This window comes from Rhodopseudomonas parapalustris (assembly GCF_053772255.1).
Genome location: NZ_JAMKBZ010000026.1, coordinates 1 through 55,392 on the forward strand (window position 1 = coordinate 1; position 55,392 = coordinate 55,392).

The window sequence follows — 55,392 nt, forward strand, 5'->3', positions numbered from 1 at the left end:
CAGCTTCGCCGATCGCCCGTTGCTCGACATACGCCGACCGGCGTAAAAACCGCCGAGACTCTAACTGTAGCTGGATGAAAGTTCAGTGGCAGGTCAGCGGCAGGACAGGTCACGAGCCACACGCCGCACTTTCACCCTATAAAGTCTGTGACCAAACACTTCTGTCCCGTGGATGTAGACGAAGTCTTGGCCAAGTCTGGCGACAAAACACATGCCGTCTGGAAGGTGCGGCCTGAGCAGGAGGAGTAGCCCAGCCTGAAATCTGATTTCCATTTTCAAGCAATTGCGGAGACGGTTGCGCAGTTACGGCTGTCCATCAGCTATTAGCTACCTATCGTCTCAGCACGGTAACGTGAAATCAGCTAAACGCTGCTATCGTGGGGTCCAGATATGAGGACGTGCATCTATTGTGGCGTTGATAAACCGGAAGTCGAGTTTTCTGACGAGCATATCTGGCCCGACGCATTGGGGGGCGACTTCCTACCACCATTCTGGCGAACCAACGATGTTTGCGGAACATGCAATAATTTGTCAGGTGTTTTTGTAGACGGCGCTTTTATCAAGGGCTTCTTTGGTTCCGCAGAGCGGCAATACGATGGCCTTGACTATCTCGACCCAGAGAAGCCGAGTCGCGTCCTGCCTTTGAGCTATCTAGGCAGCATCCAGAATGTGCAGATGAAAGACGGAGAGATAGCTGATTTCTGGGTTTGCGCACCCGGTGCCAACATCGTCCATATCCGAGAAGCAAGTGAAGAAACCACTTGGGACTCGTACGCCGGCGGAGACCCGCGCCGTCAATCGAAGCGATCGAAGGCGGGGCGCGTGTTGATCGCTCTAACGTCGGCCGAAATTTACTGGATTTGCACAGCCCTATTGTCGGTGAAGCAACAATTCGCAAAGGCTGAGAAATTTGTCACGAATCTCGATGTCCCACCGACATGGAATCATTTCAAAGAGCTCGATCGAGCTGACCCGAAGCAGGCGGATGACCTTCGTCTTATGAATGAAATCGAAGCCATGTCTGCGCGTGGAGAGCGGCTCCACAATACAGTGACCATATCGGCAGCCGCAGATGGACGCTTTCTTGCTAAGCTTGCTTTGGCCGTCGGTTTTAAGCTGTTCGGCGAACCGTTCCTGAAGACATCCTATGGGCTGGATCTCCGGAAAGCCTTCCGTGAAGCCGATCTTCAAAAACGTCGGGCGATACCCATCCGTGGGTCAGGTTACCTGCGCAGCGTTGATCTAGGCGCCTTGAGGGACGTGCTCCGCTGGCCAGGCGGATGGGTGCTTCTCATTCTTCGGCAAGCGACTTCGCTCTCGTTGATCGTGCAGCCGCCTTCCGGAACCAGCATGGTGATCCAGATCACCGACGACGCCAAATTGTTAGATGAGCTTAGTGCGGAGTATCGCAATGGGTTGGCGTGGTTGACTGTTCCTGGTGCGTTGCGAGCGGTGGGCCCGATTTCGTATCCGGAATATATTGCGCATCAACTGCGCAGACAAAGTCATCCTGAGTTGCAACAGCTAGAGCGCATGCGCGGAAAACCGGACCGTCTTCCGCCGACTGGAATCCCGACAGACCAGGATTGATTTTCAAGCCTTCGGACAGGGCAGAGCAATGGCAAGCGTTACATAAGATCAACACCCCACCTACATTCACGCTTACGATGGATGTCCGTGTACAGTCGCGCTTGTAGTGCAGAGAATCTTACTTTGACGGCGGGTGTTGCGCTGTCCATCGTGTCGAGAAACGAGGGTATGAATAGGCGTCAGCCATGATTGACGACCGGTGCCTTAGTAACGGTTACTGAAGCATTGCTTGTTCCTGAAGTGCTCGCCCGAAGGGCGAGCCTCGAAGGATGTGGTGGCAAGCGCGTGCGGCTCATCCTTCGAGGCGCGTTGATCGGTTGGTGAGCGTTGATTGGGCCGCCTACAGCCCCAGCACCAGCTTGCTGATGATATCACGCTGGATTTCCGACGTTCCGCCAAAGATGGTGTAGGCGCGGCCGTTGAGATGCGTCGGCATCACGGCGAGTTCGTCCTCGGGAATTGCCGGCGGGGCGTTGAGGCGGTGCAGGGGGCGGGTCGGTTCGACATAGAGGCCGTCGTTGCCAATGACGTCGACGCCGAGCCGGCTCACCGCCTGGTAGATCTCGCTGGTGCGCAGCTTCAGGATCGATGACACCGCGCCGGGGTTCTGGCCGTTCTGCAGCGCCGACAGCACCCGCAGCTCGGTCATTTCCAGCGCGTCGATATCGACCTCGGCCTCCGACATCCGGATCGCGATGTCCGGATCCTCGATCGCCCGTCCGGTCGCCTCCGACTCGGCGAACGCCGCCGTCCGGTGCAGCGCCTTGCGCAGCTTGGCCGAAGCGATGCCGGAGCCGCGCTCGAATTCCAGCAAGTACTTGCCGTAGGTCCAGCCCTTGCCTTCCTCGCCAACCAGGTTCGACGCCGGAATCCGAACGTCGTCGAAGAACACCTGATTGACCTCGTGGTCGCCGCCGATGGTCAGGATCGGCCGGATGGTGATGCCGGGGCTCTTCATGTCGATCAGCACGAAGCTGATGCCGTCCTGCTGCCGCGGCTCGTCGCTGGTGCGCACCAGCGCGAACATCATGTTGGCGTTGTGCGCGTGGGTGGTCCAGATCTTGGTGCCGTTGATGACGTACTCATCACCGTCGCGCACCGCACGGGTCTTCAGCGACGACAGGTCCGAACCCGAGCCGGGCTCCGAATAGCCCTGGCACCAATAATCCTCGCAGGACAGAATCCGGGGCAGGAAGTAGTTCTTCTGCTCCGGCGAGCCGAAGCCGATGATCACCGGGCCGACCATCTTCACGCCCATCGGCGTCGGGGACGGGACGCCCGCATGGGCGCATTCGGTCTCGAAGATCCAGCGCTGCGCCGGCGTCCAGCCGGTGCCGCCGTATTCGACCGGCCAGCCGGGTGCGCCCCAGCCCTTGGCGTTGAGGGCGCGCTGCCACGGCACGCCGGTCTCCGGCTCGGAAAACACGGAAGCGTTGAGTTGTTCCGCCCGCTTCATGTCGGGCGTGAGATTGGCCGCGATGAAGTCGCGGACTTCCCTTTGAAAGGCGAGCTCGGCGTCGCCGAAGGTCATGTCCATGTCGATGCCTCGCTGTGCTTAAACTGGCCGGCCGCTGAGCGCGGCGTGGCGGCGATAATGATGGGGGCTGCCGCCGAACAACGTCTCGAACGCCAGCAGCCGTTTGAAATATGCGCCGACATCGAGTTCCTCGGTGACGCCCATGCCACCGTGAAGCTGCACCGACTGCTCGGCGACGAAGCGCGCGCCCTTGCCGATCTTGGCCTTGGCGCCGGAGCAGGCGCGGCCACGCTCGGCCGCGTCGGCTTCGGTCTTCAGCGCGGCGCGCAACGCCATCGAGCGCGCCTCATCGACCTGCACCGACATGTCGGTCAGCCGATGCCGCACCACCTGGTTGGCGGCGAGCGGCCGGCCGAACTGTTTTCGAACTTTGGTGTAGTCGAGCGTCTTGTCGGTCAGGGTCTGCATCATGCCGACCGCTTCGGCCGACATCGCCGCGAGCGCGCGATCGACCACGGCTTCGACCGCCGGATACGCATCGCCGTCGGCGCCGAGCATCGCGTCGGCGGGGACGCGCACGCCTTGCAGCGTGAGATTGCAGGCGCGACCACCGCCGAGCCGGGGATAGTCGGCGAGCGTCAGCCCGGCCGCGTCGCGCCGCACCAGGAACAGTCGCAGCGAGCTGCTGCCGTTGTTGGCCAGCCTGGCAGAGACGATGAGCTGATCGGCCGACGCGCCGTCCAGCACCGCGACCTTGGCGCCGTCCAGCACATAGCCGTCGCCATCCTTGCGCGCGGTGGTGTCGACGCGGGCGAGATCTGCGCGGGCTGCGCGTTCGGCGTGGGCGAAGGCGAGCCGCAGCGTGCCGTCGGCGACCTTCGGCAGCAGCGCCGCCTTCTGCTCGTCGCGGCCATGCTCGGCGACGAGGCCGGCGCCGAGCACCACGGTCGACAGATACGGCTCGCTGACGAGGCCGCGTCCGAACGCTTCCATCAGGATGCCGACTTCGATCGCGCCGCCGCCGATGCCGCCATGAGCCTCCGGCAGCGGCAGCGCCAGCCAGCCGAGATCGGCGAACTGCTTCCAGATCGCTTCGCTGAAACCGAACGGCTCCTTGGCGTTCTGCTCGCGCAGCTTCGTCGTGTAGGTCTCGGCGATGAAGCGGTCGGCACTTTCGCGCAGCAGCCGCTGTTCGTCACTGGGCGTGAGATCCATCGCTTACACCTTCACCTGTTTGCGCACCGACGGATGTAGTCCCGACGGATCGACGATCATTCCAAACTCCTGCAGATTGTGAGCGTGACAAAGCTGATGCAGCGCGAACGCCTGATCGATCGCGGCCGGCTGCCCTTGAATGTCCACCGAGCGATTGACCGCTTCCTTGGTCATCTTCAGCGCAAAGCTCGGCTTGGCGGCGATCCGCTGCGCGAGCGCCATGGTGAAGGCGGATAGTTCGGCGGCGGGCACGACGTGATTGACCATGCCGAGCTGGTGGGCTTCTTGCGCGCTCCAGCTGTCGGCGGTGAACAAGAGCTCCTTCGCCTTGCGCGGGCCGAGCTCCCAGGGATGCACGAACCACTCGACGCCGCAGACGCCCATCGTCACCACCGGGTCGCAGAACTCGGCCGAGTCGGCGGCGACGATCAGGTCGCAGGCCCAGGCCAGCATCAGCCCGCCGGCGATGCACTTGCCGTGGACTTCCGCGATCATCGGCTTGGCGAGATTGCGCCAGCGCCGGGTGATCTGCAGATAGATCTCCTGCTCGCGAGCCATCCGTCCGTGCGCGCCCGGCTCGCCAAAGCCGCCCCAGGCACCGACCGGCGGAAAGTCGATACCAGCTTCGTTCTTGGTGGTTGCGCGCAGATCGTGCCCGGCCGAGAAGTGCGGACCGGCGCCGGCCAGGATGATCGCCTTGACGGTGTCGTCCTGCACCGCGTCGTCGAACGCGGCGTTGAGGTCGTAGGTCATCTGCAGATTTTGCGCGTTGCGCGCATCTGGACGGTTCATCACGATGCGTGCGACCGCTGGATCCGGCCGCTCGACCAGGATCGTCTCGTAGGAGCTCATCCATCCTCCCGTTTCTTGTTGTCTCGGCTTATGGTGCCGGTTGTGTTCCGCAGAGTGTGGCAGGTCGCGCGCGCGACTGCAAACGGCTTCTCTGCCGCACCTGCGGAGGAATTCCGCGCGATGGAGCGAGCCGGCAAGCCACTGTCGGCGAATGAGCCGCGGTTCCGGAAACACCCGCTTTGAGCCAGAACAAGCCGCGTCTGCCGCGATTGTGCGATGGCCGTTCGGTATCGGTTCGGCGGCCCCAGAATTGACTTCGAGCGGCCGGCGATCCGTGCGATAGCTCGCGGCCCCGCGCCGAACGTCTTTGTCTGTCGAAAGTGGATGATGCCGCCGTTTCGCGTCCCGTCGATGATCCGCAATCTCGTCCATGCCGGCGTGTTTGGCGCTGCCATTGCGCTGCTGCACGCCACCGCCGCGCAGGCCGCCACCGACATGGCCAGCCTGCCGCGCGATCTGTCGCCCTGGGGCATGTTCCGGAATGCCGACATCGTCGTGAAGGTGGTGATGGCCGGCCTCGCGCTGGCGTCGCTTGCGACCTGGACGGTATGGCTGTCGAAGACGATCGAGCTGCGCCGCGAGACCGCGCGCGCCCGCGACGGCTTGGCCAAGCTCGAAACCGATACCACGCTGGCCGAGCTCGGCCGCGACGCCGAGGGCGCGCATGACGCGGTGTCGCAACTGATTCAGACTGCGGCGCGCGAAGGCAGCCTGTCGGGCTGGACTTTCGATGCCGACTTCAAGGACCGCGTCGCGCTGCGGCTGGAGCGAGCCGAAGCGGCGATGGCGCGCAAGATCGCGAGCGGCACCGGGATTCTCGCCACCATCGGTGCGGTGGCGCCGTTCGTCGGCCTGTTCGGCACGGTGTGGGGCATCATGAACGCCTTCATCGGCATCTCCGAAGCGCACACCACCAATCTGGCGGTCGTGGCGCCGGGCATCGCCGAGGCGCTGCTCGCCACCGCGCTCGGCCTCGTCGCCGCGGTGCCGGCGGTGGTGATCTACAACTATCTGGTCCGCGCCATCGCCGGCTATCGGTCGCTGCTCGGCGATGCCTCGGCGCAGGTGCTGCTGCTGGTGAGCCGCGACCGCGGCCGCTCGGCGCGGCAGATGCGGGCAGGCTGAGGCGATGGGCGTGCGGCTCGGCGGACGGCGGCCCGCGACAGAGGACGATCTCGAGGTCGCGCACGAGATCAACGTCACGCCGTTCATCGACGTGATGCTGGTGCTGCTGATCATCTTCATGGTCGCAGCCCCGCTCGCCACCGTCGATATCGGCGTCGATCTGCCGGCCTCGACTGCGGCGCCGCAGCCGCGACCCGACAAGCCGGTGTATCTGTCGGTGCAGCCCGACCTGACGCTGGCGCTCGGCGAGACCATCGTGGCGCGCGACGCACTCGGCTCGGCACTGCAGAGCGCGACGAACGGCAACAAGGACGAACGGATCTTCCTGCGCGCCGACAAGGCGGTCAGCTACGGCGAGCTGATGGCGGTGATGAATCTGCTGCGCGATGCCGGTTATTTGAAGGTCGCGCTGGTCGGGCTCGACGGCCGGGATCAGCCATGAACGACTACGCGCTGCACGAGACGACGGGCCGCGGCCGCAGCCAATGGCTGCTGTCGGCGGCTGCGATCGTAGTGGCGCATTTTGGACTGATCGCGGCGGCGGTCGCCTGGTATCAGCAGACCCCTTCGCCGGGCGTCGAGATGCCGGCGATTCTGGTCGACATGGCGCCGGCGTCGGCGGCGCCGGCGCTGCAGCCGCAGGACCTGGCGCCGGGGCCGCAGATGCAGGAAGCGCCGGCCCCGCAGGAGGAGGCGAAACAGCCGCCGCCGCGCCCCGCTCCCGAGGCTGCGCAGCACCTTGCGGCGCAGCAGCCCGAGCCGCCGGCGCCGCTGCTGCCGACGCCGGACGTCGTGCTGCCGCAGCCGCCCGCTGCCATCGAGCGTGCGGAGCGCGAAGAGCCCAAGCCGAAGCGCGAGGAGGTCAGGCGCGAGCGGATCAAGCGCGACGCGGCGAAATCGAAACCGCATCGGCATCCGCCTGCGCCGCGCACCACCGCCGCCCCGAAGGCCGAGCGGCAGGCGGCACTCGCCGCTGCTCCGAGCGCCGGGCGCGCCGCCGCTGCTGCGGCGCTGCCGTCCTATCGCGACCGGCTCGCCGCGCATCTTGCGCGCTACAAGCAATATCCGGCTGCGTCACGGGCGACTCGCGAGCAGGGCACCGCGATGCTGTCGTTCACTGTCGGCCGCAGCGGCCAGGTGCTCGGCAGCCGGCTGGCGCGCAGCTCCGGTCACGCCGCGCTCGATGCCGAGACCCTGGCAATGATCCGGCGCGCCCAGCCGTTGCCGCCGTTCCCGAGCGAGATCACACAGTCGTCGCTGAGCTTCACCGTGCCGGTGCGGTTTTCGCTGCAGTGAAGCGTGGGGCCGATCGGCGTCACGCCTGTCCGTGCGCCGCTTTCACGGCCGCGCGGTCGATCGCGCCCTTGGCGTCTTTCGGCAGGGCTTCGACGAACACGACGTGCCTCGGCTTCTTGTAGCGCGCGATCAGCGAAGCCACGAATTCGGCGAGCGTCTCGGCGTCGATGCTCTGGTCCGGCTTGCAGACGCACACCGCCTTGATCGCCTCGCTCCATTGCGGATCGGGCACGCCGATCACCACAGCTTCGGCGATCGCCGGGTGCTGCTTCAACGCACCCTCGACCTCGGCCGGATAGACGTTCTCGCCGCCGGTCTTGATCAGCTCCTTTTCCGGCGCGCGGCCGGCATAGAACAGATAGCCGTCGGCATCGAACCGGCCCATGTCGCCGGTGTGGTGCCAGCCGTTGCGGAAGGCGTGCTGGGTTGCGGCGGCGTTGTTCCAATAGCCTTTGAACACGGTCGGGCCGCGCAGCACGATCTCGCCGACTTCGCCCGGCGGCAGCGGCCGGTCTTCGGCGTCGACCACCGCGACAGTGCGCCAGAACAGCGGCCGTCCGGCGGATTTCGGCCGGTCGCGATACGGCGCGAACGTCGAAAGACCTGAGGTCTCGGACTGGCCGAACGTCGTCCAGAACGTCGCGTCGGGGCAGGCGGCTTCGAACCGCTCGATCGTCTCCGGCGTGTCGAGCCCGGTTACGGCGCGCAGGCTTTTGAGCTGCGCTGGTTGCGCCTGATCGAGAATGTTGCCGAGCATCGGGGCGAACTCGGCCATCACCGTCACCTTGTGGGCTTCGATGTCGCGCGCCGCCTGCGCCGGGTCGAACTTCGCGGCGATCACGCTCGCGCCGCCGGCCTGCTGCAGCGTCAGCATCAGGCCGAGACCGGTGACGTGAAACAGCGGCAGCATGCCAAGATTGACGTCGGCTTCGGTCAGACGCCACGCTTCGACCAGCGAGCTTTGCGCGATCAAGAGATTGCCCTGCGAGATCAGCGCGCCGCGCGGCCGGCCGCCGACCGCCGCAGTGTGGATGATGACGAAGCCGTCGGCGGCGCCGAACTCGGCCGGGGTGAAGGGAGCCTCCGAGGACAGCTCGGTGAACGGCGCGAACGGTCCGCTGCCGCCCCCGATCGCGTAGGCGGTCTGCACGCTGCCGAGCGAGGGCAGCACCCCGGCGACGATGTCGCGATAGTCGGAGCCGGCGATCACCACGCTGGGCGCGCCGTCGCCGAGCACGAAGGCGATCTCGTCGGCGTTGAGCCGATAGTTTACCGGCAGCAGGATTGCGCCGATCAACGCCACCGCGCCGATCAGCTCGACCATCTCGATGCAGTTCTGCGACAGGATCGCCACCCGGTCGCCCGGCCGCACGCCGTCGCGCAGCAGGCCGCTCGCCAGCCGCTCGGCCCGCGCCAGATAGTCGCGGTGGGTCAGGCGGACGCCGTCGACCACGAAGGCGGTGCGCTCGGGAAACAGCACCGCGTTGCGGCGATAGACGTCGGCCAGCGTGAAGTCGTGAAGCGCCATCATGTCCCCCCTGTACGGGTCGCGACCGCAGGTTCGCGGCGAGCCCGGATTGTCGCGCCGCCGGTTGGCCGGCATTCGCGCTTCGCTTTGTAGCGAACATCGTCAGGAGGCGGAAAGCATGATCGCACGGGGCGGCCGTATTCCGACCTCGTTACCGCTCGATCCGGCAGCCGGCGTGGGCGGTGCGGCGTATTTCGGATGTCGGAGCGCTCCCGCCGCTTCCCCTGCTGTTCCCAAATCCCCATTTTTATGAATGGATTGCCGGCAAGGAACATAGCCGACACTGTCGAGTTGGGGACGCAGACAAGAATTGGAGGCTTTGATGGCCCACGACACGCGCAGCCTGGATGAAATTCGCCGCGACACCGAGCGTACCCGGGCCGGCCTTACCGAGACCGTCGGCCAATTGCGGGCCACGGTTACTCACACCGCCAACGACGTGCGGGAGAAATACTCGCCGACGGCGATCAAGGCGGAGGTCAACAGCTACATCAAGTCCCGTGGCGAAGACATCGCCGATGGCGTCCGTGACTCGATCCGCAACAATCCGGTCCAGGCGGTGGCGGTCGGCGCAACGCTGGCCTATCCGCTGTGGAAGATCGTCCGTGCGATCCCGACCCCGGTGCTGATGATCGGCGCCGGGCTGTATCTGGCTGGCACCCGCTCGGGCAACGAGCTGACGCAGCGCGCATCCGACAAGGCCCGCGATCTCGCCGGCGACCTCGAGCGCCGCGCGCGCGACTTCTCGGCCGATGCCGCCGATACGGCTGCCGCAGCGCGGGAATACACGTCCGGCGCGATCGATGCCGCGGGTGAGGTGGTGGCGAGCCGCGCCGAGCAATTCCGCCAGACGGCGACCGCGACCGCCGCCGATCTCAAGCGTAAGGGAGAGGATCTCGGCCGCAGCGTGGCCCAGGGTAGCGACGAACTGCGCCGCCGCGCCAGCGCCACCGGTGAGGAGATTGCGGGCGATGCCGAGCGGCTTGCCGTGCGCGGGGTGGGGCTCGCCGATGCGGTGTCCGACACCGTGCGCGATGCGGCTGATCAAGTCCGGGAGCGTGCCGGTGACGCGGCGAGCCGGTTGCGGGAGACGATCTACGACACCCGCGACGCTGGCGTCGATGCCGCCGCGCGGCTGCGCGATCAGGCGATCGACTTCGGCGATCGGGCCGGCAAAACCGCCAAACAGACTTTCACCGATCATCCGCTGTTGGTGGCCGGCGCCGGTCTGCTGATCGGCGGACTGATCGCCAGCGCCTTTCCGCGTGTCCGCGCCGGTGGTAAGCGCGTCGGCCGGCAGGTCGGCGAGCGGGCCAAGGATGTGGTCGCGCGCGGGGTCGATAAGGGCCGCGCTGCCTACGAAGGCGCGGCGCGCGAAGCCGAGCAGCAGGGATTGACCGGTGAGGACCTGGCCGCGAACGTCCGTGAGCTCGGTCAGCGTGTTCGCAAGGTGGCCGAAGCCGCCGCTACCTCGTTCGAGGCGCCGTCGCCCTCGCACAACAAGCATTGATCGGAGACATCCAGATGGCTGAGCAGATCGTCAAGACTCCCAGCACGACCGGCGGCGGCATGAGCGGACGCGAACAGCCGCCGAAGACGGCCAAGAAGGACACGGCGGATCGGTCCGTCTCGTCCCGTGCCGGCGAAGCGGAGCAGGATATCAAGGAGCGGATTGTGGGCATTGTGAGCCATTCGGCAGAAACGGCTCGCGCCAAGGCCGAGGAATTCGCCGACACCGCGAAGGATTTCGCGGCCGAGGCGGGCGAATCCCTGAAGCACCGCGCTTACGAAGAGAAGCAGGCCGGCGCTGACTACGTCGCCCATATCGCCGATGCGATCCGGCGCGCCTCGCGCGAGTTCGACGACGATCTGCCGATCGCGGGCGTCTACATGCGCAAAGCGGCCGCGAAGGTCGAGGACATCTCGGACACCGTGCAGCGCGGTGACCTGTCCGACCTGGTGCACGGGGTGCAGGATTTCGCGCGGCGGCAGCCGACGGTGTTTCTCGGTCTTGCGGTGCTCGCCGGCTTCGGCGCGGTGCGGTTCTTGAAGAGCTCGCGGCCCTCGCAGGACGTTCGCGTCTCCGCTGCCGATGCCAATCGGAGGTTCGACGATGACACCGCCGAATAATCGCTCGATCCCCGATCTGGTCGGCGACGCCTTCACCCAGTTCGCCAAGCTGGTCAGCAACGAGTTCGAGCTGGCTCGCGCCGAGATCTCCGACAAGTTCGGTCAGATCGGTCGGGCCGTCGCGCTGATCGGTGCCGGCGCGGTGATTTTGATTCCAGGCCTGGTGGTGCTGCTGATGGCGGGCGCCGCGGCGCTGGTCGAGCACGGGTTCAGTTCGTCGATCGCGTATCTGATCGTCGGCGGCTGCACCACCGGCCTCGCGGCGTTGCTGATCGGATTTGGTGCGAACCGGTTGTCGCCAGAGGCACTGAAGCCCGAGATGACGATCGAGCAGTTGCAGCGCGACAAGGAAGCGGCCGGGGAGATGATCCGATGACCAAGAAGAATGGCTTGCCTTTGATCGCCGATCTCGGCGGCGCGATGCGACGCAATCCGGTCTCCACCGCGCTGATCGGGATGGGGCTGTTGTGGCTGTTCACCGGCGACCGCGCCAAGGCCGGCGCGTCGCGTCTGGTGCACGGCAGCGGCCTCGATCGCGTACCGGACGTCGCCAGCGACGCGATCGAGCGCGTCGGCGAGCGCTTCGCGGACGTCGGCGACAGATTGTCGGACGTGCGCGACAATGCCGCGACTGCGGCGACCGAAACGGTGCGGCTGGCGCGCGAGCGCGGCGCCGAGGCGTTCGATCGTGCGTCTGACTTCGGGCGAGCGATTCCGGAAACCGGTGCGGACCTGTTCGACAGCGCCAAGACCAAGCTCGGCGATCTGTTCGAGGATCAGCCGCTGCTGCTCGGCGCGATCGGCGTCGCGATCGGCGCCGGCATCGCCGCCTCGCTGCCGGCCACCGAAACCGAACGCGAATTGTTCGGCGACACCAGCGACGCGGTGAAGGCGCAAGCGCGCGATTACGCGCGGCAGCAGGCGGCGCGTGCCAGCGAAATGGCGCGGGATGTCGCGGGTGCCGCGGCTGAAGAAGCCCGCCGCCAGGGGCTGACGCCCGAGGCCGCGATGGCGGCGGCGCGCGAGGTCGGCGAGAAGGCCAAGCGGGTCGCCGAAGCCGCCGATGACAACGTGCGGCTGGAGTGATCGCGATGGCAGACGACAAGGCACCCGACGATCGCCCGGACGATGCGATGAAGAGCGGGACGCGCGAGCCCTGGAAGAAGCCGGGACAAAGCTCGCAGGTCGATGACCAGAATCCGCCCGACAAGCCGGATCTGGAACGCTGGCAGAACTCCGAGACGCACTAAAAGTCGACACCCATCCAACCGTCGGGATCAGATGACCGCTGCGGAGCCGAGCATTGCCGCGCGCCGAGGATGGCGCGCATCTGAACGTCGTCGCCCGAAAGAGGCGAGGCGGCAATCCGCCTCGCCGTGGCAGGTGCTGAGCGGAGAGTGGAAGACAGTCGCGACCGGCACCTACGCGCGTATCAACGACGATCGGCTGTTCCTGGTCGCTGCCGGCGTGGTATTCTATTGGCTGCTCGGTCTGTTTCCGGCGATCACCGCGCTAGTGTCGTCCTATGCACTGTTCGCCGACGCCGGCACGATCAGCGGACACCTCGCGCAATTATCGGGCGTAGTGCCGGCGGGCACCTATTCGGTGATCGAGGACCAGGTCGGCCGGGTGCTCGCCAACGGCCAGACCAGGCTCGGCCTCGCTTTCCTGATCAGCCTGTCGCTGGCGCTGTGGAGCGCCAATGGCGGCGTCAAGGCAATCATCGACGCGCTCAATGCGGTTTACGATGTCGAGGAACAGCGCGGTTTCATCAAGCTCAACGCGTTCTCACTGCTGCTCACCTGCGGAGCGCTGTGCGCGGTGCTCGCGTCGATCGGCCTGGTGATCGCGGCACCGATCGTGTTGTCGCAAATCGGGCTCGGTAGTCTCGTGGCGGTGGCGGTCGACTACGGGCGTTGGCCGGCGCTGGCGGCCTTGACGTTTTGCGGACTTGCACTGTTGTATCGAACCGCCGCGAACCGTCCGTCCCCGCCGTGGCGCTGGGTCGTGCCGGGCAGCATGGTGGCAACGCTGAGCTGGCTCGCAGGCTCGGCGGCGCTGTCCTATTATCTGGCCAATTTCGCCGACTACAACGCGACCTACGGTTCGCTAGGTGCGGCGATCGGTCTGATGATCTGGATGTGGATGACGGCGATCGTGGTGTTGGTCGGAGGCGAGTTCAACGCCGCGATCGAAGCGTGCGCCGGCCGCCTCGGCCGTGCCGACAACGCATCGGCCAGCCCCCAAAGCAGCTCTGCCGCTGATCGAGACACCGGGCGACCAGGGCCCTCTCAACGGGCAGAACCTCACGGTGGAGAGTCGCGTAGCGCTGTCTCGAACTAGCGCGGGGCATTCGATTGTGCGACGGAAGCGTCAATCGCGACGGCTGGCGTTGGTGGCGATCGCTGCGGCGGCAGTGCGGTTCTCGACGCCGAGCTTGGCGTAGATCTGCTCGAGATGCTTGTCGACGGTGCGCGGGCTCAGGCCCAGGATCTGCGCGATATCGCGGTTGGTCTTGCCTTTGGACAGCCACGCCAGCACTTCGCTTTCGCGACTTGTCAGGCCGAACTCCGCGGAGAATTGCGCCGGCGCATCGGTGGCGGTGTCGCGCGCCAGCCGCAGCAGGAATTCGTTCGGCCCGAGTTTGCCCATGTATTGCAGGCGCAATTCATCGTTGCGCAGCATCGACGATTTCATCGGCGTCTTCGGCTGGGCAAGGCCGGTGTGCAGTTGCTCCAGCCATTCCAGCCACGGCCTCGGCAGGTCGAGCCGGATGCCGTCGTCCGCCGTATCGTCGGCGGCGATCAGCTTCTGTGCCTGCGGGGTCGCCCACAGCACTTTGCCGAGACGGTCGACCGCGAGCAGGAAGCGCCCCGACACGTCGAGGGCAGCGCGGGCGCTCTGGCTGACCCGCGCGTTGTTGAGGTGCACACGGATCCGCGCCAGCATCTCGACGATCGCAATCGGCTTGGTGACGTAGTCGACGCCGCCGGCCTCCAGCCCGCGAACGATGTGCTCGGATTCCGACAGGCCGGTCATGAAGATCACCGGCACGTCGGACAGTCCCGGGCTGCGCTTCAGTCGCCGGCAGGTTTCGAATCCGTCCATGCCGGGCATCACCGCGTCGAGCAGGATGATGTCGGGGGTGATCTGCTCGACGATCCGCATCGCCGCAGCGCCGTCGAGCGCGACCATCACCGTCATGCCGGCGCCGTCGAGCGCGTCGGTCAGCATCCGCAACGTCTCTGGAGAGTCGTCGACGACCAGAGCGATATCGCGCTTCTTCATATCATTGTTCATGGCGATACAGCGTGTTCAGCGTCTTCATGTAGGTATCGAGGTCGAATTGCTCCACCATCGTTCGCATCCGAGATACGAACGCCCAGGTCTCCGGATAATCGGTGTGGATCTGATCGAGCTTCGACTCGATGCCGCGGATGTAGCCGATCTTGCCGAGCTCGATCAATTCCTCGACGTGCTGCATCGGCGGGTGTTGAATCTCGCTGGAGCTCTCCGCTGCCGCGGTAGCTTCGCCCTTGTAGATCCAGTCGATCTTGAGGAGCTGGCCGATCAGTTCGAGCAGCCGTGGAATGTCGACCGGCTTCATCAGATAGGCGTCGTGGAACGATTGCGACAACAGCGTGCCGTGCGCCTCCAGAGCGCTCGCCGACAGCATCAGGATTCGCGCGTGATGGTGGCCGTGGGTACGCAGCGTTTCTGCCACCGTCCAGCCGTCCATCCCCGGCATCGAGATGTCGAGCAGGAACAAGTCGGGTTGGCAATGTTCGGCAAGGTCGATGCAGGAATAGCCGTCGGTCGCCACCAGCACGATGAAACCGAGCGGAGCCAGCGTGTCCTGCAATAGGCCGCGCTGCGCCGGATCGTCGTCGGTGACCAGAATGGTCTTACGCGGGCCGTGATAGCCGAACACCGGAGCGCGGATCGAGCGGGTGCGGGTCGGGTTGGTCACCTCCGACAGCAGCAGCTTGACGCGGAACACCGAGCCCTTGCCGGGCGTCGAGGCGACGGTGAGATCGCCGCCCATGACGCCGGCGAGCAGCTTGCTGATGGTGAGGCCGAGGCCGGTGCCGCTGTGCGGCTGTGCGGCGCCGAGCGCACCGCGTTCGAACGGTGCGAAGATCCGCTCGAGATCGTCGGCGTGGATACCGGGGCCGGTGTCGCGCACTTCGAGTTCGGCGACCGGGTTGCGGTAGTGCACGATGAAATGCACGCTGCCTTCCTGCGTGAATTTGATGGCGTTGGACAGCAGGTTGATCAGCACCTGGCGCAGCCGCTTCTCGTCGGCATAGACCATCGGCGGCAGATATTGCGGCCGCTTGAACACGAACTCGACGTCCTTGGCGGCGGCCTGTAGCCGGAACATGCCGACGAGCTGATCCAGGAACTCGCCGAAGCGCACCTCGTCGCGCGACAGATACAGCCGGCCGGCCTCGATCTTCGAGATATCCAGCAGGCCGTCGATCAGACCGGACAGATGATCGGCGCTGCGCCGCATCAGCCGGATCTGATCACGCGGCCGCGGCGGCAGGCTGTTGTCCTGCTCGAGCAGTTGCGCGTAGCCGCTGATCGCGTTGAGCGGCGAGCGCAGCTCGTGGCTGAGGCCGACGACGTAGCGGCTCTTGGCGAGGTTTGCGGATTCGGCCGCCTCCTTAGCGCGCTGCAGTTCGGCATCGGTCTGGCGGTGGGCGTCGATTTCCTGCATCAGCAATTGCGTTTGCCGCCGCGTCTCGGCCTCCGCCGCCTGCCGGCTCAGCCGCGCCAGTACGAACAGCCAGCTCACCACGCCGACGATGATGGTGAGCGCGAAGAACAGCTTCCAGAGAATTTCGGCCAGCTCGATCCGCTGCGCCTCGTTGGCGGTTCCGACCTGCAGATAGATCAGCAGCAGCGATAGGCCGATCAGTCCGGTCGAAACGGCGAATACAGTGAGATAGTGTCCGACCTGCGAATTCAGCAACGCGTAGGCGCGCTGCGGCAGGACCTTGCCGAGCGCTTCGGTCAATTGCGCGTCGATCCGTGCGTGCGGTTTGCACAGGTCGTGGCAGCGGGCATCCAGCGAGCAGCACAGCGAGCAGATCGGCCCGGCATAGGCCGGGCAGGAGGCCATGTCCTCCGGCTCGAACGAATGCTCGCAGATACAGCACTTGATCGCCTCCATGCCCTGCCAGGCGCGCTTCGGATTGCGCGCCAGGTAGAACCGGCCGCCGGTCGCGTAGGCGATCACCGGCGCGATGACGAAGGCGACCGCGAGGGCCACGAACGGCGCCAGGGCATTCGCGGTCGGCCCGAACACGCCGTAGAACGCGCTGATCGACACGACGGTCGCGATTGTCATCGAACCGACGCCGACCGGATTGATGTCGTACAGATGCGCGCGCTTGAATTCCATGTGGCGCGGTCGCAGCCCGAGCGGCCGGTTGACCACGAGATCGGACACCAGCGCGCCGACCCAGGCGATCGCGACGTTCGAGTACAGCGCCAAGGTGTGCTCTAGCGCCTTGTAGACGCCGATCTCCATCAGCAGCAGCGCCACCAGAACGTTGAACACCAACCAGACGACGCGTCCGGGATGGCTATGGGTCAGCCGCGAGAAGAAGTTCGACCAGGCGATCGACCCCGCATAGGCGTTGGTGACGTTGATCTTGATCTGCGACAGGATCACGAACGCGCCGGTCAGCGCCAACACCAGGCCGGGCTGGTCCAGCACGGTGCGGAACGCCTCAAGGTACATGTGGGCCGGCTCCGCCGCCTCGTCCAGCGGCGCGCCGCGGCTCAGCGCGAAATACGCCAGGAACGATCCAGCCAGCAGCTTAAGCGCGCCGGGCACGATCCAGCCGGGGCCGGCGCTGATCATCGCGATCCACCAGGCGCCGCGCGAGGCGCGGTGGTCGCGCGGCAGAAACCGCAAGAAGTCGACCTGCTCGCCGATCTGTGCCACTAGCGCGAACACCACCGAGGCCGCGGTGCCGAACAGCACCAGGTCGAGCTTGCCGTCTGGGCTGCCGTGCTCACCGGCGAATTGGGTCCAGCCCACGAACGATTCCGGACTCTTGATCGCGATCGCCGCGAACGGGAGGATGTGCAGCAGCACCCAGAACGGTTGGGTCCAGAGCTGGAACCGGCTGATCAGGGTGATGCCGTAGGTGACCACCGGAATAATGATGACCGCGCTGAAGAAATAGCCGATCGGCAGCGGCAGGCCGAAGCACAGTTCCAGCGCGTTGGCGAGGATCACCGCCTCGATGGCGAAGAAGATGAAGGTGAACGAGGCGTAGATCAGCGACGTGACGGTCGAGCCGATATAGCCGAAGCCGGCGCCGCGGGTCAGAAGGTCGATGTCGACGCCGCATTTGGCCGCGTGATAGGCGATCGGCAGGCCGCAGCAGAAGATGATCACGCCGCACACCAGGATCGCCGCGGTGGCGTTGGTGACGCCGTAGTTCAGCGTAATGGTGCCGCCGATCGCTTCCAGTGCCAGGAACGAGATGGCACCGAGCGCGGTGTTGGCGACGCGCGAAGCCGACCACCGGCGCGAACTCTTTGCGGTGAAGCGAAGCGCGTAGTCCTCGAGGGTCTGGTTGGCGACCCACTGATTGTACTGGCGCCGGACGCGATCTATGCGCTGCCGCCCCGCCACGCGCTTCTCCTCTTCTTTGCTCGACCCTAGCGCCGATCCGCCGGCGACACTGCCGGTTTTGCCGTCACGGCGCGCGCAATTTGTCGGCCTCGAGCTCGTTGTTGCGTCACCGGACTAAGCCCCGGCGCCTACCAAAAAACCTACGTCGCGATCTTGCGATGCAACATACGTGATCTTGCGTATCGGTCCAGCCGCCGAATTCGTCGATCGTTTCCCCGACTGCACTCGCGTCCACGAACCACGAAGGGGTAGTTAATGTCAGACGAAACCAAGACGGGCCTGAACTCGCCGCTCCGGCGTAAACTGCTGATGGGGATGGCGGCGATCCCCGCCCTCACGATGCTGCCGCGGACCTCGTTCGCCGATGTGCCTGCAACTTCTGCGGTTAATACGACCGGACTCGCGGTGACGGATACTGAGGTCACGGTCGGCATCCTGCACTCGGTCACCGGCACGATGGCGATCTCCGAAACCGGCTCGGTGCAGGCCGAGAAGTTGGCGATCGAGCAGATCAACGCCGCCGGCGGCGTGCTCGGCCGCAAGATCAAGTTCGTGCAGGAAGACGGTGCCTCCGACTGGCCGACCTTCGCCGAGAAGGCCAAGAAGCTGCTGGTCAATGACAAATGCGCCGCCGTGATGGGCTGCTGGACCTCGGCCTCGCGCAAGGCGGTGCTGCCGGTGTTCGAACAATACAACGGCATGCTGTACTATCCGACCTTCTACGAAGGCCTCGAACAGTCCAAGAACGTCATCTACACCGGTCAGGAAGCAACCCAGCAGATCATCGCCGGCCTCGACTGGGTCAACAAGACCAAGAACGCCAAGAGCTTCTATCTGCTCGGCTCCGACTACATCTGGCCGCGCACCTCGAACAAGATCGCCCGCAAACACATCGAGAACCATCTGACGGGCTGCAAGGTCGTCGGCGAGGAGTACTTCCCGCTCGGCCACACCCAGTTCAACTCGGTGATCAACAAGATCAAGCTGACCAAGCCGGACGTCATTTACGCGATCATCGTCGGCGGCTCGAACGTCGCGTTCTACAAGCAGCTCAAGGCGGCGGGCATCGACCTGTCGAAGCAGACGCTGCTGACCATCTCGGTGACCGAGGACGAAATCGACGGCATCGGCGGCGAGAACATCGCGGGCGCCTACGCCTGCATGAAGTACTTCCAGTCGCTCGATAATCCGAACAACAAGGCGTTCGTCGAGGCGTTTCACAAGATGTGGGGGCCGAAGACGGTGATCGGAGACGTCACCCAGGCTGCCTATCTCGGCCCGTGGCTGTGGAAATTGACCGTCGAAAAGGCCGGCTCGTTCGACGTCGACAAGATCGCGGCGGCGTCTCCGGGGGTCGAATTCAAGGGCGCGCCGGAAGGCTACGTGCGGATCCACGAGAACCATCACCTCTGGTCCAAGACCCGCGTCGGCCGCGCCAAGGCGGATGGTCAGTACGAACTGGTCTACGAGACCGCCGACCTGGTCGAACCCAACCCGTTCCCGAAGGGCTACCAGTAAGCGTCGACGGGCGCCGCCTCTGCACACTGCGTCATGCGCGGGCTCGACCCGCGCATCCATCTCCTTCTCGAGAAGATGGATCGCCGGGGCAAGCCCGGCGATGACGCTGGGAGTGTCGAGGGGCGCCGGCGACTTCACCGCGTCCGGATCAATTCAATCTCAGGGAAGCGAATCATGTTCGGCGACTACTCGTTAGGCGATCTCGGCGCGATCTTCGCGATGCAGGGCTTCGCGGGACTCATTCTGTTTTCCGTCTACGTGCTGATGGCGCTCGGGCTGGCGATCATCTTCGGCCAGATGGGCGTCATCAACATGGCGCACGGCGAGTTCATGATCCTGGGCGCCTACGTCACCTGGATGACGTCGAACTTCTTCCAATCCTATCTGCCGTCGCTGTTCGCGGGCTACTTCTTCCTTGCGATGATCCTGGCGTTTCTCGCCTCCGGGGCGCTGGGGATGCTGGTGGAGTGGGCGCTGATCCGCCACCTCTACAAGCGGCCGCTCGACACTCTGCTGGCGACCTGGGGGCTGTCGCTGATCCTGCAGCAGGCCTATCGGTCGATCTTCGGCGCCCGCGAGGTCGGCGTTGAGCTGCCGCAATGGATGCTCGGCTCCAAGCAGGTCACCGACACCATCGAAATTCCGATCAACGGCATGTTCGTGATGGCGCTCACCGTGCTGATCACTCTCGCCGTGTCCTACGTGTTGTTCTGGTCGCGTTGGGGCCGTCAGGTTCGCGCGGTGGTGCAGAACCGGGTGATGGCCGGCGCCGTCGGTATCAACACCGAGAAGGTCGACCGCTACACGTTCGGCCTCGGCTGCGGCATCGCCGGCATCGCAGGCTCGGCCTTCACCATGATCGGCTCGACCGGGCCGACCTCCGGCCAGCTCTACATCGTCGACACCTTCCTGGTCGTGGTGTTCGGCGGCGCCGCCAGCCTGTTCGGCACCATCGCGTCCGCCTTCAGCATCTCGCAGGCGCAGTCGACCATGGAGTTCTTCATGTCCGGCTCGATGGCCAAGGTGCTGACCCTGCTCGCCATCGTCGCGATCCTGATGGTGCGGCCGCAAGGTCTGTTCGCCCTCAAGGTCCGCAAGTAACAGGAGCAACCGTCATGGAAAGCCCACGCTTTCTCAGTCGCACCGATCTGCTCGGTCTCGCCGCGCTCGCCTTGCTGCTGGTGGTGATCCTGCCGCTGTCCTTGGACGTGTTTCGCCTCAACCTGGTCGCGAAGTACCTGACTTACGCCTTCGTCGCGCTCGGGCTGGTGCTGTGCTGGGGCTTCGGCGGCATTCTCAGCCTGGGCCAGGGGGTGTTCTTCGGTCTCGGCGGCTACTGCATGGCGATGTATCTCAAGCTGGAGGCCTCCAGCGTCGAGAACACCAAGATCCAGTCGACCCCGGGCATCCCGGATTTCATGGACTGGAATCAGATCACCCACATCCCGTGGTTCTGGCAACCGTTCCACAGCCTCACCCTGACGGTGATCGCCATTCTGGTGGTGCCCGCGGTGTTCGCCTTCCTGGTCGGCGCGGCGATGTTCAAGCGGCGGGTCGGCGGCGTCTACTTCGCGATCATCACCCAGGCGATCGCCGCGATCATGACCATCCTGATCATCGGCCAGCAGGGCTACACCGGCGGCATCAACGGCATCACCGATCTGCGCACGCTGAAGGGCTGGGACATCCGTCCCGACCACGCCAAGGTGGTGCTGTACTTCGTCGAAGTCGCGTTCCTGTTCGGCTGCATCCTGCTGGCGCTGTTCGTGCGGCATTCCAAGCTCGGCCGCATCCTGGTGGCGATGCGCGAGAAGGAGGACCGGGTGCGGTTCTCCGGCTACAGCGTCGCCAACTTCAAGATCTTCGCGTTCTGTCTCGCGGCGATGTTCGCGGCGGTCGGCGGCGCGATGTTCACCCTCAATGTCGGGTTCATGTCGCCGTCCTTCGTCGGCATCGTGCCGTCGATCGAGATGGTGATCTACACCGCGGTCGGCGGCCGATTGTCGATTTTCGGCGCCGTCTACGGCGCTCTGCTCGTCAACTTCGCCAAGACCAGCCTATCGGAATCCTTCCCGCAGCTCTGGCTGTTCGGTCTCGGCGCGCTGTTCATCGCCGTGGTGCTGATCTTCCCGAACGGTCTGGCGGGGATCTGGCGCGACTACGTCCAGCCGCTGTTCGCCAAGCTGCTCGACAGGCGCAAGCCCGGACCGGATCACAATGGCGGCACGCTCGGCCCGGTCGCCGATGGCGCTCCGGCGGAATGAGGAGGGGATCATGCTGATCGGCCATCAACAACCCGACTTCCTGCTGGCGGTAGAAGGACTCACCGTCTCGTTCGACGGCTTCAAAGCGGTGAACGACCTGTCGTTCTACGTCGAAGAGAACGAGATCCGCGTGATCATCGGCCCGAACGGCGCCGGCAAGACCACGGTGCTGGATCTGATCTGCGGCAAGACCAAAGCAACCGCCGGTGCGATTCACTTCCGCGGCAAGGATCTCACCAAGATGAAGGAGAACCAGATCGTCCAGGCCGGGGTGGGGCGCAAGTTCCAGACGCCGTCGATCTACGAAGACCTCACGGTGTTCGAGAATCTGGAGATCTCCTATCCGCAGGGGCGCTCGGTGTTCGGCGCGCTGTCGTTCCAGCGCACGCCGGCGGTGCGCGAGCGGGTCGAAGAAGTCGCAGAGGCGATCTTCCTGAAGGACAAGCTCGGGATGAGCGCCGATCTGCTCAGCCACGGACAGAAGCAGTGGCTCGAGATCGGCATGCTGCTGATCCAGGACCCGGATCTGTTGATGCTCGACGAGCCGGTCGCCGGCATGAGCGTGTCCGAGCGGATCAAGACCGCCGAGCTCCTGCACACCATCATCAAGGACCGCTCAGTGCTGGTGATCGAGCACGACATGAAGTTCGTCGAAGACATCGCCCACAAGGTCACGGTGCTGCACCAGGGCCAGATCCTGTCGGAAGGCACGATGGAGACGGTCAAGAACGATCCCAAGGTCATCGAAGTCTATCTGGGTCACTAGAGGAGGCGGACATGCTTGCTATCAACGATCTGCACGTCGCCTATGGCCAGAGCGAGGTGTTGCACGGGCTCAATATCGACGTCGCGCCGAACGAGATCGTCGCGATCATGGGCCGCAACGGCATGGGCAAGACCACGCTGATGAAGTCGCTGATGGGCATCATCCCGCAGCGCAAGGGCTCGATCGCTATGAACGGCGTCGAGCTCGGCGGCCTCAAGAGCTACGAGCGCGTCGCCAAGGGGCTGGCTTACGTGCCGCAGGGCCGGATGATCTTCTCCACCATGACGGTGAAGGAGAACATCGAGACCGGGCTGGCGGCCTCCGGCGATAGTGAAGTCCCGGCCGATATCTACGAGCTGTTCCCGGTGCTGCTCGAAATGAAGGGGCGTCGCGGCGGCAATCTGTCGGGCGGCCAGCAGCAACAACTGGCGATCGCGCGTGCGCTCGCCACCAGGCCGAAGGTGCTGCTGCTCGACGAGCCGACCGAAGGCATTCAGCCGTCGATCATTCGCGAGATGGCGCGCACGTTGAAGCGTATTCGCGACAGCCGCGGCCTGTCGATCATCGTCTCCGAACAGGTGCTGAGCTTTGCGCTCGACGTCGCAGATCGGGTGCTGGTCATCGAAAACGGCGAAATCGTTCGCGACGAGCCGCGCGCTGGCGTCGATGAGGCGCAGGTCGCGAAATATCTGTCCGTCTAATTCTCCACCGTCCACTGGTCACAAGGGAGCTTCCGATGCCAGAGACACTGATCAAGGTCGATCTCACGCAATCCGCTTACGACAACGAGATGGTCCACAATCGCTGGCATCCGGACATTCCGATGGCCGCGTGGGTCAATCCCGGCGACGATTTCATCGTCGAGACCTATGATTGGACCGGCGGTTTCATCAAGAACAACGACTCCGCCGACGACGTTCGCGACATCGATCTGTCGATCGTGCACTTCCTGTCCGGCCCGATCGGCGTGAAGGGCGCCGAGCCCGGCGACCTGCTGGTCGTCGACTTGCTCGACGTCGGCCCGATGAAGGAGAGCCTGTGGGGCTTCAACGGCTTCTTCTCCAAGCAGAACGGCGGCGGATTCCTCACCGACCATTTTCCGCTGGCGCAGAAGTCGATCTGGGACTTCAAGGGCATGTATACCAGCTCGCGCCACATCCCGGGCGTGAGCTTTGCCGGCCTGATCCATCCCGGCCTGATCGGCTGTCTGCCCGATCCGAAGCTGCTGTCGGCGTGGAACGAGCGCGAGACCGCACTGATCGCCACCAACCCGACCCGCGTGCCTGGCCTTGCCAACCCGCCATTCGCGCCGACCGCCCACATGGGCAAGCTGACCGGCGATGCCAAGGCCAAGGCCGGTGCGGAAGGCGCCCGCACCGTGCCGCCGCGCGAGCACGGCGGCAACTGCGACATCAAGGACCTGTCGCGCGGTTCGAAGATCTACTTCCCGGTCTATGTGCCGGGTGGCGGCCTGTCGATGGGCGATTTGCACTTCAGCCAGGGTGACGGCGAGATCACCTTCTGCGGCGCGATCGAGATGGCCGGCTGGCTGCACATCAAGGTCGACATCATCAAGGACGGTGTGTCGAAATACGGCATCAGGAACCCGATCTTCAAGCCGTCGCCGGTGACGCCGAACTACAAGGACTATCTGATCTTCGAAGGCATCTCGGTCGACGAGCAGGGCCAGCAGCACTACCTCGACGTCACTGTGGCGTATCGCCAGGCGTGCTTGAACGCGATCGAGTATCTGAAGAAGTTCGGTTACTCCGGTGCCCAGGCCTATTCGATCCTCGGCACCGCGCCGGTACAGGGCCATATCTCGGGCGTCGTCGACGTGCCGAACGCCTGCGCCACGCTGTGGCTACCCACCGAGATCTTCGACTTCGACATGATGCCGACCTCGGCCGGCCCGGTGAAGGCGATCAAGGGCGGCATCGACATGCCGATCTCGCCGGACAAGTAACAAGGTCCGTCATCGCGAGGGAAGCGAAGCAACCCAGCCCGGTGCACTGAGCCGTGGATTGCTTCGTCGCGGAGCCTGTACTCGGACGACGCGAAGCGTCGATCCGGGTGCTCCTCGCAATGACGGCAAAGGTTCCCTGCGCGACGGGGAGCGGGACGGGGCGTATTTTCCGCCCCGCTCCCATCGCACAGGTCCGGACAAATCGTCAGCGCAAGGGAAACGACGATGCCTGTTTATGAATATATGTGCGACGCCTGCGGGCCGTTCACTGATCTGCGGCCAATGGCCGAATGCGACGATCCGCAGCTCTGCCCGAGCTGCGCAACCTCGTCGCGGCGGGTGATCCTCACCGCGCCGAACTTCTCCTGCATGCCAGCTGCGAGCCGGGCCGCACACGCCACCAACGAGAAGAGCCGCAACGCGCCGATGAGCGTCGGCGAATACAAGGCCAAGCACGCGCCGGGCTGTGGGTGCTGTTCGGGCATCAAGAAGCCGGCACGGCTGCAGTCCCGCACCAAGAGCGGCGCCAAAGGATTCCCCACAGCACGGCCGTGGATGATCAGCCACTGATGACTGCCCCGTCATTGCGAGCGAAGCGAAGCAATCCAGGAGTCGGTACACCGAGCTTCTGGATTGCTTCGTCGCTTTGCTCCTCGCAATGACGGAGGGGAGTTGAGCGACTGAACTATCCGGCGATCACCGCCGCGACGCCGAGCAGAAAGCCGACCTCGAACAACTGCTCGCTGGCGCCGAGCACGTCCCCGGTGTAGCCGCCGATCAGGCGCTTGGCCCAGCCGGCCATCGCGGCGGCAAGCGCGGAGCCGGCCGCAAGGCCGATCACCAGCGCGATCGGCGACACCAGGAGCAGCGGTAGCGCACCGAGCGCGACCACGACTGCGCCGAGCACCAGTTCGTCCTTGCGCAGCGTGGTGTCGGCGTAGCTCGCCTTCATCGCCGCGGTGTTGCCGGCGTAGCTCATCCGATGCGCCACCAGGCAGGAAGCGCCGCGCGACGCCGCGTGGCAGGCGACCAGAGCGGCCAGCGCTGCCCACAGCGGCAGCAGCGCCAGCGCCGCGACCCGCAGCGCGACCCCGATGCCGAGTGCGAGTGCGCCGTAGGTGCCGATTCGGCTGTCCTTCATGATTTCGAGCCGGCGCTCGACGGTCCAGCCGCCGCCGAACGCATCGAAGGTGTCGGCGAGCCCGTCCTCGTGGAAGGCGCCGGTCAGTGCGATCGAGGCGGTGACCGCGAACAGCGCGCCGAGCGTCGGCCCGAACAGCGAGGTGCCGACAATCATCGCCGCCGCCGACACCACGCCGATGCCGACTCCGACCACCGGAAAGAACGTCATCGCCCGCATCAGCCAGTCCGGCTCGGGGGCGCGTTCGGCGTCCGGCACCGGCAGGATGGTCAGGAAGCGTAGCGCGTCGAGCAACTGCGCCCGTGTCGGCGTCGGCCGCGAGAGGTGAGGGGAGTCGGTCATGGATCTGCCTTTGTGGAAGCCGCCGTACTGCGCGCCCCTGCGGTTGCGGTCAAGCGCCCGCGCGTGGGCCGCGGCTGTTGCTGCGCAGTGCCTTGGTGCCTGGTTGCCGTCTACTGCGACCTTCCGCCGGCTGTGACGACCCGCCGCAGCCAAACGGCTAACCCCTTGATAGAGGTCAATGTGACGGCCGGACGCCGGCAGCTACCCTTTGTCAGTCTCGATCCAGATGGGGTACGCTGCGCGATAATGCGTTGTGAACGAAACAGCGACGGCCGGACGTCCTCCGCAGCACTACGCCTGTGGCTCGGAGCGTTGATTTGCGCCTGCGTGTTCGCGGTGCTCGTTCTCGGCAACGCCCCGGTCGCTTTGGCCGACACTGGGCCGCAGGCACAGCTTGCATTCGTCAAGACGCCGCTGCCGGTGCCGCCGCTGAACCTCAGCGACGATCCGGAGATCATGACCACGGACAGCGCCAGTGCTGTGATGCCGTTGTCGTTCAGAACTGCCGATTGTCATCCATCGACCCGCGTGCGCCTGCCGCTGGCCGAACCGATGTTCGATCGCAGCGAGCCTCCGCAGCTTCGGCCACCGATCGCCGCCTAGTCGGCCGCGATCTCGTCTGCCGCCGTGATCACCAACGTGCGAGCCGTCGCCCGGCGGCACAAGGCGCCATGACGCGCCCTGCCTGATCGACGTGCGCCAGACGAAGCTCCGGCTTCGCTCGGTTCTCAACACATCGCGCTGTGCGCCCGATCCGGTCTGGATCGGACGAAGCCGAGGCCATCGACTCCCAAGCTGGGTGTCCTGTCTCCGGCCGCAGAATTCCTTCCGAGTCTTCGACGCCGAGACATGACATGACCGAACTTCTGCAAGCCGACATCAAGGGCCCGAACGATCAGGCCGCCGAGGAGATGTGGCACGCGGTCGATGCCGACCGCGTCCTCACCGCTCTTGCCACCAGCCGCGGCGGCCTCGGCACCGATGAGGCCAAGCGTCGGCTGCAGAGCTACGGGCCGAACGCGCTGCCGGAACCGCGGCGGCGTTTGGCGATTCTGCGGTTTCTGGCGCAGTTCAACAACACGCTGATCTACTTCCTGCTGGCGGCTGCCGTTGCCGCCGCGTTCCTCGGCCATCAGATCGACGCCGCGGTGATCGTCGCGGTGGTGACGATCAACGCCATCGTCGGCTACATCCAGGAAGACAAGGCCGAGAAGGCGCTGGCGGCGATCAAGAAGATGATCTCGCCGCGCGCCCATGCCTGGCGCGACGGTCACCGCATCGTTGTGCCGGCCGAGGAGCTGGTGCCCGGCGACGTGGTGATGATCGAGGCCGGCGATCGCGTACCGGCGGATCTGCGCCTCACCCGCGCCCGCGGCCTGTTGATCGACGAGGCGATGCTGACCGGTGAGTCGGTCGCCTCCGAAAAGCACGACCAGCCGGCAGCGCCCGATGCGCCGCTCGGTGATCGGCTGTGCATGGCGTTCTCCGGCACGCTGGTGTCGGCGGGCCAGGGCTTCGGCGTCGTGGTCGCCACCGGGGCCCGCACCGAGATCGGGCGCATCAGCACGATGATTCAGGGCGTCGAGCAGCTCACCACGCCGCTGCTGGCGCAGATCAACACGTTCGGCGAACGCTTCACCTGGGTGGCGATCTCGGCCGCTGCCGCGATCTTCGCCTTCGCCACGCTGGTGCGCGACTATGCCTGGCCGGACGCGCTGATCGCCGTGGTGGCGCTCGCGGTCGGCGTGGTGCCGGAGGGGCTGCCGGCGGTGATCACTATCACGCTGGCGATCGGCGTGCAGCGAATGGCGCGACGCAACGCCATCATCCGCCGCCTGCCGGCGGTGGAGACGCTCGGCGCCACCTCGGTGATCTGCTCCGACAAGACCGGTACGCTGACCCGCAACGAGATGACCGCCCGCCGCATCGTCACCGCCGACCACACCATCCTGGTCAGCGGCTCCGGCTATGTGCCGAAGGGCGAACTGACGGTCGACGGCCGCGCGGCTCCCGAAGCGGTGACGTCGGCGACCCAACTGATCCGCTCCGCGCTGCTGTGCAACGACGCGCAGCTTCGCCAGGTCGATGGCCACTACGTCGTCGATGGCGATCCGATGGAGGGTGCGCTGGTCGCGCTCGCGATCAAGGCCGGGCTCGATCCGGAAGGCGAGCGCGCAGCGTGGAAGCGCTCCGATGAAATTCCGTTCGATGCCCAGCATCGCTTCATGGCGACCCGCCACGCTACCGAATCCGGCGCGCAGGTGATCTTCGTCAAGGGCGCGCCGGAACGGCTGCTGGGCATGTGCGCCACCCAGGTCGGTCCGGGCGGCGCGCTGCATCCGATCGATCCCGAATTCTGGACCGCGCAGATTGCGCGCGCCGCGGCCGAAGGCGAGCGCGTGCTCGGCTTCGCGCTGCGCTCGCCGGCGCGCCCGTCCGATCAGCTCGGCTTCGCCGATCTCGACGAAGGGCTGTCGTTCATGGGGATCGTCGGCTTCATCGATCCGCCGCGAGATGAAGTGATCCGGGCGATCGCCGAATGCCGCTCCGCCGGCATCGTCGTCAAGATGATCACCGGCGACCACGCCGCGACCGCTGAGGCGATCGCGCGGCAACTCAATCTGACCGATCATCCCGACGTCGTCACCGGCGCCGAGCTCGACCGCACCCCGGATTCCGCGTTCGTCGAACTGGCCCGCCGCACCGACGTGTTCGCCCGCACCAATCCGGAGCACAAGCTGCGGATCGTCCAGGCGCTGCAGTCGACCGGCGCGGTGGTGGCGATGACCGGCGACGGCGTTAACGACGCACCGGCGCTGAAGCAGGCCGATGTCGGTATTGCAATGGGCCACAAGGGCACTGAGACCGCCAAGGAAGCGTCCCAGGTGGTGCTGCTCGACGACAATTTCGTCTCGATCGTCGCCGCCGTGCAGGAAGGCCGCACGGTCTACGACAACATCCGCAAAGTCATCGCCTGGACCATCCCGACCAATGGCGGCGAGGTGTTCACCGTCATCATGGCGATCCTGATCGGCTTCACCATGCCGATGACGCCGGTCCAGATCCTGTGGATCAACCTGATCCTCACCGTCACGCTCGGCCTGGTGTTGGCGTTCGAGCCGCCGGAGCCCGGCGTGATGAAGCGCCCGCCGCGGCCCGCGCATGCGCCGCTGCTGTCGCGCTTCCTGGTGTGGCGGATCTTCTTCGTCTCGTTCCTGTTCACCGCAGGGGCACTGGCGATCTTCTTCTTTGCGCTCGGCAAGGGGCTGCCGCTCGAGACCGCGCGCACCATGGTGGTCAACGTGATCGTGGTGTTCGAGATATTCTATCTGTTCAACGTCCGCTACCTGCACACCAGCTCGATCTCGCTGCGCGGCGCGCTCGGCACCGTGCCGGTGCTGGCGGCGCTGGTAGTGGTGGTCGCCGCCCAGCTCGCCTTTACCTACATGCCGGTGATGCAGGCGCTGTTCGATACCACGCCGCTGTCGCTGGTCGACGGCGCGGTGGTGATCGGCGCCGGCGTGGTGCTGATGATCGTGCTCGAGCTGGAGAAGCTGGTGATGCGCAGAATCGGCGCGTTGCGCCGTCTCGAGCCGTAACCGGCGTCATTGCGTCGTCGCACCCACTCATCCCAACGACGAGGTTCATGATGAACGAACTGCCCCGTCCCGATTCCATGTCCGGCCTGAAGGTGGTGCTCGCCGCCACGGATTTCTCGGCGCGCTCCGAACGCGCGGTGCGCCGCGCCGCGGCGCTCGCCCGGCAGAGCGGCGCGCGGCTGGTGATCACCCATGTGGTCGACGACGACCAGCCCGAACACATCGTCGCGGTGGAGGTCGAACTCGCCGAGACCGCGCTTGCGGACGCAATCCGCGAGCACGGCCATCTGGCCGGCCTGGACTGCACGCCGCTGGTAGTGCTGGGCACGCCATTCGACGCCATCGTCCGGGCCACGCAACAGCAGGGCGCCGATCTGTGCGTCGTCGGCAGTCACCGCCGCGCGTTCCTGCGCGACATCTTTGCGGGCACGACCGCCGAACGGGTGATCCGTAACAGTTCGGTGCCGGTGCTGATGGCCAATGTCGATCCGGCACTGCCTTATGCGAAGAGCCTGGCGCCTGTCGATTTGAGCGAATGCTCGGCCCAGGCGCTCGCCACTGCGCGCCGGCTCGGCCTGCTGCAGCGCACGCGCCTGATCGTCATGCACGTCTATGACGCTGCCGCGGCCGGGATGCTGAATTATGCCGGCGTCGACAAGGCCAGCCTCGACGATTACTTGGTCGACACCCGTACCGACGCGGTGCGCGATCTGGTGCGGTTCCTCGAACCGCTGCGGCTGGACGACGTCGACTATTCGACCGTGGTCAGAGAAGGCGCCGCCCCTGCGACCGATATCATTGAGGCCGCCACCGAGCTGCGGCCCGACCTGGTGGTGATCGGCACACATGCGCGGCGTGGTGCGGTGCGGTTATTGCTGAGCAGCGTGACCGAGGAGGTGCTGCGCCGACTGCAGCGCGATATCCTGGTGGTGCCGGTTCGCGATAGTACCACGGGGTAATGCGAGCCGGCTTGCCGGCCTCGGTATTGCCCGCCACACTACCCGCCGATCGGCGCGGCATCGGAACCTCGCCGGCAAACAACCGGGAGGTCGACGATGGGCGCGCGGCTGAAGCATTACGGCTGGGGGCGGGAAGGCGAAGGCATGACCGAGGCTGAGCAGGCTTTCGTGCTCGGCCGTTATCAGGCGAAGTTCGGCCGCGACAGTTTCGAGACCGTCGAGGTCGCCAAGCTCGACGATATCACGCTACACGAACCGCGGATCGTGCCGCCGAAGTCGCTCTCGGAAATCTGCGCGGTCGACGCGTATCACCGTGCCGCCCATGCCTACGGCAAATCCTATCCGGACTACGTCCGCGGTATGCTCGGCGATTACGACGCGGCGCCCGATGTCGTCGCCTATCCGCGCAACGAGGCGGAGATCGCCGCGGTGATGGATTGGGCCGGTGGCGCCGGGGCGGCGCTGACGCCGTTCGGCGGCGGCTCGTCGGTGTGCGGCGGCGTCGAATGTCGGGTCGACGGCAGCCCGTACAAGGCGGCGGTGACGCTGGATCTGCGCCATCTCGGCCAAGTGCTGGAGGTCGATGCCACCTCGCGCGCAGCGCTGATCGAGGGTGGCGCGTTCGGCCCGGCGCTGGAGGCGCAGCTCAAGCCGCACAATGTCACGCTGCGGCACTTTCCGCAGAGCTTCGAATATTCCACGCTCGGGGGCTGGATCGCGACCCGCTCCGGCGGTCACTTCGCCAGTCTCTACACCCACATCGACGATTTCGTCGAAAGCCTCCGCGTTGTGACGCCGCGCGGCGTGGTCGAAACGCGGCGGCTGCCGGGCTCCGGCGCCGGCCCAAGCCCGGACCGGATGTTCATCGGCTCCGAAGGCATCCTGGGTGTGATCTCGGCGGCCTGGATGCGGCTGCAGGCACGCCCCACGTTTCGTGCCGGCGCTTCGGTGCGCTTCTCGAGCTTCTTCGCCGCGGCGCGCGCGGTTCGCGCGGTAGCGCAGGCCGGGCTCTATCCGTCGAACTGCCGTATCCTGGATCCGCAGGAAGCGTACAACACCGGCGCGGCCGACGGCAGCGTTGCCATCATGGTGTTGGCGTTCGAGAGCGGCGATCACCCGGTCGAGCCGTGGATGGCGCGGGCGCTCGAATGCTGCGCCGACCATGGCGGCACCAAGGAGGAGGCCGAGGCGTCGTCGGCGCATCTCGAAGGTGCCGCCGGGCTGTGGCGCAACGCCTTCATCCGGATGCCTTACGCGCGCGAATTCCTCACCCCCGCCGGACTGATCAACGACACCTTCGAGACCGCGATCACCTGGGAGCGGTTCGAGAGCTTCCACGACAGCGTCAAGGCTGCCACCGAGCAGGCGATCCTGGACGCGACCGGAGTCAAGGGCGAAGTCACCTGCCGCTTCACTCATGTTTATCCGGACGGGCCGGCGCCGTATTTCTCGTTTCATGCGCTCGGCCAGCACGGCGCGCTGCTCGAGCAATGGCAGGCGATCAAGGATGCGGCTAGCGATGCGCTGATTGCAGCCGGCGGCACCATCACGCACCATCACGCCGTCGGGCGCGATCACCGCAAATGGTACGACCGCCAGCGCCCGCCGCTGTTCGCCGGCGCGCTGCGCGCGGTCAAGCGCGAGCTCGATCCGGCCGCGATGCTCAATCCGGGAGTGCTGATCGATCCGTAGCACGGCGCTGCGGGGTACCGGGGGCGACCGGCCGCTGGGCGGCAGGGTCGTCGGGCGGCAACACATCAGTCGCGCGGCGGCGCGGCAGATCGACCCGCGCCGCAACGAATTCCGGCGGCCCTTCGGTCAGTCGCGCGACTCGTCGGTCGCGCTCTTCGAGCGGCGCCTCCGGATCGATCAGCGCGTAAATCTGCGATGTCGCCAGTTCGAATGCGCGGTCGGGTGCAATCGGCTGCGAGGGGCGTGCGCCCCGTGCCGCATTGAGGCCGATCTCGATCAACCGGCCGAGCGCTTCGGCCCGCGACACCCGCCACTGCGACGCCCATCGATCGACCGTCGCCAGCGTCGCATCGTCGAGCGTGACCGCATGTGAACTTCCGCCCGCCGTCACAACAGACGGCGCGGTCACAGATGATGAGTCGTTCGTGGGCATCGTTGCCGGCGCGATATCGTCGCTCATGGCTTCAGCACTAAACGATCGAGGGAGGCTCCGAAAGCCGAACTTGCGGCTCGATGGCCGTCTACGTAATCGGCTCAGGCTGGGCGCCAATCGTTACCGCTTTACTAACACCAATAAGCACAATCCTGCAGGGGGCTTAGGCAAATTTTAAGCCGGACCACCTAGGTTATTCTTGTGAGTTGAGTGCTTTGCGAGTTGTGAGTAAGCCATGACAGAGCCCCACCGCCCGAGGGTAAAATACGTGATCGGGCCCGATGGAAGCCCCTTGACGATTGCCGACCTGCCTGCACCCGGCACCAAGCGCTGGGTCATCCGCCGGAAGGCCGAAGTCGTTGCCGCCGTTCGCGGTGGTCTGCTCTCCCTCGAAGAGGCGTGCAGCCGATACACGTTGACGGTGGACGAGTTCCTGTCCTGGCAGTTCTCGATCGACCATCACGGTCTGGCCGGGCTGCGCACCACCCGAATTCAGCAGTATCGCCAGTAAACCAATCGGTTCCCGATTTTGACGATTTAACGAAAGCCGGCCCCGTTTCGGGAAGCCGGCTTTCAGCATTTTCAAGGGTTTTTGCGGTCCGTTAAGATTCGTTAACCATATGGAAACCATCCCATAGGCAAGATTTGCCTAGCCGTGCGGAGAGGCTGATCCGCCGGTCGGTCGCGCCGTGCATCCGAGGGGCTGGTCCTTGCAGAATCTGTTGAGTTTCCTGAAAGGCTTGGGAGCCGCGCGGTTGATGGCGATGATCGCCGTCACGGTTGCATTGCTCGGGTTTTTCGCCTTCGTCATTATGCGTGTGTCGCAGCCGCAGATGACGACGCTTTATACGGACCTCAGCATGGAAGACTCCTCCAGCATCATCAAGGAGCTGGAGCGCCAGGCGATTCCCTACGAGGTGCGCAACGACGGCGCGATTCTGATGGTGCCGCGGGACAAAGTGACGCGGCTGCGGATGAAGCTTGCCGAAGGCGGCCTGCCGAAGGGCGGGGGCGTCGGCTACGAGATCTTCGACAAGTCCGACGCGCTCGGCACCACCAGCTTCGTTCAGAACATCAATCATCTGCGAGCGCTGGAAGGCGAGCTGTCGCGCACCATCCGGGCGATCGACCGGGTGCAGGCGGCGCGAGTGCATCTGGTGCTGCCGGAGCGTCCGCTGTTCGCGCGCGAGGCGCCGGAGCCGTCGGCCTCGATCGTGCTGCGCGTGCGCGGCGCGCTGGAGCCGCAGCAGGTCCGGGCCATCCGACATCTGGTCGCGTCGGCTGTCAACGGTCTGAAGCCGCAGCGGGTGTCGATCGTCGACGAGGCCGGGCAGCTCCTCGCCGACGGCTCCGCCAGCGGCGAGGCCGCAGAAGGCGCCACCAGCGACGAACGCCGTGCCGCGTTCGAAAAGCGGCTGCGTAGCCAGATCGAGGGCATCGTCTCCTCGGTGGTCGGCGCCGGTCGTGCTCGCGTGCAGGTCTCGGCCGATTTCGACTACAACAAGATCACCCAGACCTCCGACAAGTTCGATCCGGAAGGCCGTGTGCTGCGGTCGAGCCAGACCCGTGAAGAGTCGGCCGCGACCTCCGCGGCAGACGGTCAGGTCACCGTGAACAACGAGCTGCCGGGCAACAATCAAGGCCAGACCGCCGGTCCGCGCGACGTCAGCAAGAAGTCCGAAGAGACCAACAATTACGAGATCTCCCGCATCACCAAGACCGAGGTCACCGAGGCCGGCCGCGTCAACCGGCTGTCGGTCGCGGTGCTGGTCGACGGCATCTACACCCCGAACGACAAGGGCGAGCTGGTCTATGCCGAGCGGCCGAAGGAACAGCTCGATCGCATTGCCGCACTGGTGCGCTCGGCGATCGGCTTCGAGCAGAAGCGCGGCGATCAGGTGGAAGTCGTCAATCTGAAGTTTGCCGAAGCGCCGCAGATCGAGAAGCTGCCGGAGCCGGCCGGGCTGCTCGGCATGTTCCAGTTCACCAAGGACGACATCATGAACATGATCCAGCTCGGGGTGATGTTCCTGCTTGGCCTGGTAGTGCTGTTCATGGTGATCCGCCCGCTGGTGAAGCGCATCCTGGCCGCGGAGCCGGGAGCGGAAGCGGCCGGCGGCCTGCCGGCGCTCGCCGACGGCACCGTGCCGCAGATCGGCTCCGACGGTCAGCCGGTCGCACCGGGCATGCCCAACATGATCGACATCGCTCAGGTGCAGGGCCAGGTCCACGCCCAGTCCGTGCACCGGGTCGGTGAACTCGCCGAACGCAATCCCAACGAAACCGCCGCCATTGTCCGTCAATGGCTGGCCGAACCCGCTACCTAATCCGCCATGGCCGACGCCTCCCTCCCAGCAACCAGTCAGGATGACATCGCCACCGTCGTCGCGACGTTGGCGCAGCGGCAGAGCGGCCGGCCGCCGAGCAAGCCGCTCAGCGGACCGAAGCGCGCCGCGATCCTGATGCTGGCGCTCGGCGAGCAGTATGGCGGCAAGATTTGGAGCCTGCTCGACGACGAGGAAGTGCGCGAACTGTCCTCAGTGATGTCGACGCTCGGCACCATCGAACCGGAAACTGTCGAGGACCTGCTGCTCGAATTCGTGTCGCGGATGTCGGCGTCCGGCGCGCTGATGGGCAACTACGACGCCACCGAGCGGCTGCTGCAGAAATATCTGCCGGCCGACCGCGTCTCCGGCATCATGGAAGAAATCCGCGGCCCCGCCGGCCGCAACATGTGGGAGAAGCTCTCCAACGTCTCCGAAGAGGTGCTCGCCAACTATCTGAAGAACGAGTACCCGCAGACCACCGCGGTGGTGCTGTCGAAGCTGAAGCCGGAGCACGCCGCCAAGGTGTTGGCGATCCTGCCGGAGGACATGGCGCTCGACGTCATCAACCGCATGCTGCGGATGGAGGCGGTGCAGAAGGAAGTGATCGAGAGCGTCGAAAAGACGCTGCGTTCCGAATTCATGTCGAACCTGTCGCAGACCCGCCGCCGCGACGCCCACGAAGTGATGGCGGAGATCTTCAATAATTTCGACCGCCAGACCGAGACCCGGTTCATCACCTCGCTGGAAGAGGACAACCGCGAGTCCGCCGAGCGCATCAAGGCGCTGATGTTCACCTTCGACGATCTGGTCAAGCTCGACGCCGGCTCGGCGCAGACGCTGATGCGCAACATCGACAAGGACAAGCTGGCGATCGCGCTGAAGAGCGCCAACGAGGAGGTCCGCGGCTTCTTCCTCGGCAACATGTCGTCGCGCGCCGGCAAGATGCTGCTCGACGACATGGCCGCGCTCGGTCCGGTGCGGCTGCGCGACGTCGACGAGGCGCAGGCGCTGCTCGTCAATCTCGCCAAGGATCTCGCCGCCAAGGGCGAGATCGTGCTGACCAAAAACCGCGCCGACGACGAACTGGTGTACTGATGGCCGCTCCCGCTCAGAAATTCCTGTTCAACGACGATTTCGGGGCGCCGGAAAAGGCTCGCGAAAACACGATTGGCGCCGCCGAGCTGGCCCAGGCGGTCGCCGCCGCCGAGCAGCGCGGTTATCAGAACGGTTTCGCCGCCGGTCAGAACGAGGCCGTGGTCGAGGCGCAGCGGCGCAGCGCGACCGCGCTGGAGCAGGTCGCCCAGGCGATGCACGTCATCGCCAGCGGCATCGGCGGTGTCGAAACCCGGATGGAGACCGAGGCGGTCGAAGTCGCGATCGCGGCGGCGCGAAAGCTGTGCGGCGAGCTGATCGCCGCCGAGCCGCTCGCCGAGATCACCGCGCTGGTGGGAGATTGCTTTCGGCATCTGGTGGCGACGCCGCATCTGGTGGTGCGGATCAACGACGCGCTGTACGAGGCCGCGCGCGAGCGCATCGAATTGCTTGCCAAGCAGAGCGGCTTCGCCGGGCGCCTGGTGCTGCTGGCCGATCCGGAAATTGCCGGTGGCGACTGCAAAATCGAATGGGCCGACGGCGGCGTGGTGCTGGAGCGCGCCACGGTCGAGGCCAAGATCGACGAATTGGTGGGCCGCTACATGGCGACCCGCAACAGCGGCCGATGACAAGAGGATGGTGAGACATGGGCGACAATGACGGCCAGGTGCCGCTTCCCGACCTCAACGGCGCCGATGCGCCGCCGCTGGCCGACGTCGGATATCAGGACGACGAACAGATTTCGCGCGTCGCCGCCGACCTCGAGGCGGTGTTCGACGTCCCGGTACAGGTCTCGGCCGTGCTCGGCCGGTCGAAGATGGACGTTGGCGAGCTGCTCAAGCTCGGGCCCGGCGCGGTGCTGGAGCTTGATCGCCGCGTCGGCGAGGCGATCGACATCTATGTGAACAACCGTCTGGTGGCGCGCGGCGAAGTCGTGCTGGTCGAGGACAAGCTCGGCGTCACCATGACGGAAATCATCAAGGCGGACACCTAAACGCGAAGCGCGCGGAATTCGCGCGGAAGGACATCCAGGAGCAATCCATGCGGCTTCTTATCGTCGGCACCCTGAAGGGCCAGCTCACCACCGCGACCAAGATCGCGATCGACAACGGCGCGTCGGTCACCCACGCCGCCGACAACGAACAGGCGATGCGTGTGCTGCGCGGCGGCAAGGGCGCGGATCTGCTGCTGGTCGATGTCGCGCTCGATATTCGCGATCTGGTGATGCGGCTGGAAGCCGAGCACATCCATGTACCGATCGTCGCCTGCGGCATTGCCTCCGATGCCCGCGCGGCGGTCGCCGCGATCCACGCCGGCGCCAAGGAGTACATCCCGTTACCGCCGGATCCGGAGTTGATCGCTGCGGTGCTGGCTGCGGTGGCCAACGATTCCCGCGAACTGGTGTATCGCGACGATGCGATGGCGAAGGTGGTGAAGCTGGCGCAGCAGATCGCCGCTTCCGACGCCTCGGTGATGATCACCGGCGAGAGCGGCACCGGCAAGGAAGTGCTGGCGCGCTACGTTCACAGCCGCTCCAACCGGGCCAAGAAGCCGTTCATCAGCATCAATTGCGCGGCGATCCCCGAGCATCTGCTCGAATCCGAATTGTTCGGCCACGAGAAGGGCGCCTTCACCGGCGCGGTGGCGCGCCGCATCGGCAAATTCGAGGAAGCCACCGGCGGCACGCTGCTGCTCGACGAAATCTCCGAGATGGACGTGCGGCTGCAATCAAAGCTGCTGCGCGCAATTCAGGAGCGGGTGATCGACCGCGTCGGCGGCAAGAACCCGGTGCCGGTCGACATCCGCATCCTCGCCACCTCCAACCGCAATCTATCCGAAGCGGTGCGTGAAGGTACGTTCCGCGAGGACCTGCTATTCCGGCTCAACGTCGTCAATCTGAAGATTCCGCCGCTGCGCGAGCGGCCGGCCGACATCCTCGAACTGGCGCAGCACTTCGCCAAGAAATACGCCGACGCCAACGGCGTGCCGCTCCGTCCCTTGTCGGCGGAAGCGCGCCGCGTGCTCACCACCAATCGCTGGCCGGGCAATGTCCGCGAACTGGAGAACACCATCCATCGCTCGGTGCTGATGGCGCAGGGCGACGAGATCGGCCCCGAGGCGATCATCACGCCGGACGGCGATCGGCTCGATCAGGCCAAGACGCCGGCAGCGGTGGCGCACGCCACTTTCGCCGCCGAGCAGGTCACCCGCGCGCTGGTCGGCCGCACTGTCGCCGACGTCGAACGCGATCTGATTCTCGAGACGCTGAAGCACTGCCTCGGCAACCGCACCCACGCTGCCAATATCCTCGGCATCTCGATCCGCACGTTGCGCAACAAGCTCAATGAATACGCCGACGGCGGCCTGCCGATCCCGCCCGCGGGCGGCGGCGAGCCACGCGCCTTCGTGCAGACGGCTTGAGCGCCGCGTAGCGTCGTTTCTCGCCCTGAAGAGAGTCTTCCGGTCCCCTCTGGAAAGGTCTCTCCTCCGCCCTTCCTCCTGAAAGGAGGTGGGGCGGAGCGGGCAACTTCATACCCCGTCATTCCGGGCTCGCGCTGCGCGCCCCCGGAATGACGAAAGCGAGCCTCAGGAATATTTCGGTGCGTCGGGATTACGGAAGATGCGGATCGGATCGCCCGGGGTCAGCTTAGGCGCGGTCAGCATCGTGTAGGCGTACAGCGCCAGATAGGCGCAAGCGATCGCGCCGATGCCGTAGAACAGCCAGATCGCCACACGCCGCATCTCGTTCATCCTCCGCTTCGCGGAAGATGGCGATCTCGTCGCCGGAGTCAAATCGAGTCAGTCGCGAAAATCGAGCCGCCGTAGAATGACCCCCGGAGGGCGACCTTCCAGCTCGGCGTTGGCGAATTTGCGCTCGGCGCAGCTCTCGATGCTGGCGCGCAGCCGCATGAACTGCTGCTCGCGCTGCGCCGGCGGAGTTCTTTTCGCACCGTCGAGAAAGTCCATCGCGTCCGAACTGATCGCGCAGGGCACTTCGGTCAGATCGCTGATCATCGAAAACAGCACCACTGACCGGTCCTCGTCATAACCGCGAAAATCGCCGCTGGTGAAGCTCATGCTGAATCATCCTCGTGTTGCGGCGGACCGCGCGGGTCAGGGCTGGTTGGTGGTGCGGTCGGCGTGCCGTGCGTCGCGCAACGCGTCGGGTGCGATCGTGATCATTTCCACCGACGACTGACGCGGCGGCGCGCAGGGCACCGTGATCATCGTCGCGACGCGGCGGAATACCGGGAATGACAGGCCCTCGATCATCTCTTCGTCGGTGACGACGTCATAAGCGCCCGCCGGCAGTTCGCGGTCGATGCCGCGCAGTCGAAACGGATGAGCGAAGACGATTGTTTCGCGGCGCGTTCGTGTGGTCATGGACGCCTCCTTTGGGACACTGCGTCCGATCGCCGGCAGCGCTGCCGCTTGGTCCGACGAACGCCGGTCATGCTGCGCCTTTTCCCCCGCGATAGCCATCGAATTCGTCGCCGTTGCGTCCGCTGGGGCGCGAGCCGCTTGTATTTTGGCGTCCGATCGCCAATTAAGGGAAGCAGCCGGCGATCAGTTCCGATCAAGCCCACGGCGCGATGGCGGAGAAGCCGAACCCATGAAGCTCCGCGTCGGCTACGAGATGATTTACGACTTTCCGCAACCGACGCCGATGATCGTGGTGCTCGGGACTCATTTCAGCCGAGCCTCAGACGTCATCGTTCCGGACTTTCTGACCGTCGATCCGGCCGTGCAGGTCACACCCTATCGCGACATGTTCGGCAATTGGTGCAGCCGCATGGTGGCGCCCGCTGGGCGAATGCGGCTCGCCGCCGACGGCATCGTGCGCGACAGCGGCGTGCCGGATCCGGTGGTGCCGTCGGCGCGTCAGCATGCGATCGAAGATCTGCCGGCCGAGACCATCGTGTATCTGCTCGGCAGCCGCTATTGCGAGACCGACCTGTTGTCCGATACCGCGTGGAAGATGTTCGAAACGACGACGCCCGGCTGGCCGCGGGTTCAGGCGATTTGCGATTTCGTGCACAATCACATCAAGTTCGATTATCAGCACGCGCGCGCGACCCGCACCGCGCACGAAGCCTTCGACGAGGGCCGCGGCGTGTGCCGCGACTACGCCCATCTGGCGATCGCGCTGTGCCGCTGTATGAATATTCCGGCGCGCTACTGCACCGGCTATCTCGGCGATGTCGGCACCCCGAAGCCGTGGGCGGCCGGCGACTTTGCCGGCTGGTTCGAGGCCTTCATCGGCGGTCACTGGTACACGTTCGATCCGCGCAACAACGTGCCGCGGCTCGGCCGGGTGTTGATCGCGCAGGGCCGCGATGCCGCCGACGTGCCGATCACGCAGACCTTCGGTCCCAACACCCTGGTGAGCTTCAAGGTCTGGACCGACGAAATCGACGAGACGGCCGCTGCCGGCGTGCACTGATCGCAGGGCGAGCCGGAGCTGCGGGTCTGAATTTCTGAAGCGTTTTCCTGACGCGAATCGGTTTCCACTTCGCTCGAAAACGATCTAGCTTGCCGGCATCGAATCGCCGCGGGTTCGCCCGCCGCGTGGACCGCCCGCGAGATCCCATGACCACCTTCACCCCTGTTCAGGACGAGGCTTTGAAAGCCGTCGGCGCCTGGCTCAAGGCCAAGCCCGGGCGCAACGGCACGCCGCTGGTGTTTCGGTTGTTCGGCTATGCCGGCACCGGCAAGACTACGCTGGCGCGCGAGATCGCCGAAGGCGTGTCGGGCGAGGTGAAGTTTGCCGCGTTCACCGGCAAGGCGGCGCTGGTGATGCGCAACAAGGGCTGCGACGACGCCTCCACCATCCATTCGCTGATCTATCGCACCAAGGAGAGCGGCGTCGAACAGCCGAGCTTCGAGCTGTGGGACGACGCGCCGGCCTCCAAGGCCAAGCTGATCGTGATCGACGAATGCTCGATGGTCGACGAGGAACTGGGCCGCGACCTGATGTCGTTCGACTGTCCGCTGTTGGTGCTCGGCGACCCGGCGCAACTGCCGCCGATACAGGGCGGCGGCTTCTTCACCAATGCCGAGCCCGACGTGATGCTGACCGAGGTGCATCGTCAGGCACAGGACGATCCGATCGTACGGCTGTCGATGGACGTGCGCGAGGGCAGGGGACTCGAGCGCGGGCGCTATGGCGAAACCGAGGTGGTGAGCCGCGATCAGCTCGATCCGCAGCGGGTGATGGATGCCGACCAAGTGCTGGTCGGCCGCAACAATACGCGCCGCGCCTACAACGCCCGTTTCCGCCAGCGGCTGAATATCGAAGACCCGTTTCCGGTCGGCGGTGACAAGCTGGTCTGCCTGCGCAACAACCGCAAGAAGGCGCTGTTCAACGGCGGGCTGTGGCGGGTGAAGTCGCGCTCGCCGATCAAGACCAAGATCATCACCCTACGGGTGACGCCCGACGAGGATTTCGGCGGCCGGCTGACCAAAGTGTCGGTGCGCAACGAGTGCTTTGCCGGCGGCATCGAAGATATCTCGTGGGATCAGCGCAAGCCCTATGACGAGTTCGATTACGGCTACGTACTCACCGTGCACAAGTCCCAGGGCTCGCAATGGGACGACGTTGTGCTGTTCGACGAGAGCTTCGCGTTCCAGGACTCGCGCGCCCGCTGGCTCTACACCGGCATCACAAGGGCTGCGAAGCGGCTGAGCGTAGTGGTGTGAGCCGAAGGTAGGCGGCTTCAGCGCGCGCTGCAGGTTGCCGAGGTGATCTGCGGCTTCTCACAGATCGCGAGGCCAAATGATGTCATGAAGGTGTAGTCCCGCTTGCCAGGCTTGAGGCGATGGGCGACCTTGATCTGACAGCCGCCCCCGACGACCTTTAGGTCGATCATCATGAGGTTATTAGGGTATTCACGGATCGCCCGCAAGCTGCGACGGCCGGCGACGCGCAGCGAGGCCGATCCGCCGTCGACCTCGGTGCGATGTCGCCCGAGCTTTACCGCGTAGTTGGTGTTCTCGACGTTGCCGGTCACCGCCAGATCGGCCGTACGGTCTGGCCGCAGCGTGCCGGAGCCTTCGATGTGGATCGGATAGTTCCGGATGTAGGGGCGGCTGCAATTGGCGATTCCGTCAACGACGAATTTGGCCAGCACCTGGGCTTCCGCGGAGGCGTTGAGCAGCGAAAAGGCGGCGAGAGTGGCTGGAAGGAGCTTAATGAACATACGTTGCCTTTCTCGGTCGAATATGTTTCCTCAAGTGGCCTCTGTGCGAAGACTTGTAGGTGGCTACTCGCAATAACTCTGTCCGCTGACGACAAAACAGTTTCGTCGGGGCGTCGGGGCGCGGCGTGTCACGGGCTTGGACGGTCGGTTTGAGGCCGCCTTTGTCTGGATGCAAACTGAGCGGCGTTCGCTCTCGACACCGGCGAGAGCGCCTGCCGTTGCGGTGTCGGTCTGTAAGCGCGATCCTGTCTGCTTGTTGAACCTCTCTAACGCCTTCTGGGTCGCGCTTGTCCAGGTCCCGCTGGGAGCACTGGCGAAGCATCCGAGCCGCTTTAACTCTTTCTGGATCCTATTTGTCAGCTCTCGATCGTCACCGGTGTCCGTACCGGTCTCCGATGTCGGCCCTGATGCAGAAGGCTGAGGTAGGGCGGCGATCCTGTCTGCTATGTCCAGTTTGTCGGAGATCGCGGTTGACGCTGGCTTCGGCGGAGCGGCCGCAATGCTCGGCGTCGCCGGCCCGGCCGCTCTATCGTTGGTTGCGGGTGGCGGCGTTGCGGGGAGCGCCGTCGGCGGTTGCGGCGTCTCCCGTCCCAGCGACGCTGCGTTCGGAGTGGCGAGCTGTACCAAGTTTTGCGCCGCAGCGCGGTTCGGCTCGGGCTGCTGCTGCGCCAAGTCGAGCTTGTTGACATGACCGCGGGCGAGCAGCGCGTAATAACCGTCCGGATACTGGCTGAGGAAGGCTTGATAGCCCTCCTTGGTATTGAGCTGTACGGCTAATTCGTAGTCTCGCCGGATGTCGAGTTGCGGTCGCCGTTCTGGCGTGGCGATGGTCTTTTGCGGCACCAGCGGCAGGTCGTCACCTCCAAGTGATCCGTACAGATAGGGTTCCTGCTTGTTTTGCGTTGCCTTCAGCACGTCGTCGCGGACGTAGCCGAAGGCGCGACGTAGATCGAGGCCGGGCCGCGGCAGATGCTTGAGAATCGCGGAGGTGAACGGGCTGTGCGCGCCATCTCCGTCTGCGGCGGTTGATCCGGCCTTCGCCGCGTAAGCGATCAACGTGTTGGTGCTGGTCGGTTCGACCTTGGCGAGGCCGCGTCCGACCGCGCGCGTAGCCATCGTACGCTTCATCGTCTTGGCCAACGGGTTGTCCCGGCAGGCGTCGAGGACCACCAGATGCAAGCGCTTGGCCGGCTCGATCATAGAGAGCACGCGGTCGAGCGAGAACGCTTCGTCAAAAACGTCGAGGTCCCGCTCAAGCGCCGCATCGACAGGAACGAGATAGTTAGTACCGTCGATCTCGATGCCGTGCCCCGCGTAATACACAACTGCGACGTCTGCGTGCTGGACTGAATCGGAGAATCGACGCAGCGCTCGGCGGGTTTCGGTGATGTTGAGGTTGTAGTAGGCGTCGACCCTGTCGAATCCCGATTCAACCAACATTTTGGCGATAGCCATCGCATCGTTCTTCGGATTGGCGAGTTGCACTACGTTTGCGTAGCTGGAATTGCCGATCACCAGTGCGATCCGTGAGTCGGCGGCGTCGGCGCGGTGCATCCAGCCGATAGTGACAAATGTCAGCAGGCAGGCGATCGCGCGCGTCATCATTTTGCTAACCCCAATCGAGCCGACGGAGCTTGAGGAGCCAAATTGCTAGGCGAAATATCGATCATCACGATCGCCACTAGAATGGGGGAGCATCAGGATCGGACCTGAACGCAATTCAATATTGATAATTGAATGCAACTATCGCGGGAAGTGGGCTGTTTGTCCAGTCCCGCGGTGGGGGCGCGAAGCGCCTTGTTACTCCGCCTTCCGCGCCAGGAAGGTCATCCGCCACGGATTGTGGCCGATGTTCTGCTCCGCGCGGCGGGCGGTGAAGCCGGCGGTGGTGAGCTTGGCCAGGGTCTCGGCCTCGCTGTAGCGCTGCAAGCCGATCTTGGTTCGCAGTTCGCGATAATCGGATAACGCGGTCCTCGCCAGCCCCCACAGCGCATCCTTCAGGAAGCCGTGACGGCGCGCCATCAGCAGGAGCGCCAGCACGTCACGCGGCATCCCGACCTCGGGGCGGAGAATATCGCCGAGCACGAGGCTGCCGGGCGGCGACAGCAGACGCCGGATCACCGCGAACGCCTGGTCGAGTTCGGCCGGCGTCATGTATTGTGCCACCGAATTCATCACCACCAGGTCGACCGAGCTGTCCGGCATGGTGCGCAGATCGTCGAGCGATCGCACCCGGATCTTGGTGTCGAGTGCGTAGCGGGCGATCAGCCGGCCGCGCACGCCGGGAGCGGGCTCGGCCAGGATCAGCTTGCCGCATGCCTCCGCGACGCTGGGCGCCGACAGCGCTTCGCCGCAGGAATAGTCGAGCACTACTGCGCCGGGGGAGGGGATGTAGCCGATGATATCGCGGGCAATCTCGGCAAAATGCACGTCGCGATGGCGCTTGCTGACATAGATCGTGTGGGTGGAGTCGTAATAGTCGATCCAGTCGTCCATCCCGTGACCTCGAAACCCGCCGAAACCAGGCCGAACGCGGCCAATCCGAGGCCGATCGGTGCAGCGCCGCGGCTCCCGCATAGCTGTTCCATCCTTGGAACGCCACCGCACGCCGCGCGTTGTCGAGGGGTCTAACGTGTTTCGCGGGAAACACCAATGCACTGCCGCGATGTCCGCCACGATCCTTCCGGGAGCGGCTTTGGATCGCTGGACCTTCGCGGGCGTCCCGCAGCCTGACAGCCGCTCATCCCTCGCCCTCGGGCGCCTCACAACAGGATCGTCATCGTGACCAAAGCCAAATCCGCCTCCGTCGCCCCTGAACTCGACACTCCGACCGATCTGCCGCATCAGGCGGTGGACAAGATCTCGACCGCGCTGAACGGCCTGCTGGCCGATTCCTTCGCGCTGTATCTGAAGACCAAGAACTTCCATTGGCACATCAGCGGCCGTCACTTCCGCGACTATCATCTGCTGCTCGACGAGCAGTCGGCGCAGATCCTGGCTACCACTGACGAGCTCGCAGAGCGCGTCCGCAAGGTCGGCGGAACCACGCTGCGGTCGATCAGTCACATTGGGAAGTTGCAGACCATTCAGGACAACAACGACGACTACGTGCCGCCGCGCGAGATGCTGCGCGAACTGATGAACGACAACAAGAAGGTCGCCGCCGCGATGCGCAAGGCGCACGAGATCGTCGACGAGTGCAAGGACGCCGCCAGCGCCGGCCTGCTGGAAAACTACATCGACGAAACCGAAAAGCGTACTTGGTTCCTGTTCGAAGCCACCCGCCAGGAAGGCGCAAACGAGGCTTAACGGAGAGGCTTGAGACAAGCCTTTTTGAGAAAAGAACTTGCTCTACGCACTGCGACCCCCTCTCCCCGCCCTTCGCGGGGAGAGGGGGTCGCGCGTATGGGATGAGCAGCGCAAAGCTACTTCGCCCACAGCCTCAGCAGCGGCCCATCCGCACCGAACACCGGATCGGTTGTAGGAAGCGGGACCAGCGGAATCGTCTGCAGCGCTTTGCGATAATGGTGTGGAGTCGGCCTCGTCACTTGCATCGTCGGGCCCGGCGGGTAGGCGCCGACGATTGAAAAGTCGTGGCTGGCGAACAGGCATTTGTGGCCGGTGCCGGCCGGCAGCACGGCGACGTCGCCGGGTGTCAGTTCGATCGCCTCGCCCTGTTCGCCGCCGAACAGCACGAGCGCCCGACCGCGCGCGACACCGAGCGCCTCGTGGACGGTCGCGTGATAGTGATGATAATCGTAGATGCCGTTGCGCCAGCGGTCGCCCCAGCCATTGCCTTCGAACAGATCCTCGATCGCCTGTTCCGGATTGCCGCCCGCGATGTCCACGGCACGCTTGTACAGCAGCAGCGGCATTGGGTTGTTCGGGATCAGTCCATCGTCGTCAAAGCGATGAAGCCGTGGCTTGATCTGGTCGCGGGCGAGCGACATGAGGTCTCCGGCGTGGGATTTGATGACGCCGGGATAACGCCACGCCGCCGACGTGGTTCCTTTTGGTTCCGCGTTCGGCAGGTCGAACACCAGGCGGCGCGCCAGTGGCTCACGGCACCCGTCCTTCCGGGACGAGCGCAGCGGCGAATCCGGAAGCCCGAGGTGATCGTTTGCGCGAGATGCCGGGGCGCGAGCTTGCGCTCGCGACCCGGAATGACACCTCGAACGATGTGGAAGCCGGCTTACGCCGCAGCCTTCTTCGCGCGCATCAGGTCGGTGAAGCGGCGGAACAGGTAGTGCGAGTCCTGCGGGCCTGGGGAGGCCTCGGGGTGGTACTGCACCGAGAACACCGGCTTGTCGGCCAGCGCGATGCCGCAGTTGGAGTCGTCGAACAGCGAGACGTGGGTCTGCTGGACGTTGGCCGGCAGAGTCGATTTGTCGACCGCGAAGCCGTGGTTCATTGAGGTGATCTCGACCTTGCCGGTGGTGAGATCCTTGACCGGATGATTGGCGCCGTGGTGGCCCTGATGCATCTTCACCGTCTTGCCGCCGAGCGCGAGGCCGAGCATCTGGTGGCCGAGGCAGATGCCGAAGGTCGGCACGCCGGTGTCGATCACCTTCTGGATCACCGGCACCGCGTATTTGCCGGTCGCGGCCGGATCGCCCGGGCCGTTGGACAGGAACACGCCGTCAGGCTTCATCGCCAGGATGTCCTCGGCCGAGGTGGTGGCGGGCACCACGGTGACCTTGCAGCCTTCCCCGGCGAGCAGCCGCAGGATGTTGCGCTTGATGCCGTAGTCGATCGCGACGACGTTGAACTCAGGGCTCTCCTGGCGGCCGAAGCTCTCGCCCCACGCCCACGGCGTCTCGTCCCAGGTGAAGCGCTGACCCGAGGTGACCATCGGCACCAGGTCCATGCCTTCCAGGCCGGGCCACTCGCGGGCCTCTTCCTTCAGCGCATGCAGGTCGAACTCGCCGCTCGGCGAATGCGCGATCACCGCATTGGGCATGCCCTTGCTGCGGATCAGCGCGGTCAGCGCGCGGGTGTCGATGCCCGACAGGCCGATGATGCCGCGAGCCTTCAGCCAGGCGTCGAGGTGCTTCGACGAGCGGTAGTTGGACGGGTCGGTGATGGCGCTGCGCAGGATCACGCCGCGCGCGCCCGGCGTCGCCGCCATGTTCACCGTCTCGATATCCTCGTCGTTGGTGCCGACGTTGCCGATATGCGGGAAGGTGAAGGTGATGAGCTGCCCGGCGTAGGACGGATCGGTGAGGATCTCCTCATAGCCGGTCATCGCGGTGTTGAAGCAGACCTCGCCGACGGCGTGGCCCTCTGCGCCGAGGCCGAAGCCCTCGAACACGGTGCCATCGGCGAGCACGAGCAGCGCGGTCGGCTTGTGGTCCGGCCAGGCGGGATGGGATGCTGAATTGGTCATGAGCGCACTACATAGTCGCGGGCGTTGCCGACGTCAAAGCGGCAAACCCCTCCCATTGTTCGCTTTTGGACGAGATTTGACAGGGAATTTGGCTGTCCTAGGCTTGGGACCCGGCGCTGGGGCAGAATCGTGCGTGGGGAGAGGTTGCATGGACACATCATTGCCGGTGGTGCTGGTGCCCGGTTTGGCGGGCTCGCCGCGGATTTACGCCCCGATCCTGCCGGCGCTGTGGGCGTGCGGCTCGCCGGTGGTGGTCGCCAACCATATCCGCGACGACAGCATGGCGGCGATCGCCCGGCGGATTCTGGCCGAGGCGCCGTCCCGCTTCGCGCTCGCCGGGCACTCGATGGGCGGCTACATCGCGTTCGAGATCATGCGTCAGGCGCCCGACCGGGTCGCCAAGCTCGCGTTGATCAACACCCAGGCGCGGCCCGACAGTCCGGAGGCCTCCGAGCGCCGCACCCGGCAGATCGGCGAGGCGGAAGCCGGCCGGCTGCACGCGGTTCTGGACGAGCTGTACCCCGGCTTCGTTCATCCGTCGCGCCGTGAAGACGTCGCGCTGCGGACCATCGTGCACGACATGGGCGATGACGTTGGCGTCGCTGGCTTCGTCCGCCAGCAGCGCGCCATCATCACCCGTGCCGATTCCAGGCCCGCCCTGGGCACGATCCGCTGCCCGACCCTGGTGATCTCCGGCGACAGCGACGCCACCATCCCGAACAGCCTGTCGCTCGAGATGGCGGACGGGATCAAAGGCGCCAAGCTGGTGATCGTGACCGATTGCGGGCACCTGCCGCAGATCGAGCAGCCCGCCGCCACAGCCGCGGCGCTGGCGGATTGGCTGCGGAACTAGAGTTGTTTCAGGCCGCCGAACCGCCTACATCAGGCGCGAAAACCGTCTCCTCGTCATTGCGAGGAGCGCAGCGACGAAGCAATCCAGAGTCCGCATGCGGAGCGCTGGATTGCTTCGCTTCGCTCGCAATGACGGTCCCGACGAAGATGCCAAGGAGCCCGACATGCTGCGCGACGACATCAACACCGCCGTGAAAGAGGCGATGAAGGCCAAGGACGAGCGCAAGCTGTCGACGCTGCGGATGGTGAACTCGACCATCAAGAACGCCGACATCGAAGCGCGGGGCCAAGGCAAGCCGCCGCTCTCCGATGGCGATCTGCTCAGCCTGCTGCAGAAGATGATCAAGCAGCGTCAGGAATCGGTCGCGCTGTACGATCAGGGCGGCCGCGCCGAGCTCGCCGACCAGGAGCGCGCCGAGATCGCGGTGATCCAGGCTTACTTGCCGCAGCAGATGTCCGATGACGAGGTCAAGGCCGCGATCGCCGCCACCATCACCGAGACCGGTGCCGCCGGCATCAAGGACATGGGCAAGGTGATCGGCGCGCTGAAGGCGAAGTATGCCGGCCAGATGGATTTCGGCAAGGCCAGCGGCATGGTCAAGGCGGCGCTGACGGGTTAGTTCGTCCTCGAGACGTGGCTGCGTCGCTAATCCCAAGCACGTCATTCCGAGGCGCGAGGGCAGCTCGCGAACCGGAATCTTGCAATTGCTACGCGCGGCGTACGCTGCGGATGAGCTCTTCGGGGTTCCGGGATCGCCGCCGCGCGGCGCCCCGGAATGACGGTGCATGAGGCTGAAAGGCCGCAATGACGGAGTCACTGCCTCCGCATTCTCGTCAATGTCCCATCGCCGGCTTCGCGCTGCGGTCGACGCTGCGCAGGGACAAAGCGAGCGGGATCATCAGCAGGGCGATGGCGGCGAGGGCGACGAACACGTCGATATAGGCCAGATACGACGCCTGGGCGCTGACGATCTCGCCGATCATCGCCATTGCGGTGCCGGCGGTGTTGCCGGTCGCGTTCTGGCTCTTCAGATAGGCTTCGAGTTGGGCCAGCGTGCTGTGGAAGAACGGATTCCACGAGCCGATATTCTCCACCAGCCGGCTCTGGTGAAATTGTTCGCGCTGCGCCAGCACGGTCTGGCTGATCGAGACGCCGATCGAGCCGCCGAAATTGCGGGCGAGGTTGATCAGCGCAGAAGCCTGGTCGGTCTTCGATGCCGGAATGCCGTCGTAGGAGGCGGTGGTGATCGGAATGAAGATCAGCGGCAGGCCGATGCCGAGATACATCCGCGACCACGCGAAATACGAAAAATCGGCGCCCGGCGAGAGCCATGTCAGGTCGATCATCGCACCGGCGCAGACCGCTGCGCCGATCGCGATCAGCCAGCGCGGCTGCACCTTGCCGAGCCGCCCGACGATTAGCATCATTACCATCGTCACCAGGCCGCCCGGCGAGATCACCAGGCCGGCCAGCGTCGCGGTGTAGCCGTACAGCGCCTGCAGCAGTTGCGGCAGGATCTGCGTGGTCGCGATCAGCAGTGCGCCGGTCGCCAGCATGATGATGAAGCAGCTCCCGAACTGCCGACCGGTCAGCATCTTGATGTCGATCAGCGGCGTCCTGCGGGTCATCTCCCACGGCACGAACAGCAGCAGCGATAAAACCGATACCACCGCGAACGTGACGATGAAGCTGGACGAGAACCAGTCTTCGACCTGGCCGCGGTCGAGCACGACTTCGAGCGAGCCGAGGAACGTCGCCACCAGCAGGAAGCCGATCACGTCGAAATTCGGTCCCTTGGCCCACAATTTGGCGCGCGCCTTCTTCTGCGCCTCCGAGGCCGGAATGATCAGATAGATCAGCACGAGCGACACCAGTCCGACCGGCACGTTGATCAGGAAGCACCAGTGCCACGACAGGTTGTCGCTGAGCCAGCCGCCCAGCGTCGGCCCGACCACCGGAGCCACCACCACCGCGATTCCGTACAGCGCGAAGCCCTGGCTACGTTTGGACGGTGGAAACGCCGCGGCGAGGATCGATTGCGCCACCGGGGTCATGCCGCCGCCGGCGAGACCCTGCAGCAGGCGGAACAGCAGCAGCGAGTTCAGACTCCACGCCATGCCGCACAGGAACGACGACAGCGTGAACAGCGCGATGCAGACGATGAAGAAGTTCTTGCGGCCGAACATCTCGGCGATCCAGCCGGATGCGCACAGCACGATCGAATTCGCCACCAAATAGGTGGTGACCACCCACGACGCCTGATCGTTCGACACCGCGAGGCCGCCGGCGATGTAGCGCAGCGCGACGTTGGCGATGGTGGTGTCGAGCACCTCCATGAAGGTTGCGACCGACACCAGAACCGCAATCCCCCAGGGGGAACTGCCGTATTCGCCTACGGCTTCGGCATCCGCCATCGCTGTGTACTCAAGGTTTGACGGTAACGCTCACCTCGACCGACATGCCGGGACCGAGCTCGACGTCGGGGCGTTGATCGAAGGTGATCTTGACCGGCACGCGCTGCACCACCTTCACCCAGTTGCCGGTGGCGTTCTCCGCCGGTAACAGGCTGAAAGCGGTGCCGCTGCCGGCCTGGATGCTGCCGACATGGCCCTTGAAAGTGTGGCCATAGGCATCGACGGCGATCTCGACCGGCTGACCGGGCTTCATGTGTTGGAGCTGGGTTTCCTTGAAGTTGGCCGTCACCCAGACGTCGAGCGGCACCAGCACCATGATCGACTGGCCGGACGAGGCCAGCGCACCGACAGCGCCGGTCAGTTTGGCGATCCGGCCGGCTGTCGGCGCGTGCAGTTCGGTGCGCTGCAGATTGATGTCGGCGGTTTCCTTCTGCGCCTGCGCGGCCCGGAGCTGGGCCTGCGCGGATTCCCGCTGCGCGCGCAGCACGTCGATCTGGCGTTCCGCCGCCACCTGCGCGGCCTCTGCGGCGTCGAGCGCGGCTTTCTTCGACGTGAAATCGGACTGCGCCTGCTGGGCCCGTTGCAGGGTGCCGGCGCCTTTGTCGACCAGATCCTGATAGCGCTGGTTCTCCTCGCCGGAGAACTTCAGTGCCGCCTGAGCCTCGGTGACCTGTTTGGCCGCCGCGTCGATCTGCGCCTTCTGGGCTGCGATCTGCGCGGTGAAATTGTCGATCGACGCCTGCGCCTGTTGGATCTGCGCCGCCGCCTGATCGACCGAGGCCTGATAGTCGCGCGGATCGATCTTGGCCAGGAGCTGACCCGCTTTGACGACCTCGTTGTCGGTGACGGCGACCTGCGTGATGGCGCCGGTGACCTGCGGGCTGATCAGCACCGAGCGGGTGTCGATGAAGGCGTCGTCGGTGGTTTCGAAGTTGCGGGCGTACAGCCACCACGCAATTCCGCCGCCGATCGCCGCGACGATCAGCACCGCGACCGCAATCGCGGCGGTCGGATGCCGGCCGATCAGCGCCTTCACGCCGCCCGGCCGGCTGCCCTGCTGATCGTCATCTTGATCCCGGAGCTGCTCGCCGGGAGGCTCGGTGACCGCAGAACGAGCATGGGGGGATGAGGGCGAGGGCTGAGGATCGGCGAGATCGGAGCCTGCGAGGGCGGGGCTGTCGAGGGTATTCATCGCAAAACGCTCTTGCGCGCGGCATCGCCACGCCACGACCGGCCAACACCGCAGCGCACAACAAAGTTCCATTGCGAAACTGCAGATGAGGTCCGCCCGGAACGACCTGCCCGCGATTCGATGGTCGAAGCGGCGGATTGTTTCGGCGACGACGCGCGCGGTTACTTGATCACGGGGGTGTGAAGGTGCGGGCGCCCGGTGGACGCGAGCCGGCCGGCCTCGTTGCCGGAGCCGGAAAATCGCTGGAAAGGGGCGGGTAAGTTGTCCGTTTCGTCCCTATTGCGCTGCGAATTAGTTGTGCGATGCAGTGAGGAACTAATTATCACGTCAATTTGGTAGTCGTTGTCTGCGTGCGAAGTGATTGACGGTCGCAAAAGTGCGGTTCTTAATACGTGCAACTAACAACGTTCGGTGCCCACGAGCCAGGGAAGAGCGACCATGTCGATCTCCGGTAAGGTTGATCCCGTGGTGCGGCGAATTACGATCGCCGACATTGCGGAAGCGTTCGGACAAGGGCTGCGCGATTTTCAGGCCGCGCCGCTTTATGGCCTTGCCTTCGGTGCGTTCTATGCCGTGGGCGGACTCCTGATCCTCGCCTGTCTCACCGCCTTCCATATGGTGTATCTGGCCTATCCGCTCGCCGCCGGCTTCGCGCTGATCGGACCATTCGTGGCGCTCGGGCTGTATGAAGTCAGCCGGCAGCGCGAAACCGGGACGCGGCCGTCCTGGCTGCAGATCATCGGGCTGATGCGCAGCCGGAGCGAGCTCGGCTGGATGGCGTTCGTCACCCTGTTTCTGTTCGTGATCTGGATGTATCAGGTCCGGCTGCTGATCGCGCTGTTCCTCGGCGTCGGCGCCTCGTTCGGCAGCCTGCAGGAGTTCATCTCGGCAGTGCTCACCACCAATGAAGGGCTGGTGTTCCTCGCGGTCGGCAATTGCGTCGGGGCAGGCCTCGCTTTGGTGCTGTTCTCGCTGACGGTGGTGTCGTTCCCGCTGCTGCTCGATCGTGACGTCGATTTCGTCACCGCGATGGTCACCAGCGTGCGCGCGGTGGTGGCCAGCCCGTTGCCGATGATCGGCTGGGCCGCGACCATCGTGCTGCTGCTCGCGGTGTCGGCATTGCCGTATTTCCTCGGCCTCGTCGTGACGCTGCCGGTGCTCGGCCATGCCACCTGGCACCTCTATCGCAAGATCGTCGCGCCGGTCGCGGCCGAGCTGCCCGACACCGCCGAGACCGAGGCGAGCAGCAACGTCGTGGCGATGCATAAGCGCGCCGCGGTAGGGTGACGCCCTGCTAGAGACGGTTGATGGCCGGGACAAGCCCCGGCCATGACGTCTCCGTGAGCAACCTAAGCTGTTTCCGGACAAGCTCTACCGCAGGCAATGTGAGCCGGTTGCGGCTTACACATGAGCGACTTCCGCCGCCGCGTGCGACGGAGGAGCAAACGGCAGCGGATGGCCGGTCTCCAGAATGCTCTTCAGGCTCGCCAGCACCATTGGCCAGCCGAAGCTGATGCTCGGCAGCGTCGCGCTGCGTTCGGCAAAGTTCTCGTGCGTGACCGTGAGTTTGACCAGCTCGCCCTGCGGTTCGATCACGTAGGTGACACGCGACGGCTTCTCCTGCCGCATTGCTGGATCCCACACCGAGACCCAATCATACGCCAGCCGCCGCGGCGGATCTGACTCGACGATGGTGCAGCGGTTCTTGATCTCGCCGTCGCGCTCCATCGTCATCGCAGATCCCACGGTCCAATCCGAGCGCAGCGTACAGTCCATCCAGTAGCGGCTGGTGAAGTCTGCATCGGTCAAGGCGTGCCACAGCTTCTCCGGCGTGGTGCGAATATAGGTGACGTAGGCGAATTCCGGCTTACTCATCGCGCGTCTCCAGTTTGCGTTTCAGGTCGCTGAGGGCGGCGAGCCGGCCGCGCTCGAATTTCCTGATCCAGCGTTCGCCGATTTCATGGATCGGCATCGGGTTCAGGTAGTGGAGCTTCTCGCGACCGTGTTTGACCGTGGCGACCAGATTGGCCGCTTCGAGAATCGCAAGATGCTTGGTCACGGCCTGTCGCGTCATTGCCAGACCGTCGCAGAGATCGCTCAGCGTCTGCCCGTTGCGGGCGTGGAGCCGGTCCAAAAGGGCGCGCCGCGAACCATCTGCCAGCGCTTTGAAGACCTCATCCATGGCGGCGATAATAGGCAACCAAAAGGTTGCGTGTCAAGCGCGCCGAGCAGCGCGGCTTTTCGCCGGTCGCCGCGCCGGAACCGGACTGCTAGGGTGGCTCCGGAATCTCTGTCTGGTTTGGAATGTGATGTCCCTTGAAACGTACCTGACCTATGTCGGCGCCTGCCTCGTGCTGGCATTGCTCCCCGGGCCGGTAGTGACACTGGTGATCGCCAACGGCCTGCGACACGGCACGCGCGCGGCGCTGCTCAACATCGCTGGCGCGCAGCTCGGGCTCGGCCTGGTGATCGGGCTGGTGGCCGCGGGGTTGACCACGCTGATGGCGACGATGGGCTATTGGTTCGACTGGGTGCGGTTTCTCGGCGCCGCCTATCTGGTCTGGCTCGGCATCGGCCTGATCCGCCGGCCGATCGAGGGCCTGTCGACCGATCAGCCGCCGCCCCCGCCGCGCGGCGGGTTCTTCCTGCAGGGTTTCTTCGTGCTACTGGCGAATCCGAAAGTGATGGTGTTCTTCGGCGCGTTCATTCCGCAGTTTGTCGACATGCAGCGCGAGACGGTGCCGCAGGTGGCGCTGCTCGGCATCACCTTCATGGTGGTCGCGGCGATGACGGATGCGATCTACGCGCTGCTGGCCGGCCGCGCCCGCACGATGTTCGCGGCGCACCGCACCCGGCTGCTGTCGCGGATCTCGGGCGGATTCATGATCGGCGGCGGCCTCTGGCTGGCGCTCAGCCGCGCGAAGTGAGAGGAGCCCTTTCCGTCACGGCGATGACGCTAAGCCAAGGGAGCAATCCAGAGACCGAGTGCTCGGCCTCGCTGGATTGCGTTGCCTGCGGCTCGGCATGACGCGGAGGTTTGCGGTCCGGCTGTTATCGCAGCGTCTGCTGTTGCCGCAACGTTTCGGTGATCGTGCTCAGCACCCGGGTCAGACGTCCGGCCCATTCGCCCTGGCCGGCCTCGTCGGCGATCTGATCCTGGCGGATTTCGAGGCCCGAGGTGATCAGGCCGCGCGCGGTGCCGTGCACCGGGATGGTGTAGTCGGTGCCGTCGGAGACCGCGTAGGGCTGGTTGTCGCCGACCACCAGCTCGGGCTCACGCCGCAGCTCGGCGAGCAGAAGCGGCGGCAGCACGGTGCAGTCCTGATACAGCGTGCCGATGTGCCAGGGCCGCGCCATGCCGTGATACACGGGCGTGA

55 protein-coding genes (1 of these 55 only partly in view) are annotated in these 55,392 nt (G+C 65.2%); 34 read left to right on the plus strand and 21 right to left on the minus strand.

Translation table 11 applies throughout. From position 1 onward, the window contains the following. Nucleotides 1-390: 390 nt before the first annotated feature. Nucleotides 391-1,590 carry an HNH endonuclease gene (locus tag M9H71_RS19365; protein ID WP_455406558.1) on the plus strand — a complete coding sequence of 400 codons (1,200 nt, stop codon included), beginning with the start codon at nt 391-393 and terminating at the stop codon, nt 1,588-1,590. Nucleotides 1,591-1,930: 340 nt separating this feature from the next. Here M9H71_RS19365 and M9H71_RS19370 read toward each other — a convergent pair whose 3' ends face one another. From M9H71_RS19370 to M9H71_RS19380, 3 genes are read right to left on the minus strand one after another with little or no spacing between them, the layout of a single operon-like run. Beyond that, entirely contained in the window at nt 1,931-3,127 is a 1,197-nt protein-coding gene (locus M9H71_RS19370; protein WP_455406559.1) for an acyl-CoA dehydrogenase family protein, read from the minus strand. 18 nt (nt 3,128-3,145) lie between these two features. Further along, nucleotides 3,146-4,282 (minus strand): acyl-CoA dehydrogenase family protein, encoded by a 1,137-nt coding sequence (locus M9H71_RS19375; protein ID WP_455406560.1) that lies wholly within the window; start codon nt 4,280-4,282, stop codon nt 3,146-3,148. A gap of 3 nt (nt 4,283-4,285) precedes the next feature. Then, nucleotides 4,286-5,134, minus strand: a complete 849-nt coding sequence (locus M9H71_RS19380; protein ID WP_455406561.1) for an enoyl-CoA hydratase — start codon at nt 5,132-5,134, stop codon at nt 4,286-4,288. Between the two features lie 324 nt (nt 5,135-5,458). Here M9H71_RS19380 and exbB point away from each other — a divergent pair, with 324 nt between their 5' ends. The 3 genes from exbB to M9H71_RS19395 are packed head-to-tail and all read left to right on the plus strand — an operon-like array spanning nt 5,459 to nt 7,555. Next, nucleotides 5,459-6,259 carry a tonB-system energizer ExbB gene (exbB, locus tag M9H71_RS19385; RefSeq protein WP_455406562.1) on the plus strand — a complete coding sequence of 267 codons (801 nt, stop codon included), beginning with the start codon at nt 5,459-5,461 and terminating at the stop codon, nt 6,257-6,259. 4 nt (nt 6,260-6,263) lie between these two features. Beyond that, nucleotides 6,264-6,701, plus strand: a complete 438-nt coding sequence (gene exbD, locus M9H71_RS19390; RefSeq protein ID WP_455406563.1) for a TonB system transport protein ExbD — start codon at nt 6,264-6,266, stop codon at nt 6,699-6,701. Further along, complete coding sequence (locus M9H71_RS19395; RefSeq protein ID WP_455406564.1) at nt 6,698-7,555, plus strand: TonB family protein; 858 nt, start codon at nt 6,698-6,700, stop codon at nt 7,553-7,555. Before exbD ends, M9H71_RS19395 begins: the two co-directional genes overlap by 4 nt. A gap of 19 nt (nt 7,556-7,574) precedes the next feature. Here the strand turns inward: M9H71_RS19395 and M9H71_RS19400 are convergent, their stop codons facing one another. After that, nucleotides 7,575-9,083: an AMP-binding protein gene (locus M9H71_RS19400; RefSeq protein ID WP_455406565.1), complete on the minus strand. Its 1,509-nt coding sequence runs from the start codon at nt 9,081-9,083 to the stop codon at nt 7,575-7,577. Between the two features lie 322 nt (nt 9,084-9,405). On the opposite strand from M9H71_RS19400, the gene M9H71_RS19405 reads away from it, so the two are divergent. The 6 genes from M9H71_RS19405 (at nt 9,406) to M9H71_RS19430 (ending at nt 13,556) form a co-directional block, all read left to right on the plus strand. Beyond that, nucleotides 9,406-10,593, plus strand: coding sequence for a hypothetical protein (locus M9H71_RS19405; RefSeq protein WP_455406566.1), 1,188 nt, complete (start codon nt 9,406-9,408; stop codon nt 10,591-10,593). A gap of 14 nt (nt 10,594-10,607) precedes the next feature. Further along, nucleotides 10,608-11,213: a hypothetical protein gene (locus M9H71_RS19410; RefSeq protein WP_455406567.1), complete on the plus strand. Its 606-nt coding sequence runs from the start codon at nt 10,608-10,610 to the stop codon at nt 11,211-11,213. Next, a complete protein-coding gene (locus M9H71_RS19415; RefSeq protein WP_164602376.1) occupies nt 11,197-11,589 on the plus strand; it encodes a phage holin family protein in 393 nt (130 codons plus the stop codon). Before M9H71_RS19410 ends, M9H71_RS19415 begins: the two co-directional genes overlap by 17 nt. Continuing rightward, nucleotides 11,586-12,299, plus strand: coding sequence for a hypothetical protein (locus M9H71_RS19420; RefSeq protein WP_455406568.1), 714 nt, complete (start codon nt 11,586-11,588; stop codon nt 12,297-12,299). Before M9H71_RS19415 ends, M9H71_RS19420 begins: the two co-directional genes overlap by 4 nt. Nucleotides 12,300-12,304: 5 nt before the next feature. Beyond that, complete coding sequence (locus tag M9H71_RS19425; protein WP_230762281.1) at nt 12,305-12,463, plus strand: hypothetical protein; 159 nt, start codon at nt 12,305-12,307, stop codon at nt 12,461-12,463. 133 nt (nt 12,464-12,596) lie between these two features. Then, nucleotides 12,597-13,556, plus strand: coding sequence for a YihY/virulence factor BrkB family protein (locus M9H71_RS19430; RefSeq protein ID WP_455406569.1), 960 nt, complete (start codon nt 12,597-12,599; stop codon nt 13,554-13,556). A gap of 30 nt (nt 13,557-13,586) precedes the next feature. On the opposite strand, the gene M9H71_RS19435 is transcribed toward M9H71_RS19430, so the two are convergent. Then, on the minus strand, nt 13,587-14,513 hold the full coding sequence (locus M9H71_RS19435; protein WP_455406570.1) for a response regulator: 927 nt from the start codon (nt 14,511-14,513) through the stop codon (nt 13,587-13,589). Then, nucleotides 14,503-17,871 carry a hybrid sensor histidine kinase/response regulator gene (locus M9H71_RS19440; RefSeq protein WP_455406571.1) on the minus strand — a complete coding sequence of 1,123 codons (3,369 nt, stop codon included), beginning with the start codon at nt 17,869-17,871 and terminating at the stop codon, nt 14,503-14,505. Before M9H71_RS19440 ends, M9H71_RS19435 begins: the two co-directional genes overlap by 11 nt. Nucleotides 17,872-18,126: 255 nt before the next feature. On the opposite strand from M9H71_RS19440, the gene urtA reads away from it, so the two are divergent. From urtA to M9H71_RS19475, 7 genes are all read left to right on the plus strand, one after another. Then, complete coding sequence (urtA, locus tag M9H71_RS19445) at nt 18,127-19,389, plus strand: urea ABC transporter substrate-binding protein (RefSeq protein WP_164602388.1); 1,263 nt, start codon at nt 18,127-18,129, stop codon at nt 19,387-19,389. Nucleotides 19,390-19,563: 174 nt separating this feature from the next. Next, complete coding sequence (gene urtB, locus M9H71_RS19450) at nt 19,564-20,490, plus strand: urea ABC transporter permease subunit UrtB (protein WP_455406572.1); 927 nt, start codon at nt 19,564-19,566, stop codon at nt 20,488-20,490. A 14-nt stretch (nt 20,491-20,504) separates the two neighbouring features. After that, nucleotides 20,505-21,653 carry an urea ABC transporter permease subunit UrtC gene (gene urtC, locus M9H71_RS19455; protein ID WP_455406573.1) on the plus strand — a complete coding sequence of 383 codons (1,149 nt, stop codon included), beginning with the start codon at nt 20,505-20,507 and terminating at the stop codon, nt 21,651-21,653. 10 nt (nt 21,654-21,663) lie between these two features. Then, nucleotides 21,664-22,419, plus strand: coding sequence for an urea ABC transporter ATP-binding protein UrtD (gene urtD, locus M9H71_RS19460; RefSeq protein ID WP_164602394.1), 756 nt, complete (start codon nt 21,664-21,666; stop codon nt 22,417-22,419). Between the two features lie 11 nt (nt 22,420-22,430). Next, the gene (gene urtE, locus M9H71_RS19465; RefSeq protein WP_455406574.1) at nt 22,431-23,120 is read left to right on the plus strand and encodes an urea ABC transporter ATP-binding subunit UrtE; all 690 of its coding nucleotides are present in this window, start codon (nt 22,431-22,433) and stop codon (nt 23,118-23,120) included. A 35-nt stretch (nt 23,121-23,155) separates the two neighbouring features. After that, entirely contained in the window at nt 23,156-24,385 is a 1,230-nt protein-coding gene (fmdA, locus tag M9H71_RS19470) for a formamidase (protein ID WP_455406575.1), read from the plus strand. Nucleotides 24,386-24,610: 225 nt separating this feature from the next. After that, on the plus strand, nt 24,611-24,955 hold the full coding sequence (locus M9H71_RS19475) for an FmdB family zinc ribbon protein (protein ID WP_455406576.1): 345 nt from the start codon (nt 24,611-24,613) through the stop codon (nt 24,953-24,955). 115 nt (nt 24,956-25,070) lie between these two features. Here M9H71_RS19475 and cobS read toward each other — a convergent pair whose 3' ends face one another. After that, on the minus strand, nt 25,071-25,868 hold the full coding sequence (gene cobS, locus M9H71_RS19480; RefSeq protein ID WP_455406577.1) for an adenosylcobinamide-GDP ribazoletransferase: 798 nt from the start codon (nt 25,866-25,868) through the stop codon (nt 25,071-25,073). Between the two features lie 246 nt (nt 25,869-26,114). On the opposite strand from cobS, the gene M9H71_RS19485 reads away from it, so the two are divergent. From M9H71_RS19485 to M9H71_RS19500, 4 genes are all read left to right on the plus strand, one after another. Next, nucleotides 26,115-26,471, plus strand: a complete 357-nt coding sequence (locus M9H71_RS19485) for a hypothetical protein (RefSeq protein WP_455406578.1) — start codon at nt 26,115-26,117, stop codon at nt 26,469-26,471. Between the two features lie 251 nt (nt 26,472-26,722). Further along, nucleotides 26,723-29,467, plus strand: coding sequence for a cation-transporting P-type ATPase (locus M9H71_RS19490; RefSeq protein ID WP_455406579.1), 2,745 nt, complete (start codon nt 26,723-26,725; stop codon nt 29,465-29,467). A gap of 50 nt (nt 29,468-29,517) precedes the next feature. Continuing rightward, a complete protein-coding gene (locus tag M9H71_RS19495) occupies nt 29,518-30,426 on the plus strand; it encodes a universal stress protein (protein ID WP_455406580.1) in 909 nt (302 codons plus the stop codon). 96 nt (nt 30,427-30,522) lie between these two features. Further along, nucleotides 30,523-32,118, plus strand: coding sequence for an FAD-binding oxidoreductase (locus tag M9H71_RS19500; protein WP_455406581.1), 1,596 nt, complete (start codon nt 30,523-30,525; stop codon nt 32,116-32,118). Here M9H71_RS19500 and M9H71_RS19505 read toward each other — a convergent pair. Next, nucleotides 32,090-32,668: a hypothetical protein gene (locus tag M9H71_RS19505; RefSeq protein ID WP_455406582.1), complete on the minus strand. Its 579-nt coding sequence runs from the start codon at nt 32,666-32,668 to the stop codon at nt 32,090-32,092. The genes M9H71_RS19500 and M9H71_RS19505 overlap by 29 nt on opposite strands. Nucleotides 32,669-32,786: 118 nt before the next feature. On the opposite strand from M9H71_RS19505, the gene sciP reads away from it, so the two are divergent. The 6 genes from sciP (at nt 32,787) to flbD (ending at nt 38,391) form a co-directional block, all read left to right on the plus strand. Then, the gene (gene sciP / locus M9H71_RS19510) at nt 32,787-33,062 is read left to right on the plus strand and encodes a CtrA inhibitor SciP (protein WP_011156827.1); all 276 of its coding nucleotides are present in this window, start codon (nt 32,787-32,789) and stop codon (nt 33,060-33,062) included. Between the two features lie 199 nt (nt 33,063-33,261). Continuing rightward, nucleotides 33,262-34,878, plus strand: coding sequence for a flagellar basal-body MS-ring/collar protein FliF (gene fliF, locus M9H71_RS19515; RefSeq protein ID WP_455406583.1), 1,617 nt, complete (start codon nt 33,262-33,264; stop codon nt 34,876-34,878). Nucleotides 34,879-34,884: 6 nt separating this feature from the next. Beyond that, nucleotides 34,885-35,973, plus strand: coding sequence for a flagellar motor switch protein FliG (gene fliG, locus M9H71_RS19520; RefSeq protein WP_455406584.1), 1,089 nt, complete (start codon nt 34,885-34,887; stop codon nt 35,971-35,973). Then, nucleotides 35,973-36,599, plus strand: coding sequence for a FliH/SctL family protein (locus tag M9H71_RS19525; RefSeq protein WP_455406585.1), 627 nt, complete (start codon nt 35,973-35,975; stop codon nt 36,597-36,599). Before fliG ends, M9H71_RS19525 begins: the two co-directional genes overlap by 1 nt. 17 nt (nt 36,600-36,616) lie before the next feature. Then, nucleotides 36,617-36,964 (plus strand): flagellar motor switch protein FliN, encoded by a 348-nt coding sequence (gene fliN / locus M9H71_RS19530; RefSeq protein ID WP_114357679.1) that lies wholly within the window; start codon nt 36,617-36,619, stop codon nt 36,962-36,964. Between the two features lie 47 nt (nt 36,965-37,011). Then, on the plus strand, nt 37,012-38,391 hold the full coding sequence (gene flbD / locus M9H71_RS19535) for a sigma-54-dependent transcriptional regulator FlbD (protein ID WP_455406586.1): 1,380 nt from the start codon (nt 37,012-37,014) through the stop codon (nt 38,389-38,391). A gap of 165 nt (nt 38,392-38,556) precedes the next feature. Here flbD and M9H71_RS19540 read toward each other — a convergent pair whose 3' ends face one another. From M9H71_RS19540 to M9H71_RS19550, 3 genes are read right to left on the minus strand one after another with little or no spacing between them, the layout of a single operon-like run. Beyond that, nucleotides 38,557-38,721 (minus strand): hypothetical protein, encoded by a 165-nt coding sequence (locus M9H71_RS19540; protein ID WP_455406615.1) that lies wholly within the window; start codon nt 38,719-38,721, stop codon nt 38,557-38,559. 48 nt (nt 38,722-38,769) lie between these two features. Next, complete coding sequence (locus tag M9H71_RS19545; RefSeq protein ID WP_455406587.1) at nt 38,770-39,048, minus strand: DUF1488 domain-containing protein; 279 nt, start codon at nt 39,046-39,048, stop codon at nt 38,770-38,772. A gap of 36 nt (nt 39,049-39,084) precedes the next feature. Continuing rightward, a complete protein-coding gene (locus M9H71_RS19550) occupies nt 39,085-39,354 on the minus strand; it encodes a hypothetical protein (protein ID WP_455406588.1) in 270 nt (89 codons plus the stop codon). 229 nt (nt 39,355-39,583) lie between these two features. On the opposite strand from M9H71_RS19550, the gene M9H71_RS19555 reads away from it, so the two are divergent. Both M9H71_RS19555 and M9H71_RS19560 read left to right on the plus strand, forming a co-directional pair. Continuing rightward, nucleotides 39,584-40,414, plus strand: a complete 831-nt coding sequence (locus tag M9H71_RS19555) for a transglutaminase-like domain-containing protein (RefSeq protein WP_455406589.1) — start codon at nt 39,584-39,586, stop codon at nt 40,412-40,414. Nucleotides 40,415-40,560: 146 nt separating this feature from the next. Continuing rightward, nucleotides 40,561-41,670: an ATP-dependent DNA helicase gene (locus tag M9H71_RS19560; protein ID WP_455406590.1), complete on the plus strand. Its 1,110-nt coding sequence runs from the start codon at nt 40,561-40,563 to the stop codon at nt 41,668-41,670. A 17-nt stretch (nt 41,671-41,687) separates the two neighbouring features. Here the strand turns inward: M9H71_RS19560 and M9H71_RS19565 are convergent, their stop codons facing one another. From M9H71_RS19565 to M9H71_RS19575, 3 genes are all read right to left on the minus strand, one after another. Continuing rightward, nucleotides 41,688-42,101 (minus strand): hypothetical protein, encoded by a 414-nt coding sequence (locus M9H71_RS19565; RefSeq protein ID WP_455406591.1) that lies wholly within the window; start codon nt 42,099-42,101, stop codon nt 41,688-41,690. A 132-nt stretch (nt 42,102-42,233) separates the two neighbouring features. Further along, on the minus strand, nt 42,234-43,772 hold the full coding sequence (locus M9H71_RS19570) for a caspase family protein (protein WP_455406592.1): 1,539 nt from the start codon (nt 43,770-43,772) through the stop codon (nt 42,234-42,236). Nucleotides 43,773-43,970: 198 nt separating this feature from the next. Beyond that, nucleotides 43,971-44,666, minus strand: a complete 696-nt coding sequence (locus tag M9H71_RS19575; RefSeq protein WP_455406593.1) for a class I SAM-dependent methyltransferase — start codon at nt 44,664-44,666, stop codon at nt 43,971-43,973. A 285-nt stretch (nt 44,667-44,951) separates the two neighbouring features. Here M9H71_RS19575 and M9H71_RS19580 point away from each other — a divergent pair, with 285 nt between their 5' ends. Next, a complete protein-coding gene (locus tag M9H71_RS19580; RefSeq protein ID WP_455406594.1) occupies nt 44,952-45,479 on the plus strand; it encodes a Dps family protein in 528 nt (175 codons plus the stop codon). A gap of 116 nt (nt 45,480-45,595) precedes the next feature. Here the strand turns inward: M9H71_RS19580 and M9H71_RS19585 are convergent, their stop codons facing one another. After that, nucleotides 45,596-46,120 (minus strand): hypothetical protein, encoded by a 525-nt coding sequence (locus tag M9H71_RS19585; protein WP_455406595.1) that lies wholly within the window; start codon nt 46,118-46,120, stop codon nt 45,596-45,598. Nucleotides 46,121-46,362: 242 nt separating this feature from the next. Then, the gene (carA, locus tag M9H71_RS19590) at nt 46,363-47,556 is read right to left on the minus strand and encodes a glutamine-hydrolyzing carbamoyl-phosphate synthase small subunit (RefSeq protein ID WP_455406596.1); all 1,194 of its coding nucleotides are present in this window, start codon (nt 47,554-47,556) and stop codon (nt 46,363-46,365) included. A gap of 148 nt (nt 47,557-47,704) precedes the next feature. Here carA and M9H71_RS19595 point away from each other — a divergent pair, with 148 nt between their 5' ends. Further along, nucleotides 47,705-48,409: an alpha/beta fold hydrolase gene (locus tag M9H71_RS19595; protein ID WP_455406597.1), complete on the plus strand. Its 705-nt coding sequence runs from the start codon at nt 47,705-47,707 to the stop codon at nt 48,407-48,409. A gap of 163 nt (nt 48,410-48,572) precedes the next feature. Further along, the gene (locus M9H71_RS19600; protein WP_455406614.1) at nt 48,573-49,028 is read left to right on the plus strand and encodes a GatB/YqeY domain-containing protein; all 456 of its coding nucleotides are present in this window, start codon (nt 48,573-48,575) and stop codon (nt 49,026-49,028) included. 214 nt (nt 49,029-49,242) lie between these two features. Here M9H71_RS19600 and M9H71_RS19605 read toward each other — a convergent pair whose 3' ends face one another. Together M9H71_RS19605 and M9H71_RS19610 are read right to left on the minus strand one after the other, a co-directional pair. Further along, nucleotides 49,243-50,823, minus strand: coding sequence for a DHA2 family efflux MFS transporter permease subunit (locus tag M9H71_RS19605; RefSeq protein WP_455406598.1), 1,581 nt, complete (start codon nt 50,821-50,823; stop codon nt 49,243-49,245). A gap of 10 nt (nt 50,824-50,833) precedes the next feature. Continuing rightward, a complete protein-coding gene (locus tag M9H71_RS19610; protein WP_455406599.1) occupies nt 50,834-52,015 on the minus strand; it encodes an HlyD family secretion protein in 1,182 nt (393 codons plus the stop codon). Nucleotides 52,016-52,453: 438 nt separating this feature from the next. On the opposite strand from M9H71_RS19610, the gene M9H71_RS19615 reads away from it, so the two are divergent. Continuing rightward, nucleotides 52,454-53,302 carry a DUF2189 domain-containing protein gene (locus M9H71_RS19615; protein WP_455406600.1) on the plus strand — a complete coding sequence of 283 codons (849 nt, stop codon included), beginning with the start codon at nt 52,454-52,456 and terminating at the stop codon, nt 53,300-53,302. Nucleotides 53,303-53,416: 114 nt separating this feature from the next. On the opposite strand, the gene M9H71_RS19620 is transcribed toward M9H71_RS19615, so the two are convergent. Continuing rightward, on the minus strand, nt 53,417-53,890 hold the full coding sequence (locus M9H71_RS19620; protein ID WP_455406601.1) for an SRPBCC family protein: 474 nt from the start codon (nt 53,888-53,890) through the stop codon (nt 53,417-53,419). Then, on the minus strand, nt 53,883-54,197 hold the full coding sequence (locus M9H71_RS19625; protein WP_011156846.1) for an ArsR/SmtB family transcription factor: 315 nt from the start codon (nt 54,195-54,197) through the stop codon (nt 53,883-53,885). Before M9H71_RS19625 ends, M9H71_RS19620 begins: the two co-directional genes overlap by 8 nt. A gap of 127 nt (nt 54,198-54,324) precedes the next feature. On the opposite strand from M9H71_RS19625, the gene M9H71_RS19630 reads away from it, so the two are divergent. Then, nucleotides 54,325-54,942, plus strand: a complete 618-nt coding sequence (locus M9H71_RS19630) for a LysE family translocator (RefSeq protein ID WP_455406602.1) — start codon at nt 54,325-54,327, stop codon at nt 54,940-54,942. Between the two features lie 124 nt (nt 54,943-55,066). On the opposite strand, the gene M9H71_RS19635 is transcribed toward M9H71_RS19630, so the two are convergent. Continuing rightward, nucleotides 55,067-55,392, minus strand: partial view of an N-formylglutamate amidohydrolase gene (locus tag M9H71_RS19635; protein WP_455406603.1) — the final stretch only. 472 nt of this gene lie beyond the right edge of the window; 326 of the gene's 798 nt are visible here — the last part of the coding sequence; its start codon lies beyond the right edge, outside the window — the gene reads right to left on this strand; the stop codon is at nt 55,067-55,069.

Excerpts from the sequence above, each read along its gene's own strand:
- urtE (WP_455406574.1), top strand. The coding sequence starts at position 22,431 with ATGCTTGCTATCAACGATCTGCACGTCGCCTATGGCCAGAGCGAGGTG.
- M9H71_RS19615 (WP_455406600.1), top strand. The coding sequence starts at position 52,454 with ATGTCGATCTCCGGTAAGGTTGATCCCGTGGTGCGGCGAATTACGATC.
- M9H71_RS19605 (WP_455406598.1), bottom strand. The coding sequence starts at position 50,823 with ATGGCGGATGCCGAAGCCGTAGGCGAATACGGCAGTTCCCCCTGGGGG.
- exbB (WP_455406562.1), top strand. The coding sequence starts at position 5,459 with ATGATGCCGCCGTTTCGCGTCCCGTCGATGATCCGCAATCTCGTCCAT.
- M9H71_RS19545 (WP_455406587.1), bottom strand. The coding sequence starts at position 39,048 with ATGAGCTTCACCAGCGGCGATTTTCGCGGTTATGACGAGGACCGGTCA.
- M9H71_RS19490 (WP_455406579.1), top strand. The coding sequence starts at position 26,723 with ATGACCGAACTTCTGCAAGCCGACATCAAGGGCCCGAACGATCAGGCC.
- M9H71_RS19585 (WP_455406595.1), bottom strand. The coding sequence starts at position 46,120 with ATGTCGCTCGCCCGCGACCAGATCAAGCCACGGCTTCATCGCTTTGAC.
- M9H71_RS19555 (WP_455406589.1), top strand. The coding sequence starts at position 39,584 with ATGAAGCTCCGCGTCGGCTACGAGATGATTTACGACTTTCCGCAACCG.
- M9H71_RS19425 (WP_230762281.1), top strand. The coding sequence starts at position 12,305 with ATGGCAGACGACAAGGCACCCGACGATCGCCCGGACGATGCGATGAAG.
- M9H71_RS19365 (WP_455406558.1), top strand. The coding sequence starts at position 391 with ATGAGGACGTGCATCTATTGTGGCGTTGATAAACCGGAAGTCGAGTTT.
- M9H71_RS19435 (WP_455406570.1), bottom strand. The coding sequence starts at position 14,513 with ATGAACAATGATATGAAGAAGCGCGATATCGCTCTGGTCGTCGACGAC.
- M9H71_RS19575 (WP_455406593.1), bottom strand. The coding sequence starts at position 44,666 with ATGGACGACTGGATCGACTATTACGACTCCACCCACACGATCTATGTC.
- M9H71_RS19420 (WP_455406568.1), top strand. The coding sequence starts at position 11,586 with ATGACCAAGAAGAATGGCTTGCCTTTGATCGCCGATCTCGGCGGCGCG.
- M9H71_RS19410 (WP_455406567.1), top strand. The coding sequence starts at position 10,608 with ATGGCTGAGCAGATCGTCAAGACTCCCAGCACGACCGGCGGCGGCATG.
- fliG (WP_455406584.1), top strand. The coding sequence starts at position 34,885 with ATGGCCGACGCCTCCCTCCCAGCAACCAGTCAGGATGACATCGCCACC.
- M9H71_RS19380 (WP_455406561.1), bottom strand. The coding sequence starts at position 5,134 with ATGAGCTCCTACGAGACGATCCTGGTCGAGCGGCCGGATCCAGCGGTC.
- M9H71_RS19610 (WP_455406599.1), bottom strand. The coding sequence starts at position 52,015 with ATGAATACCCTCGACAGCCCCGCCCTCGCAGGCTCCGATCTCGCCGAT.
- M9H71_RS19485 (WP_455406578.1), top strand. The coding sequence starts at position 26,115 with ATGCGTTGTGAACGAAACAGCGACGGCCGGACGTCCTCCGCAGCACTA.
- M9H71_RS19560 (WP_455406590.1), top strand. The coding sequence starts at position 40,561 with ATGACCACCTTCACCCCTGTTCAGGACGAGGCTTTGAAAGCCGTCGGC.
- M9H71_RS19475 (WP_455406576.1), top strand. The coding sequence starts at position 24,611 with ATGCCTGTTTATGAATATATGTGCGACGCCTGCGGGCCGTTCACTGAT.
- carA (WP_455406596.1), bottom strand. The coding sequence starts at position 47,556 with ATGACCAATTCAGCATCCCATCCCGCCTGGCCGGACCACAAGCCGACC.
- urtB (WP_455406572.1), top strand. The coding sequence starts at position 19,564 with ATGTTCGGCGACTACTCGTTAGGCGATCTCGGCGCGATCTTCGCGATG.
- M9H71_RS19600 (WP_455406614.1), top strand. The coding sequence starts at position 48,573 with ATGCTGCGCGACGACATCAACACCGCCGTGAAAGAGGCGATGAAGGCC.
- cobS (WP_455406577.1), bottom strand. The coding sequence starts at position 25,868 with ATGACCGACTCCCCTCACCTCTCGCGGCCGACGCCGACACGGGCGCAG.
- M9H71_RS19395 (WP_455406564.1), top strand. The coding sequence starts at position 6,698 with ATGAACGACTACGCGCTGCACGAGACGACGGGCCGCGGCCGCAGCCAA.
- M9H71_RS19400 (WP_455406565.1), bottom strand. The coding sequence starts at position 9,083 with ATGGCGCTTCACGACTTCACGCTGGCCGACGTCTATCGCCGCAACGCG.
- M9H71_RS19620 (WP_455406601.1), bottom strand. The coding sequence starts at position 53,890 with ATGAGTAAGCCGGAATTCGCCTACGTCACCTATATTCGCACCACGCCG.
- flbD (WP_455406586.1), top strand. The coding sequence starts at position 37,012 with ATGCGGCTTCTTATCGTCGGCACCCTGAAGGGCCAGCTCACCACCGCG.
- M9H71_RS19525 (WP_455406585.1), top strand. The coding sequence starts at position 35,973 with ATGGCCGCTCCCGCTCAGAAATTCCTGTTCAACGACGATTTCGGGGCG.
- M9H71_RS19495 (WP_455406580.1), top strand. The coding sequence starts at position 29,518 with ATGAACGAACTGCCCCGTCCCGATTCCATGTCCGGCCTGAAGGTGGTG.
- fliN (WP_114357679.1), top strand. The coding sequence starts at position 36,617 with ATGGGCGACAATGACGGCCAGGTGCCGCTTCCCGACCTCAACGGCGCC.
- M9H71_RS19550 (WP_455406588.1), bottom strand. The coding sequence starts at position 39,354 with ATGACCACACGAACGCGCCGCGAAACAATCGTCTTCGCTCATCCGTTT.
- M9H71_RS19375 (WP_455406560.1), bottom strand. The coding sequence starts at position 4,282 with ATGGATCTCACGCCCAGTGACGAACAGCGGCTGCTGCGCGAAAGTGCC.
- exbD (WP_455406563.1), top strand. The coding sequence starts at position 6,264 with ATGGGCGTGCGGCTCGGCGGACGGCGGCCCGCGACAGAGGACGATCTC.
- M9H71_RS19370 (WP_455406559.1), bottom strand. The coding sequence starts at position 3,127 with ATGGACATGACCTTCGGCGACGCCGAGCTCGCCTTTCAAAGGGAAGTC.
- urtD (WP_164602394.1), top strand. The coding sequence starts at position 21,664 with ATGCTGATCGGCCATCAACAACCCGACTTCCTGCTGGCGGTAGAAGGA.
- M9H71_RS19500 (WP_455406581.1), top strand. The coding sequence starts at position 30,523 with ATGGGCGCGCGGCTGAAGCATTACGGCTGGGGGCGGGAAGGCGAAGGC.
- M9H71_RS19625 (WP_011156846.1), bottom strand. The coding sequence starts at position 54,197 with ATGGATGAGGTCTTCAAAGCGCTGGCAGATGGTTCGCGGCGCGCCCTT.
- M9H71_RS19570 (WP_455406592.1), bottom strand. The coding sequence starts at position 43,772 with ATGACGCGCGCGATCGCCTGCCTGCTGACATTTGTCACTATCGGCTGG.
- urtC (WP_455406573.1), top strand. The coding sequence starts at position 20,505 with ATGGAAAGCCCACGCTTTCTCAGTCGCACCGATCTGCTCGGTCTCGCC.
- M9H71_RS19630 (WP_455406602.1), top strand. The coding sequence starts at position 54,325 with ATGTCCCTTGAAACGTACCTGACCTATGTCGGCGCCTGCCTCGTGCTG.
- sciP (WP_011156827.1), top strand. The coding sequence starts at position 32,787 with ATGACAGAGCCCCACCGCCCGAGGGTAAAATACGTGATCGGGCCCGAT.
- M9H71_RS19540 (WP_455406615.1), bottom strand. The coding sequence starts at position 38,721 with ATGAACGAGATGCGGCGTGTGGCGATCTGGCTGTTCTACGGCATCGGC.
- M9H71_RS19595 (WP_455406597.1), top strand. The coding sequence starts at position 47,705 with ATGGACACATCATTGCCGGTGGTGCTGGTGCCCGGTTTGGCGGGCTCG.
- urtA (WP_164602388.1), top strand. The coding sequence starts at position 18,127 with ATGTCAGACGAAACCAAGACGGGCCTGAACTCGCCGCTCCGGCGTAAA.
- M9H71_RS19405 (WP_455406566.1), top strand. The coding sequence starts at position 9,406 with ATGGCCCACGACACGCGCAGCCTGGATGAAATTCGCCGCGACACCGAG.
- fmdA (WP_455406575.1), top strand. The coding sequence starts at position 23,156 with ATGCCAGAGACACTGATCAAGGTCGATCTCACGCAATCCGCTTACGAC.
- M9H71_RS19415 (WP_164602376.1), top strand. The coding sequence starts at position 11,197 with ATGACACCGCCGAATAATCGCTCGATCCCCGATCTGGTCGGCGACGCC.